Consider the following 57671-nt stretch of genomic DNA (forward strand, 5'->3'; position numbering starts at 1 on the left):
TGTCCATTTTCATCATGTGTTGCTTTATAAAGATCAGGATGGTTGTAATCAATACCTGTATCTAATACACCCACTTTAACCTTTTGACCAGCGCGCGGACCTGATTTAATGATACCAGTGTTACCATCAGCTTGAAGTTTATCAATCCCTAAATAAGTAAGCGCTGATGTTGGTTTGCCAACAGATTTACTAGTTGCTGTATTTTGGGATTTCCCTTCATCTGGTAAAGAATATTCTACTTCAGGCCAAACAGACGCAACATCAGGACTTTCTGCAAGCTTTTGCACTAAATTCGCTGGTAATGTTAAAGCAACCCCATTAAATGCATCTGTAAATTCTCGAGTAATACTGATTCCCGTATTAACAGTTTTCCCGCCAACAATTGTAGTTTTAGGTTGTGTATTTAAAAAGCTCTTAAAATTTGCATGTGAATCGTTAACTTTATTTTTAGCATCTGTATACTCGCTATCAAAAGCTTGACTATTTGCAGTTGCTCCACCTTTAGCTAATGATTGCTTAATAATTTGTATTTTAGCTGGATCTTGTTTAAATTGAACAATTACATTAACTTTTTTTGTACCGATTAAATCTTTTTTATCTACGTGGATTTTCTCTGCATCATCAGCCCCAGTAAGTTTATTAATATTTTCTTTTTGTTCAGCAGTAAGTCCGTCAAGAATACGGTTTACTTCACTAGCACTAAAAGAATTACTTGATGATGTTTGCTGATTAATTTTTGTCTCAGCAGTGTTTCCACTTGCATAACTATGAGGTATTACAACGTTTAAAAACATTGAACTCAACGCAAAGATCGACATAATCTTTTTCGTTGGCCTCTTACTCTTACTAGACATTTTTCTCTCTTTCATAATTTCCCCCCCAGTAAAAATAAATACTAAATTCCAAGTTTTTGCCCAAATTCTGATAATTTAAGTATTAAAATTTTTCTAAACACTTAAATTACTTAAATATTACTCTATGTTTTGCTTGTCTTGTATTGGGGAAATTTAGCGATTTATACTTCATTTTTTTTTGTGTTTAAATAGAAAAAATGTAACTATTTGACATATATTGTAGATATTTAGCCAAAAACACCAAAAAAACATCGAATTTTATGTAAAATTAGAAACTTTTGACAATTTAAAACTTGGGGGAATTTGAGGTTTTTCATTAAAAAAATTACAAAAGTTTAAAAAGTCGGAAAATTCCTAATTTTAACAAAAAAAAAGCTATCAAACTTTTAATAAAAAAAGAATGATAGCTCACTAATACGTTTATAATTTTTTTAATTACATCTTAATAAATAATTAATTTTTTTATTTTATACCTAACTGAGTTAAAACATCGTCAAGTGTTACTCCTTTATATGCCGTTTTCGCTTTTGGCGGATTCGGAACAGTAGCATTTTGTAAACCAAAGTTTTTAACTACATAATCCATATCCTTTTTATTTACAACGCCATCAAAGTTAAAATCAGCAGAAGCTTTGTTTGTGTTCCAGTAGGTCTGTACATTTATTGCATCTAAAATATCGATCACATTATCTTTATTTGTATCACCAGCTGCTGCCGTTGCTAAGTTAAACCCTAGTCTTTTACCTAGCTGCTCTCCTCGAATTTCATCTGACAATACTAAAGATTTATTCATTGTGAAATGACCAGGTACATCAACTGTTACTTTATATGGTTTTGAATCAGGTTTAATACCTTCTACAGCATAGCTACCTGTTTTGTTTACAAAGTAACCATCTATAACATTCCCATCATAAGAAGTAACCGTTACTTTTGCACCGATATTTTGTTGATTGATTGCAGTATTTGTTTGGTTAGTTGCTGGATTTATTGTACCTTCTAATTTCATTGCACCTTCTAATCTTGAATAAGTTTGTTTTAAATTTAGTGCTTCCATGTAAGTATAGACTTTATTATTTACAACATTTGATTGGTCAATTGTCGTTCCAGTAAACTCCATATCAAACCAGTTTACAGGGAAGTTTTGCCAATAACGATTACCTGAAACTAAATCGAAATTAACTAATTGTAAATCTTGTGGTAAAACTTTGTCTCCTAAATAGTTGAATGTAATTGTATAAGTTGTCTTTGTTTTTCCATCAGTTGTAGATGAAACTGTCACATTTGCATCACCGTATTGTTTAACTGCATCACTTACAACAACATTTTTTATAGTAGCTAGATCCTTTCCATCTACCATCATGACTGGAATATTGATTTTTGTTGTTTTTAAGTTTTTAATATTATTCGAACGAAGTGAATAATTGATTGTATCTCCTGTTGAAGCAGTCTGTTTATTTGCTTTTAAATAATAGTAAGGATAGTTATTAGCTACAAAAGAAACCCTTAACATTGCTGTAGCATCTGATGTGAAGTTGCTAGCTGCATCCATTCCATAAAATTGAACTTTTAATGGAGTCGTTCTTTTTTGAACTAGTATTTTGTCTTTGTAATTTCCGTCTTTGTCCGTATTAATTGGGTCATATGGAAACGGACTATCATAGAAGCTTACAATACTATTTTTAGATTGATCTACTGGAATACCATATTGTTTTGCTTCATCTATCTCAGGATCATTTAAATTAATATTAAAGTTATATAAAAACTGTCCTTTTGAATCGAATTGGCTATCGTTATATTCAATTACCTTTTGATCTAATGAATCAAAACTTGATGTCATAATTGGTGCAGCCTTTTCATACATAAAATCTGTTGTTTTGACAAATGTTTTTCCTTGATCATTTGTTCCAATCAATCTTAATTTGTAGTGCCCTGTTTTTGCTAGAGTAATAAAATTACTGATGGGATTTTTCGGGTCACCTGTAAATGCATAATAAGCTCCTTGAAATCCAGCTGAGTTTGTATAAATTCTATTTTCATCAAACTGGAAACCATCAAATGAACCAAGCATTCCTAAATCTTCCCCAGTTGTTGCATCTTGAATTACTACATCTACATACTTCATATGCGATTTTAATGTAAAACTATATCCCATATAAGGAACTGCAAAATCTGGCCAAGTAACATCACCTGAAAACATCGGATTTGTAATCGTAAATGAATCTATTCCTTCATTAACGACTCTTCCACCGAAAGGAATTTGGTATGTTTCCGTTGGATCTGCCGTATTGGTAAAGACAATATATCCTTCGTAAGTTCCTTTCTCAGCTGTCTTCGGAATGTTTAAATTAAATTTAATATTTTTTGAACTAATTCCGTTTAATTTAACTGAAGTTGGACCAGTTAACGTTACATTATTTTTTGCGGCATCTAATGAGCCCCTTAAACCAGTTTGGAAGTTAACATTTACAGTAAATGTTTTTGCTTTTTCACTTCGATTTTTCAATGTAACCGTACGATCATCAGCAACATCTTGATCATTAAAACTGTATGAACCGAAGCTCATGCCCCCTGTTAATTCCTTGATCGTCTTTTGTTTTCCTTTATCATTCAGTGTAGGTGTTTTGTCATTTACCTCTAATTCTACATTTGAGTGAATTGCTTCGTACGCATCTACTCTTCCGCTTCCAACTTCAAATACACTATAGTTCTTTGATAAAGGATCTGCTGTATTCATTAAAATTGATTTTACATCTTCAGGTTGTAATCCTTTATTTGCCTGTAATAATAACGCTGCTACACCAGCTACATAAGGCGTTGCCATTGATGTACCTGATAATCTTGCATATGCATATTTATAATCGTCTGTTTTTGTCCCATCTCCTGTTTTATTATTAACATAAAATGGAACTGTTGATAAAATTGATACACCTGGTGCAGTTACTTCAGGTTTAATATCATAGTTTACACGAGATGGACCTCTAGAGCTAAATGTAGCTAACTCATCTCCAGCTGTTTGTAATTTTGTATAATCACCAAATGTAAAATTATTTTTCCCAGCTTTTATTGCAGCTAAAATTGCTGTTCCCTCAGCATTTGTTACTGAAAATGACGGAACTGCATCAACAGACTCCCCTAAGAATGCTTGAATATCTCCTTCAGCTTTATTAGCTTCATCGTTGTACATGATAACGCCGACAGCACCTCTAGTTTTTGCATTTTTAATTTTATCGATTAATGCATTCGTTCCTCGTTTGATGAAAGCGATTTTTCCATTTAAATCTTTTCCGTTGAAATCAGCTGCTGTTCTAGCTAGTCCAACATCAACTAGCTGATATGTTTTTCCTTTTAGCAAAGTTACATCATCAGTATAATTTCTTGCTAATTGTCTTAAAGAATAATTAACATCATTTTGAACTCCAGTATATTGATAAAGATCAAGTGCTATGGATGATGCACCAACTGTTAGTGGTAATGCCGCGGCTCCAGGTGCACCTAGCGTATACAATTGATCTCCTGTATTACCAGCTGCAATTACAGTCGTTACGCCGCTCAGTACTGCATTGTTTACTGCTACAGAAGTGGCATAAAGTGGATTATTATATGTAGCACCAAGTGACATATTTATTACATCCATACCATCTCTCACTGCACGTTCAATACCTGCAATTATGTCTTCAGTCGATCCTACGCCATATGGTCCAAGAACCCTATAAGAATAAATATCAGCCTCTGGTGCTGCTCCAACTGTTTTAAATTCACTATCATTTTTACCACGGCCACCAATAATACCTGCAACATGTGTACCATGTTCTGTATAGTATGATTCACTACCACTTAACTCTGCTTTACCCGATTTTTTCCAATCTGCATAAGTCGTTTCCATCGGATCGCTATCATTATCGACAAAGTCGTATCCGCCTTTAAAGGCATCCTTTAAATCTGGATGATGATAATCAATTCCCGTATCTAAGATTCCTACTTTAATTCCTTTTCCTGTAAACCCTTCTGCATGTAATCGATCTAAGCCGTCATATGGAGCGTAATTCCCTACATTTGATTCGTCAGCTTTTAATTGGTCCGCGTCTTCTGCTGGTGGATCAATTGAAATTGACTCATTGCTCCATACTGTTTTAACAGCTTTTGATTTTAATAGATTTTTAATTTGGTTAGCGGGTAGGCTTATAGCAACGCCGTTAAATACAGTTTTATATGAACGATTAATTTTATAATCTACTTCTTTATTTTTATCATCAACTAAAATTTCTCCAACATCTTTATTAAAAGTTGTATGATCTCCATCAACTAATTGTGTTGCTTCAGTTTCAGTTAATGTTTGCCCTTGAACGCTTGCTTCAATTTGAGCAACCTTCGCCGGTTGATTAGCAAACTGTACGATGACCGAAGTTTGTTTAGTCGAATTTTGATCAATGTCTGAAGAAATTTGAAGTCCTGTTTCTTCATTAGTTGAAAGTTGATTTAATGCAGCTCTTTGTTGAGGAGTTAAATTTGCAAGTAGATCCTCAACACTAGAAGTTCCTGCAGCCTTTGTTAGATTCATATGTCCTAAAGAACCTATAATAAAACTAGATGATAAAGCAACTACAGATAAACCTTTTACAAATTTATTATTGTATGACTTATTCCCCATTTTTACCCTCCATGCGTCTCTTTAATACATACGTATCTGTCCAAGATTAAAGATACTTTACAATTCAGAGTTTTCGATCCCACTAAATACAGCATCCTTCACTTACAAACTACCTATGTTAATTCTATTATTGAAAATAAAGAGATTGGAGTAAATTGGGGAAAATTGAGAAATTTAGGTTGATTCATAGACCAGAATTCTAATGTTATTTTTAAAATAATTGTCGATTAATCTAATTAATTGTTAATCTTTCTTACTCTTTGTAAGTCTTTCGGAAATTTATTTTGTAGTTTTTTGAAGAAAAATATATTTTTTTGGTTGGGGGAATTTTTAAAATATTTTCAATCTTTAGATAAATAAACTTTAATATGTACTTAAAAATGAATAGATAGTCCTAGCAGTTTCTGTTTTTTTTATTTGCACCTTTCACATTTTTATTTGCAGATTCCCAATTTTCATTTGCACTTCAATTTTTAAACCCAGTTCTTTTTTCTTATTAGCACCCTCTACACATCTCAAACTTTTATCATACTCTCCATCTAAATTATGATAAAAAGAGAGTTGCCCCAACAAGTTATACTTTGGGGCACTCTCTTTCTAAGAATTATTTTAAACCTAATTGAGTTAAAACATCATCAAGTGTTACACCTTTATATGCTGTTTTAGCTTTTGGTGGATTTGGAACAGTACTATTTTGTAAACCATAGTTTTTAACAATGTAGTCCATATCCTTTTTATTTACAACACCATCAAAGTTAAAATCAGCGCTTGCTTTGTTTGAGTTCCAATATGTTTGTACATTTAATGCATCTAAAATATCGATTACATTATCCTTATTTGTGTCTCCAGCTTTCGCTTGAGATAAGCTAAAGTTTAATCTCTTACCAATAACTTCTCCTCGAACGTTATCCGACATCACTATATCCTTATACATCGTAAAATGACCTGGTACATCAACTTTTACTGTATATGGTTTCGTATCTGGTGTTAAACCTTCAATAGTGTAGCTACCATTTTTGTTTACAAAATAAGCATCAGTAACTTTTCCATCGTAAGAAGTTGCAGTAACATTTGCACCAATCTTTGTTTGGTCTATTGCCCAATTTGTTTGGTTGTTAGTTGGATTAATTGTTCCTTCTAAACTCATTGTTCCTTCTAATCTAGAAGTAGTTTGTTTTAAGTTCTTTGCTTCCACATAAGTATAAACATTGTTTGTTACCGTATTTGATTGATCAATCGTCGTTCCACCATAAAGCATTTTATATGCATTTAAAGGGAAATTTTGTGAATAACGTTTTGCCGTTACTAAATCAAAATTTATTAGTTGCAGATCTTCAGGTAAAGTTTTATTTCCTAAATAGTTAAAAGTGATTTCATAATTATGATAAGATACACCGTCAGTCGTAGATGAAACCGAAACATTTGCATCACCGTATTGCTTAACTGCATCACTTACAACAATATTTGAAACAGAAGCTAGGTCTTTGTTATCTAACATCATTACTCGAACATTAATTTTAGCTGTTTTTAAGTTTTTCATATTATTTGAGCGAACTGAATAATTGATTGTATCCCCAGTTGAAGCTTCTTTCTTATTTGCCTTTAAGTAGTAATACGGATAATTATCAGGTACAAATGATAATCTTAACATCCCTGTTAAATCTGATGTAAAGTTTCTTGCCGCATCCATCCCATAAAAATGAACTTCTAACGGACTTGACTGCTTTTTAACTATAATTTTGTCAGAGTAATTACCGTTTTTATCTGTATTTATTGGATTTGAAAGATACGCGTTATTTATTGCATCATATTGGTATGCAACTTTATTACTTGACTGATCAAAAGGCATCCCCACTTTGTTTGCTTCATCTGTCTCAGGGTCATTCAAGTTAATGTTAAAATCATACAAAAATTGTCCATTTGTATCAAATTGACTATCCTTGTATTCAATAACGTTTTGATCTAATGAATCAAATGATGTAGTCATTTTTGGAGCACCTAATTCATAGATGAAATCTGCTGATTTAGAGAATGTTTTCCCAAAATCATTAGTTCCGATCATTCTTAATTTATAATGTCCCGTTTTAGCAATAGTAAGAGAATTACTAATTGGATTTTTCGGGTCACCAGTAAATGGATAATACGCTTTATTGAATCCTGTTGAAACACCGTAAACAGTGTTTTCATTTAATACGCGACCATCAAATGATGCTAGTAATCCGAGATCTTCACCAGTTGTTGCATCTTGAATTACTACGTCTAAATATCTCATATGTGATTTTAATGAGAAACTATATGACATAGCAGGTGCAGCTAAAGTTCCAACCGCAGTATCTCCAGAATACATTGGATTACTTATATTTAGAGAATCAAAACCTTCATTAACAACCCTTCCACCAAATGGGATTTGGTAAGTTTCTGTTGAATCAGTAGTATTTGTAAAGACGATGTAGCCCTCATATGTTCCTTTTTCAGCTGTCTTCGGAATGTTTAAATTAAACTTTATATTTTTTAAACTAATTCCACTTAATTTCACTGATGTTGGTCCAGTTAGTGTTACACCATTTACTGCTGCATCCTTAGACCCTCTTAAACCTGTTTGGAATTTAACATTCACATTAAATGTTTTTGCTTTTTCACTACGATTTTTTAATGTAACAGTTCGTTCATCCGCTATATCTTGATCATCGAATCCGTATGAACCGAAGCTCATTCCTCCTGTTAATTCTTTTACTTCTTTTATTTTACCTTTTTGATTTATTGTAGGAGTTTGATCATTTACTTCAAATTCAACATTCGAATGAATAGCTTCATAAGCATCAACTCGTCCACTTCCGATTTCATATACACTGTAATTTTTTGATAATGGATCGGCTGTATTCATTAAAATTGATTTAACATCAGCAGGTTGTAAATCTTTATTTGATTGTAATAATAATGCAGATACTCCAGTTACAAAAGGAGTAGCCATTGATGTACCAGAAAGACGTTCGTATGCATATTTATAGTCTTCAGCATGAGTCCCATCTGCAGTTTTATTGGTTACGTAAAACGGAACAGATGACATGATTGAAACACCTGGTGCAGTTACTTCTGGTTTAATATCATAATTAACTCGAGATGGTCCTCTTGAACTAAACGGAGCCAATTCGTCACTAGCCGTCTTCATGATCGAATAATTTCCAAATGTGAAGTTTGTATTTCCTGCTTTAATTGCAGCTAGGATTGTATTTCCTTCACTGTTTGAAACTGAGAATGCAGGTATTGCATCAATCTGTTCACCTAAGAATGATTGAATTGGGCCTTCAGCTTGGTTTGCTTCATCGTTATACATAAGTACTCCGACTGCACCTCTAGTCTTTGCATTTTTGATTTTATCAAGTAATGCATATGTGCCGCGTTTAATGAACGCAATTTTTCCATTTAAATCTTTACCAGTAAAATCAGATGCAGTTCCAGCCAGCCCTACATCGACTAATTGATATGTTTTTCCTTTTAGTTGAGTAAGATCATCACTGTAATTTTTTGCTAACTGTTGAATATTGTAGTTTACGCCATTTTGCACTCCAGCGTAGCGATACACATCAAGCGAAATCGATGATGCTCCAACTGTTAAAGCTAAAGCAGATGCTGCAGGTGAACCTAGTGTATAACTTTGATCTCCACTATTTCCGGCCGCAACAACAGTCGTTACACCACTTAAAACCGCATTGTTAACGGCAACTGAAGTAGCATACAAAGGATCATTTAGTGTGTTCCCTAATGACATATTGATTACATCCATGCCATCCTTCACCGCTCGATCGATTCCAGCTATGATTGCATCTGTAGTTCCACTACCATAAGGTCCAAGAACACGGTAAGAATAAATATCCGCTTCTGGTGCAGCACCAACCATTTTATATTCACTATCTGCTTTACCACGACCACCAATTATTCCAGCTACGTGTGTACCATGTTCTGTATAATATGCACTTCCATTGTTAAGCTCAGGTTGTTTTGATTTTTTCCAATCCGCATACGTTGTTTCCATTGGATCATTATCATTATTTACGAAATCATAGCCACCTTTATATGCATCTTTTAAATCTGGATGATTATAATCAATCCCAGTATCTAAAATTCCTACTTTTATTCCTTTACCAGTAAATCCTTCTGCATGTAAACGATCTAAACCATCATAAGGAGTATAGTTTCCTACTTTTGATTCATCAGCTTTTAATTGATTATTATCTTCAGCTGTTGGTTCAATTGAAAAAGTTTCATTACTCCAAACATTTTTAACTGCTTTTGATTTTAATAGATTTTTTATTTGATTTGCAGGTAGACTCATAGCAACGCCGTTAAACGCATTTTTATATGAGCGATTAACCTTGTAGTCTACTTTTTTATTATTTTCATCAACTAATATTTGTCCAGCATCTTGATTAAATGTTTCATGATCTTGATCAATCAAGTTTGATGCTTCATTTGTCGTTAATGTTTGCCCCTCAAGATTTGCTTGAAGTCGAGCAACTTTTACAGGTTGATTTGCAAACTGTACAATGACTGATGCTTGTTTAGTTGAGTTTTGATCAATATTAGGTGAAATGTGAAGACCTATATCTTCATTCGTTGAAAGTTGATTAAGTGCAGCTCTTTGTTGTGGAGTTAAGTTTGCTAGTATATCTTCTACCTTTGAAAAACTAGCAGCTTTTGTAAGATTTAAATGACCGATTGAACCAAAAATAAAACTAGATGAAAGTGCAGCTACAGTTAAACTTTTTACGAGTTTACTGTTGGATGATTTTTTCCCCATTTTTTTCCCTCCATGCCTTTTATTACATATGCTAGTGTAATAGAACAACTGTATTTTTAATTTAATTGCTACTAAGCACAATTTAAATTTCATTAAATACTGCGAGTTTTCATTACATGTTACTTATGTATTTATAATTATTATTAATAGCGCGAATTTTGTAAATTGGGGGAATATTCCATTTAATAATGATTCAAATCAAATTTCCATTGGTTTTCTACTTGAAGAATTTTGTCGGATGGTTGTTTTTTGAAGAAAAAAACGTTTCATTTAACGATTGTATAATTAATTACGTCATTTTTTGTCTATTAATGACGAATAAAAAATTGGGGAAATATTCATAATAACATCAGTTTATATAAATTTATGGTTATAAAAAAGACATAAAATTCTATTTTTTTAATGTAAATCTAAGAATATTATGATTTTTTTTTTGCTTCTTTTACCATTTATTGTAGAAAATTTTAATTTTTTGATTACCTTTTAAATAATCCTGGATATTGAAAAATAAATTGAAGATACTCATGGAAAGTTCACGTGATCGTAAATACTGCGAATATGAAAATTGCATACTCATAAAGATTCATGAGTTAAGAACTGAGTCCTAATTTGATTTTTTTTAACTCATAAGGGGTTCATGAGTTAATTAAAGAAAGGTAATTTGATTTTTTCAACACAAAATGGGGTTCATCAGTTATTAAGTTAGATGATATATGAATTTTTTTAACTCATCAGAGGTTCATGAGTATTCAAAACTAAGAAAAGAGCCCACAAAGGGACTCTTTTCTTACTTCCATAATTGCTTTATCTATTGATATTCAAAACTCTATTTTCTCAAATGATAAGGAACTGTTGTAATAACTACATCCTTCTGTCTTATCAGCCATAATCGAAGTAATAGTGCTGTTTGATTGTGTAGAAGATTATGCCACCATTTTTTAGGAATAAATTGCGGTATGACAATTTGAACGTGACTATCTGGTTCGTTTCCTTCTATTAATTTAATGAATCTTGAAAGAGGTGCCAATACTGAACGATATTGGTTTTTTAGAACTACTAAGCGGCATGGATTCCCCCACTCTTCCCACTTTTCTTCCATTCTCTCGACCGATTCATCATCAAAACCTACATAAACTGCGATTGGTTCCGTTGAAATACCTTTTGCAAATGATAATGTATTATGAACAACTCGATGAGTACCTGAAACTAATACGATAGTTACAACTTTATTTGCTTCTGGTTTAAAAGTACTCAAATCGATTCGTAATTCGCTAGCCACATTTTGATAGTGTTTATAAATCGCTATTGAGAAGAAAATAATTGTTGGAATAACAACTAAAACAACCCAAGCACCATCAACAAATTTTGTAACAGCAAATATAACAGTAACAACAGATGTTACGATTAATCCGATTATATTTATAGTTAGTTTAACTTGCCATTGCGGCCCTTTTACTCGTCTCCATCTCCTTGTTAAGCCTAATTGAGCGATTGTAAAAGATAAAAATACGCCAATTGCATACAATGGAATCAATGCATTTGTATGAGCTTGGAATGCGATGATTAAAATACTTGCTGCTGCAGCAAGTGCAATAATACCATTAGAATAGCCTAAACGATCTCCACGGTTTGTAAATCCTCTAGGTAAAAATCCATCAGCTGCAACAATAGCTGCTAACTGAGAAAATCCTGTAAATGTAGAATTTGCTGCTAAAATTAAAATGATAAATGTAAACCATATAATTACTTGATAAAGAATTCCATGACCGAAATAAACTTTGATTAATTGAGATAACATTGTATCATTTGGATTTGGTGATATTCCGTTTACATATAGATGATATGCAAAACCTAAAAGTGTGATCGAAGTTAGTACGCCTAAAGCTATATATGTTTTTATAGCATTTTTTTGTCGCGGCTCTCTAAAAACTGGTACTGCATTTGAAATCGTTTCAATTCCCGTTAAAGCAGAACATGCAGAACTAAATGCTTTTAATACAAGTAATATACTTAATCCATGTGGTACTGTACCAAATGTAGGCGTATGATGCTGTATAAAACCATGTTGGAATTCATCAAAGAATCCAGTAAAAATTAAGAGTAACATACAAATCATAAAGCCAAATGTTGGCCAAGCAAAAATTCTTGCAGATTCCGCAACACCACGAAGGTTAACAACTAATAATAAAAATACACAAAAAATAGCTAAAACTGTTTCATACGGTGCAACGGCTGGATATGCAGATGACACTGCTTCAAGTGCCGCGGATACTGAAACGGCAACCGTTAAAATATAATCAACAAGTAATGAACTTGATGCGATTAACGAAACCCATCGAGGTTTAAAATTATCTTTTGCAATCGCATATGCTCCACCACCACTAGGATACGCTAAGATCCCCATAATATATGAAAGAATTAATAGTCCCAATAATAAAACTGTCGCGATTGTAATCGGTATGATATACCAGTGTGCTTTCGCCCCTAAACCCATTAACTCGGTCATTCCCGCTTCAGGTCCATACGAAACAGATGAATACAAATCTGCTGCAAGAATCGGTAACGCAATAAACCAAATCAATTTATTATGCTGAGCATGAATCTCTGCAGTTCTCATTGGTCTACCTATAAATACTCTCTTTACACTGTTGAAATTAGCAACTGAATAATAAATACCAAAAACCGCTAAAATAAATAGTCCAAGTTCTATATAATCGGACGGATGCTGCATGAATTTCTCCCCTTTTCTTAAAGAAAACCTGTTGTTTGGCGAGCTTAAGTCGAGCAAACCTACTCTTTTAGACTCTTTTTCGCTGCCGATATATCCATTTTTACACACAAAAAAACACTAAGCTTTACTTAGTGTTTACAAACAATACTAAATAAACCCCCTTCTTTAAATGCTTACGAGGTTAGCTGTCGGATTCGGGATTAAAGAATACCCCTACCTTTACAAAAAAGGATTCACCCCAATAAAGAAATGGTTCCCCCGCTCTTTTTAAGATTAAGCAATTACGGTTATGAATTAGAAAAATATAGAATTTAAATGTAAATATATAACTTCAGGCTAGTTTTGTAAAGAGACTTTTTTATAAATTTTCATTAAAAATGATAATAGCTCAAAAAACATTAGGCTTTCTTACATCTTTTCCTAGAAGCTAATTCCCTGTTTTAATTAATCCCGTACTATCGATTCCAAAAGATTTGTTGTGACTTACTAGTTACTGAAGTGTTAGTTAATACGTTTTGTACCTCAGCTTGATGAAATGTTGAGACCTTATTATTCACTTCTGACATATTCGTTTCGTACCCTGTCAGTAAAATAGAAAATCCACATCCTACTACTAAAGATAAAATTACTTTTTTCATTTTGCTTTCTCCTCTCAGATTTATTCAAATAAAAAAACCATGACCTATGGCCGTGGTTTGACGTTTTCGTTTTTAAACGTAAGACCAGAACTCTTGGATTCTCCACTAATTAGCGTGTTTGATTCCAAACGATTTCTTTTGATTGATCAACTGTTACCATGTTTACTAACATGTTTTGTACCTCAGTTTGATTAAACATTGAGATTTCTTTATTCACTTCTGATTTGTTTTTTTCGTACCCCGTTAGTAAAATAGAAAATCCACATCCTACTACTAGTGTTAAAATTAATTTTTTCATTTTGCTTTCTCCTCTCAAATTTTTTTCATATAAAAAACCATGACCTATGGCCGTGGTTTAACGTTCGTTTTTAAACGAAAAGACCGGCTCAATGGAAAATTCACGACTATTTAGCGTGCATGATTCCAAACGATCTCATTTGATTGATCAACTGCTACCATGTTAGTTAACACGGTTTGTACCTCAGTTTGATGAAACGTAGAGACCTTTTTATTAACTTCTGACATATTCGTTTCGTACCCTGTCATTAAAATAGAAAATCCACATCCAACTACTAAAGATAAAATGACTTTTTTCATTTTGTTTTCTCCTTTCGCAATTTTTCATATAAAAAAACCAAGACCTAAGGCCGTGGTTTGACGTTCGTTTTTAAACGTAAGACCAACTTTACCATGATAAAAATCACTCGTCAATTGGTGTTTTTTGGTACTTTCGATGTAAACGATTACTTGTAATTCTTCATTTTTTCTAGTTTATTTTTGGTAATCGTTTACATAAATATTAACTATTTATAGAGACAACTGACATTCAAAATAATAAAAAGACAACTAATAAAGTTGTCTCAAGTTAGTGTATCCTTAGGCTAATATAAAGACCTAATAACGTAACCAATAATACTGGGATCGTTATAATAATTCCAATCTTTAAATATGTTTTATAAGAAATTTTAATACCTTTTTGCGATAGTACATGTAGCCACAATAGTGTTGCTAATGATCCGATCGGCGTCATTTTCGGACCTAAGTCTGATCCGATTACATTAGCATAAATAAGTCCCTCTTTTATTAATCCTGTTATGTGTGTATTTTCAATTGCAAGTGAAGCAATCATGACTGTAGGAAGATTATTCATAATAGCCGATAGAATAGCAGAGATAAATCCCATTCCTAACGTTGCCATTAATAAGCCCTGATGAGCAACGGAATGAATGATTTGGCCTAAAATATCTGTTAAACCAACATTCTTCAATGTATAAACAACTATATACATACCAATTGAAAACACTACAATTGTCCATGGCGCTTCCTTTAAAACTTTTTTCGTATTAACAGCTTTACTTCTTTTCCCCAAAAATAAAAAGATCATAGCCGCAAGTCCTGCGATAAATGAAACAGGAACATGTAGTAATTCACCGATAAAATAACCTGCTAATAACAATAAAAGTACTAACCAAGAAATATAAAACATTTTTTTATCTTTTATTGCATCCTTTGGAAGCTTCAAATTCCCAAGATCATAGTTTGTCGGAATTACCTTTCTAAAATAAAAATATAAAACCAATATACTGGAAACTAGAGAAAAGATATTTGGAATGATCATTTTACTCGTATATTCTAAAAAACCAATTTTAAAATAATCTGCGGTGATAATATTCACTAAATTACTAACTATAAAAGGTATGGATGTTGTATCTGATATAAAGCCACTAGCAATAATAAATGGAAAGATCATCTTTTCATCCAATTTCAAGCTACGGACCATAGCTAGTATAATTGGAGTAAGAATTAGCGCTCCGCCATCATTCGTAAAAAATGCGGTAACAAATGCGCCAAGAACATTTATGTAAACGAACATCTTTACACCGTTTCCGTTCGCAGCACTTACCATGTGTAGTGCAGCCCATTCAAAAAAGCCAATTTCATCTAGTATTAATGAAATAATAATAACAGCTATTAATGCAAATGTTGCATTCCAAACAATACTTGTTACGATAAAAACATCATGAAAATCAACTAATCCTAACAATAAAGATAAGACTGCTCCACCAGATGCGATCCAACCAATTGAAATATTTTTCGGTTGCCAGATGACTAAAATAAGAGTGATGATAAAAATGAATAATGCAAGAATGATTGAAACCAATTAACTAAACAGCCCTTCTAATTTTACTTTAATTTTTCAAATTTATTATCGCATGAACAATTAAATATAATCTACTACAAATTAAAGAGCCCTAGTCCTATAATTTTAGGGCTAAGGCTCTTTTGCTAGTTATTATTTTTAAGCTCAAATTCATACTTTGCAATCTTCAGCTGAATTTTCTTCAAATTTTCTTCCGTTTCCTTTAATTGATCTAAAACATTACTTTCCTGCTGTTTCATGAGCTCTAACCGTTTTTGTAATGTTTCCTCCCCAATCATCGACCAATCAACAAATTCCTTGATTCTTTTGATTGGCATCCCAGTATTTTTAAGACACAAAATCATTTCGATAAATTTAAGCGCATCCTCATCGAAAATTCGATCTCCGCTTTCTGTCCTTTTCAGAAAGGGTAATAATCCTTGATTATCATAGTATCTTAATTGAGAAATAGTAAGGTTATTCAGCTTTGCTACTTGACCAATTGTATAATTCATAAAGTCTCACCCTTTAATTACCAAGCCATAATTCCATTTGCATTTAAAATTTTACCATTATAATTTGTATTACTTAGTGCAAAGTCAGTAATAATTTTAGCACCTTCAGCTGTTGATTTACCTCCAGGTGTATTTCCATTTAGATCAGTCGTAGTAAATCCAGGTGTCACACCAAAAATTTCAGGTCCATTACTTCCAAATTCTTTACCAAAAGTAAGCGTTAATGAATTGTTAGCCGTTTTTGAGGAATTATATCCCAAAATATTGATTGACGCAGTTTCTCCACGATCAAATAATGTTTGCGATGCCATATCTGTCGTTACATTAATAATTTTTCCGCCTTTTGATTTTTTAACCAGCGGTAAAAAAGTTTGAATCATTTGGAACGTTCCAAAGAAATTCACTTCAAATGCCTGACGTAATGTTTCAATTTTTATTTCACTTGGCAAAATATGAAAATCTGGTGCAACCCCAGCATTATTTATTAATAGATCTAAATGATCAGTCACATCAGCAATTTGATTAAAAGAATCTTTGATTGATTGAGTATCAGTTACATCAACTTGTATAAATGTTACATTTGATAATCCTAAAGACTGAACAGCTTTATTTCCAAATTCTTCATTTCTAGCTCCTAAAAATACATGATATTCTTTTTCAGCTAATTGTCGAACTACTTCTAATCCAATCCCTTTATTAGCACCTGTTACAAACGCAAATTTAGTCATTTTTTCTTCCTCCGATTTATTATTAATTACTTACAAGTTAGAGATTACAACCTAAACCTAAGTTTAGGTCAAGCGTTTTAATAATAATTTTATGAATTATGGTGACATTAATTTTAAAACAACAAAAAAGCATGAAATTCAATCATTTCATGCTACACAAAATAAAAACATCATTTTAAGCTTTGATCAGCTACTACTAAAACATCTAAATGCCGTAACTCCCTTAACAGTTTTTGAACAATTGATCCCGTTTTTATTTCTTTCCATCTAGTACGAGCTGACTGTCCGATAATGACATGAGTAGTCTTTTTGTCAATGATGTTTTTGACTAATTCGATAAATACATGCCGTCGGTCAGTTGTCTCATATAATTCAAATGAACCACCTAAACGTTCTGTTAACTCTTTTATCTTTTTTAATGAAAGCTGTTCTTCTTCAGATAATTTATCATGTTCTTTAACATAGGCTACATAAAATTTAGCTTTTAATCGATACGCTAATCGAAATCCTCTTCTTATTAGTCTTTCACTATTTGATTTTAAATTTACACAAACAAAAATGATTTCCGCTTGTCTCCATGGTCCTCTAAGTGTTAAATCTCTTTCCCATGCTTCAAGTCGTTCATCTACATCGTCTGCTACTTCTCTTAGTGCTAATTCCCTCAGAGCAATTAAATTTCCCGTTTTAAAAAAGTTATTTAGTGATTGTTCAATTTTTACCTGCGCATAAATTCTCCCTTCTCTCATTCTTTCCCTTAGTGCTTTGGGAGAAATATCAATTAATTCAATTTCAGTAGCATCCCTTAGAACATTGTCAGGTACTGTTTCTCTAACTCTAACGCCCGTAATTTGTTCGACACTATCATTTAAACTTTCAATATGTTGAATATTCATAGTAGAAATAACTGATATTCCGGCTTCGAGAATTTCTTCAACATCCATATATCTCTTAGTAAACTTACTCTTTGGAACATTCGTATGTGCTAATTCATCTATTAACACTACTTCTGGATTTCTTTGAATAATTGCCTCAGTATCCATTTCTTCTAGTTTAGTTCCTTTATATGGGATTACTTTTCTCGGAATAATATCTAAATCTCCTACTTTTTCTAATGTTTCTTTCCTACCATGAGTTTCAAGTAGCCCTATAATAATATCGATTCCTTTTTTCTTTAACTCATTACCTTCTCTTAACATCGTATATGTTTTTCCAACACCAGGAGCAGCTCCAATATAAACTTTTAAGGTACCTCGTTTAATTTTATAAATTTCGTTTTCAAGCTCTTTCGGACTTAAACGACGATACGGATCCATTGTTTCTTTATTTATTTGCATTGTAGGAATAACTCTTTCACCAGCTTTTTCTGCTCGATCAGCAACAATAAACACATCAATGTTTTTCGATTTTCTTAAAATTTTATTTACGATCGAACCATTCACAATCTCTTCCCAACGTGTTCTCTTTGATTGCCCTAATACAATACTTGTCATGTTGTTACGAATTGAATAGTCAACAATTTCACTCGCAATTGAATTATTTAATGGTAATTCTTCAAATTTACCTCCGACCTTTTCAACAAGCTTTATAATCGAACGTTTAAATGTTAATTCATCATTAGTAAATTTTTTATTAGTTGGTTGAAAACATACTACTTGTAAGTCTCCACCCAATCTTTTCGAAATTTGCTGACCTCTTCGGACTAAAATAGAACCATTCCAATGATATTGAACTGTAACTAAAATTTTCTCCGAGGCTCCTGAAGGCCCTACTATACCGTGTTTTTCTCGATATTCATCAAGTTCATCATTCACTTCACTAGCTATGAAACGAAGTGCAAGCTCTCGAAGCACTGCTAAGTTACTTTTATGGAATATCTGATTCCGTTTTTGGCTTTCATCGTTATTGTAAAAATCTTCTTTTGATCTCTGTAAAATAACTTCTGGTGAAACATCTAATAACTTCACCTCATTTGCTAATGCTAAAGTTTCTTCTGGAACGAAAAAACTCCCTTCTACTTTTCCATCCGTCAATTTGGCAGCTTCATCATAAACTTCTTTTATTTCATATATATTCATCGTTGTAATAACACTTATATTTTTAGAGATTAAATAGTGTATATCTTCTAAACGTGTTTGAAACATTGCACCTGGTCGATTTTGATGAGCAAGTGAATCAATAAGAACAACTTCAGGATTTCTGGCAAGAATCGCCTCCAAATCAAGGTCTTGTTTAATCGTTCCTCCGTCATCCCAAATAATGGTAGAGACTTTATCCAAACAGCCAATTTGATCAATCGTGTTTTGGCGGTTTCTCTCACTAATTAATCCGATGACAGCATCAATTCCACGTTCTTTTAAAACATTACCTTCTTGGAGCATGTGGTATGTCTTACCGGATCCACTTACAGTACCTAAAATGATTTTTAATCGACCTTTTTTGATTTTCTGAATAGATTCGAGTAATTCTTCAGGTGTTTTCCTCCGAAATTGTCTGTCACTCAAGATATCCCCTCCCTTCTTTATATAAAAAAGGAGAGAATAAATCTCCCCTTGCAGGCTGTTGAAAATGCAGTGCTGCTTTTCACTACAGTCTTATATGAGTAAGGCTTTTTCATTTTTTTGCATTTTTACTTACTCATGAACCCTTTATGAGTAACTTTTTTTCATTTTTTTGCTCTTTTACTTACTCATGAACCCTCTATGAGTTACATATTTTCATATTGATGCTGTTTTTATTACTCATGAATCACTTATGAGTTACTTACTCATAATCCCCTTATCTCAATTTCTCTAAATCTAAGTTTAATTCCAATATATTCACACGTGGCTCACCAAATATTCCAATTTGACGCGCTTTTGTATGCTTATTTATTAAAGTGATTAATTGATCCTCAGATAACCCCGTCGCCTTTGCAACCCTAGGTACTTGAGCCTTTACTGCTTCAGGTGATAAATCTGGGTCAAAACCCGATCCAGATGTAGTAACTAAATCCGCTGGTATTGTATTGCCTAAATCATTATTATCTTTTTTCAACTCATTTATTTTATTTTTTGTTGCCTTAATATATTCTTTTGACGCTACTGCTGCATTTGTTGCGGCTGAAGCAGTAGGATTGTATCTAGCAGCAGATGCTCTTGAATGGAACCATTCAGGTCCTTTAAATTCTTGAGCTAAAAGTTTAGATCCGGTAACTTTCCCATTTGTTTCTATTAAACTACCATTAGCTTGTTTCGGAAAAATAACTTGCGCAACTCCAGTTGTAGCTAACGGATAAATAAATCCGCAAATTAATAACAATATAATAGATGCTCTGATCGCAATCATAAACGATTTCACATTAAGTCCTCCATTTCCAATTCTTAAACAAAATGCAATGTAGATACAAGCATATCGATAATTTTAATCCCAATGAATGGCGCAATAACTCCACCAAGTCCATAGATTAATAGGTTTTTAGTTAATAGTTTATTTGCATCCATTGGTTTATACTTCGCACCCTTCATCGCAACAGGAATGAGGAGAGGAATAATGATTGCATTAAAAATTAATGCTGATAGGATTGCTGATTTTGGTGAATTTAATCCCATAATATTTAGATAGTCTAATTGCGGGATCGCCATAATAAATAGAGCAGGGATGATAGCGAAATATTTCGCTATATCATTTGCTATTGAAAATGTTGTTAACGAACCACGCGTAATTAATAACTGCTTACCGATCGCAATTACTGATAATAGTTTAGTAGGATCAGAGTCCAAATCGATCATATTAGCCGCTTCTTTTGCAGCCATTGTTCCTGAATTCATCGCTAAACCAACATCTGCTTGAGCTAGAGCTGGGGCATCATTTGTTCCGTCCCCAGTCATTGCAACTAGCTTACCTTCATTTTGTTCTTTTTTAATAGCAGCAATTTTATCTTCAGGTTTAGCTTCTGCTATAAATTCGTCAACACCTGCTTCTCTTGCAATTGTTGCTGCTGTTAAAGGATTATCCCCAGTACACATAACCGTTTTAATTCCCATTGCCCTTAATTCTTCAAAACGCTCTTTCAATCCTGGTTTTACTGTATCTTTTAAATAAATAACGCCGTAAATTTGTTCATTGATTGCAACAGCAAGTGGTGTTCCCCCTGCTTTTGCAACGACATTTGCTTTTTCATCAAGCTCGTTCGGGATATTGCCCCCTTTAGCAGTTACATATTGTTTAACTGCATCCACTGCTCCTTTTCGAATCTCAGTTCCATCTTTTAAATTTAAACCTGACATTCTAGTTTCAGCAGTAAATTCAATAATCTCTGCATCCTTATATTCATTTTCATCCCAACTAAGGCCATTTTTATTTGCCAACTCAACTACTGAACGTCCTTCTGGTGTTTCATCTTTAACAGAAGATTTTAATGAAGCGAAAGTTACTTCTTTTTCAGTTTTACTTCCAACAGGAATGAATTCACTCGCCATTCTGTTCCCAAATGTTATTGTTCCAGTTTTATCTAAAATCATCGTATCAATATCTCCGGCTGCTTCAACAGCTTTACCAGACATAGCTAAAACATTAAATTGTGTGACTCGGTTCATCCCTGCAATTCCGATCGCAGAAAGTAATCCACCAATTGTAGTCGGTATTAAACAAACAAGTAAGGCAATCAATGTTGCGACGTCAATTGAGACATTTAAATATTTCGCAATTGGCACAAGTGTCATAATGACGATTAAGAACACTAAAGTTAACACAGCTAATAAAGTCGTTAATGCAACTTCATTCGGAGTTTTTTGACGAGCTGCACCTTCAACTAATGAAATCATACGATCAATAAATGATTCACCTGGATCAGTTAAAATTTTAACAATTATATAATCTGATACTACTCTAGTACCACCCGTTACAGATGAAAAATCCCCCCCGGCTTCTTTAATAACTGGTGCTGATTCACCTGTAATTGCTGATTCATCAATTGAAGCTAATCCCTCGATAATCTCCCCATCAGATGGAATAATCTCTCCAGTATCAACTCGAACGATATCTCCTTTTCTTAAAGAAGTTGATGGTACTTCTTTATAAGATCCGTCTTTCTGTCTTAACTTCGCACTTGTTTCTGATTTTGTTTTTCTTAAAGTATCTGCTTGCGCTTTGCCGCGTCCTTCTGCAAGTGCTTCTGCAAAATTTGCGAAAAGTACGGTAAATAATAAGATAAAAAATACGGCTATATTGTATGTTCTTCCGACTGTATCAAAGCCAAATATATCTGGTTTAATGGATAGAATTAACGTAATAAACGTACCGACCTCTACTATAAACATAACTGGATTCTTTATCATAACTAGAGGATTCAGCTTTTTAAATGAATCGACTATTGCTTGTATTTTAATTTCTTTTGAAATAGGTTTATTTTCAATTGCCATATGATCAATCTCCTCATTCTATTTTATTGCTACTATTTAAACATTCCTAAATGTTCAGCGATTGGTCCTAGTGCAAGTACTGGGAAAAATGTTAATGCACAGACGATTAAAATAATCGCAATTAAAATAACTGTAAATAATGGCGTATCTGTTCGGAATGTTCCAGACGATGCTGCAACAATTTTCTTTGTAGAAAATGATCCAGCAATTGCTAACATAGCAATAATTGAAATATATCGACCAAATAACATAACTAATCCGATGACAATATTATAAAAATCAGTATTAGCTGTTAATCCACCGAATGCTGATCCATTATTCGCTGCTCCAGAAGTAATGGCGTACAATACTTCTGTCATACCATGGAATCCTGGATTTAATATAGAAGAAACTGGTCCTTTTAATGCCAAAGCTAAAGCAGTAGGAACTAAAATAATTAATGGATGGGTTAAAATCGCGATTGAAGATAATTTAATTTCTTTCGCTTCAATTTTCTTTCCTAAAAATTCTGGTGTTCTACCAACCATTAGCCCGCAAATAAAGACTGTTAAGATGACATATAATAATCCGTTTAATAAACCAACACCCTTACCACCGAAAACATTATTTAACATCATTTCTGCAAGTGGAACCATTCCACCAATCGGTGTTAATGAATCATGCATATTGTTGACCGATCCGGTCGTTGCTGCAGTAGTAACTGCCGTGAATAACGCTGATTCAGATATCCCAAAACGAACTTCTTTTCCTTCCATATTTCCATGAATGCCAAGTGCGTGTAAAGCAGGAGTACCATTATACTCTGCAACAAATACAGTCGTTAAAAGCGCAATAAACAATATCCCCATTGCAGCAAAAACTGTCCAACCTTGTCTTTTGTTTTTAACCATCACACCAAATGCATAAACCAATGAAGTTGGTAAAAGCATCATACAAACAATGTGAACTAAGTTTGTTAATGGTGTTGGGTTTTCAAAAGGATGGGCTGCATTTGTACCAAAAAATCCACCGCCGTTTGTACCAATATGTTTAATTGATTCAAGTGCCGCTACTGGTCCCCTAGTAATTATTTGTTTAACCCCTTCAATTGTTGTCGCATCAACAGCACCTTTTAAAGTTTGTGGTACCCCTTGGAATACTAAAAATAAAGCAACAATAAACGAAAGAGGTAACAGTATACGAGTGATTGTACGAACTAAATCAACATAAAAGTTTCCTAGATTATCTTGTCGTCCTACTAATCCCCTAATAAATGCGATCGCAACAGCAAATCCAGTTGCCGCAGAAGTAAACATTGGAAACGTAATCCCCATCATTTGTGAAAAATACGATAGTGAATTTTCTCCACTATAAGCTTGCCAATTCGTATTTGTAATGAAAGAAGTTGCTGTATTAAATGCCAAAGCTGATGGCATATTACCTATATGATCTGGATTTAAAGGCAAATATTTTTGAAATCTAAAAATTCCGTATAAAACGATTAACATTACAAAATTGCTTAGCAATAACGCTAAAACATATTTTTTCCAACCCATTTTCTCATCTTCTCGAACTCCAATTAATCGATAAATTAATCGTTCAAAAGGTCCAAAAAAGCGATCTAACCCTGTTTTCTCACTGTCATATACTTTAACAAGGTAGCTACCTACTGGTTTTACTAATAAAATAATAATTAGCAATGTAACAACTACCTGTAAAATTCCCATGGACATTTAAAAATTCCTCCCACTGATCAACTAAAATTTCTCTGGTTTAATAAGTACAAAAATTAAATATAAAATAAGTACAATTCCAATAATCGCTGGAATAAGCATTTGTTAGTTCCCCCTTACGCCTTTTCGCAAAATATTGTAAAACCCCAAAAAATTGCAAAAACGATAGCTAGTAAGCCTACCATTGTTAGATCATTAATCATTGCAATTCTCCTTTCTTTTTTCGCAAAAATTTTTTGTTACAATGTTTTCCATTTTGTTTTCTAAGCAATAAAAAAGACCAATGGATACTAATCCTCCAACAAATTAACTAATTTAAATAAGGCTTAAACATTTTAAAACCAATCATGTTTATACCTAAAAAAGTTTTAGTTAATTGAAATTGGAAGAAAAGTATTCATTGGTCTACTTAACACCCAGCTAGCACTATGCTCTCTTTGTGTTCTGTCTCCCTAATCTTTTCTATGCAATATCCAAAATTTTCCATTTTATAACAAAATAAAAAGACCCACTCATTTATTTGCCCAGGTAAAATTACTGCAATAAAAATTGCATTAAAAAAACCCGCTCAAATTAGGCGGTCTACTGACCTCCCTCGCTTTAGCCTACGAAGTTAGCTGTCGGGTAGGATGGCGAAAGAGTATCTCATCCCTTCTACATTCATGTAGAATTAACCCCAAAAAATTGGTTCCTCCGTTTACGATGATTCGTAATTAAGCCGATATTTATTTTGTTGACTTGATTATACGGCGATGATTTTTACATGTAAAGAGTTTTTTTCACGAAAAAAATTTTTAGTTAAATTTTCCCCCTTTACAATTTTATTTATCTCGTTATTATAAACATATCAACAATATAAATCTGCTAATCGCTAAATCGTAAATTTTCGAGCGGGGGAACCATTCGTGCAGTGCACATGGGGTGAATCCAATATAGGTAGGGCTACTTTTCAAGTCCGAATCCGTCAGCTAACCTCGCCAGCGTTTGAAGAGAGCAAAACTTAATCGAGTTATTAATATTTCAATATACTTTCCATTGAAATAAATAGCTTCGAGGAGATTGCTCTTCTTGTAGCTATTTTTTTGTTTTAATTAACGTTATGGGAGAGATATTAATGATCACATCGAAAAAAAAACTTGAAATAGAATTAAGTGAGGCATTTATAAAGTTCCAAAGAGAACTTATTGGCAGAGGTCCTCAAGAAGCAAAGACTTATATAGTTGAAGATATGATTATCCTTCGATTCAAAGGAGTTTTAACAACGGAAGAGAAACATTTAGTTTCTCATCATACTGGAAAAGGTCTTGTTAAAAAAATGCGACAAGTACTTAGGGAAATGTACAGTAAAGAATATGAAGAAATCGTTGAAAAACATACCGGATTTAAGGTATTATCAAGCCATAGTGATACTAGTACAAATACTGGTGAACGAATTGAAGTTTTTGTAATGGATCAAAATATTGGTAAAATATTAGAAGACAAAAACAAAAACTAATAAATTACAGAATAAGGAGTATGAAAAATGAATATCGCGTTTTTCTTTACCCCAAAGAATGAACTTGTTTATATGAATATCAATTCAACAATGCGTCAAGCACTTGAAAAAATGGAACACCATCGTTATACGGCTATACCATTAGTAGATGATAATGGGAAATATGTTGGCACACTTAACGAAGGTGATTTATTGTGGAAGCTAAAGAACACAGAAGGTTTATCATTTACAAATACTCATGAAATAAACTTAAATGAACTATCCTTACACAACATCTATGCTCCTGTTTCAATAAACGCACAAATAGAGGATTTATTTTCAAGAGCCATTAATCAGAACTTCATTCCAGTGATCGACGATAATGAAGTTTTTATCGGCATGGTTAAACGAAGAGAGATTATTGAGTATTGTACTAAGAAATTAATATCAGAAAGCCAATCTATTTGATTCATAAAAACAATGAAAACCCGCTAGGACTTACGAATTCCTGGCGGGTTTTTCATATTTGCATGAAATATTATTAGCATAAACATGTTTGAAGGTAAAATATGTGTAGATCATTTAAATTTGCTGGTGTATGGGCAAGTTTAAGTGATCTATCAACGAGTTTTAACGATATATCAACGGGTTTTAACAATATATCAACGGGTTTCAGTGATATATCAACGGGTTTCAGCAATCTATCAACGGAGTTCACAACTTTATCAACGGTGTTCACAAAATGTTCGTGCTTGTGCTGTATTGAAACTGCTTTAGATCAACTGACAAACAGTAGTAACCCCACTTTATGAACAAAAACCAGTGCTTTATGAACAAAACTTCTGATTTTATGCACAAAAGTCACTACTTTATGAACAAAGTTCACAGCTTTATAAACAAAAGACATAAGGTGTTCGTATTTTTGATGATTAACAATCAGAAACAAAAAAGAACTGTCTCAAAAAGTACATCGACTTTAAGAGACAGCCATTTTTATTAACGCATTATCCTAAACTCTAACCTCATACTGCATGAACTTTCGTACGGTTCTCACTTTGTTTAGTTTCTTTATTAAATCGATAGACATAATAACCAATTGATAAGATAAACCCAATAATTAGGAATGTCAGTAATGTTTCAACACAAGTCACATATAAGTCATTGTCTTTAATACTTATTACGGACTTAAATCCTAGCATTGAATAGGTCATGGGAATATATGAATGTACGTGATTAAAGAATTTTGGTAGCATCTCGATTGGGAAAGTTCCTCCAGAAGATGTTAGTTGTAGGATTAGGAAAAACATACAAATAAATCTTCCGTAATGACCAAATGCTGTTTGGATGAACAAGAATAGAGCACCAAAAGTACAGCTTGTTAAAATTGAAAGTAAGAAGAACTTAGTCATTTGTTCAACATGAACACCAATTAATAACATTAATAAATCTACAATTACTGCTTGTAATACACCTACACAAAATACAACAGTTAATTTACCTAAAAACCAGCTTACACCAGTTCTTGCTGTTCCCCGATCTAATAATGGGAAAACTGATGTAAATAAGAATAATCCTACATACAATCCTAAAGTGAGACCGTATGGTGCAAATCCATCACCATATGTTTTCACATGATTGATTGACAAATTATCAAGGTCAACTGGATTTGAAATCGCGTTTGCTGCTTTATCTACTGAGATTTGATGTTCATTTAATTTTTTATCAACTGTTGTTAAACCATTCGAAAGCTGACCTGCCCCATTATTTAGCAATCCTAATCCGTTTGCCAATTTAGCTGTACCATCGTTAAGTTGGTTTGCCCCTACTGAAATCTTTGAAGTAGTAGCATTTAATTTATTGCTTCCACTTGCTAATTGATTTAGACCATTTGAAAGTGATCGATAGCCTGCTAATAATTTTCCTGAACCTGATTGACCAGCTAAAATACCTTGATTTAATGCTTTCATGCCATTTGCAAATTGTCCTTCTCCGGTTGCAAAAGTATTGGCTCCCGCTAATAACTGCTCTTGGTCTGATTTTAACTGATTAAGTTCATCTGATAATGATTGCTGTTCATTATTTATTGCTTGAATTTGATTAATTAATGAGTCTTTTTTGTTAGTAAAATCTTTAGTTGATACTGCTTGATTGTCATTGTTTAATTGTGCTTCAAATGAATTAATTAAATCAATCGCTTCTTGTTTATTAAAATCATCTTTTTGGATTGAATTTTTTAAGTCTTCCATGCTTTGATTTAATTTTGACTTATTAGTACTAATTTGTTGATTTAACTGATTAATTTGATTAGCATAGCTAGTTGCTTCTTGATTTAATAAATTACTTTTTTCTTGTAATGATTGATTTTCTTGCGTCACTTTACTAGATAGAATTTTTGTACTATTTAATGATTGTTCAATTCCTTTTTTTAATTCAAAAGACTGATCGCTTAATGATTGTGCACTATTTGTTAATTCACTACTACTGCTCGCTATTTTTCCAAATCCTTGATTAAACTTTTCAGTTCCATCAAGTAGCTTAGTGGAACCTGATGCAGCAGTACTTGTACCGACCGCAACTTTGTTCATACCTTGATTTAACTGAGTTGTTCCATTAGCAAATTTAGTTAAACCCGATGATAATTTTTTCGAACCTTCTTCTGCGCCGTTCAATCCGTCTTTGATTTTCACACTTCCATCAGCTAACTTGGACATACCGTTGCCTAGTTCTTTTTGAGCATTTAATAAAGATTTTGTATATGCCTTCGTAACATTATCCCCAAGTTTTTCTTTTACTTTTTCTAAAACAGATGAACCTAGTGATGCAGCTGTGAAGTTATAACCTTCATTAGCAATATAAACTAGCTCAGCCTTTTTAGGGTTTGCATTCAATGCACTCATTGCATTTTCCGAAAAATTACTAGGTATTTCAATTTCAATATAGTATTTATGATCTTTTAAAGCCTGTTTTGCTTGCCTGCTACTTACTTCTGTTATATTTAAATCTTTACTTTTCTTTAATTCGTTTGCTAAATCATCACCGATTTTTATTTCTTTTCCATTTGTACTTGTTCCATTGTCATTATTAACTAGTGCTAAAGGAACATTTTTAATTTTTCCGTAAGGATCAAAATAGCTGTAAACTAAAAAACCAGCATATAAGCAAGGAATTAATAGAATAATTGAAGACATGATCAGCAAGGTTTTGTTCGTTAAAAATAACTTAAATTCTTTCTTCAAAGAATGAATATAATTCATAAAATCCTCCTAGTTTGCTAACCCTACTGAAAAAAGGTAACATTCTAAACTCTATAGTATTTATACAATTCTTCTTTATTTGCGAAGTGTCGGTAAAAAGTTGCTCTATTGATATTCGCACGGTTCGCTATTTCTTTTACATAAATGTTTTGTAAATCCTTTTCACTTATAAGTTCAGTAAATGCATCAATAATTAGGTTTCTCGACCTAGTGATACGAGGATCTTCATTTTTTTGCATCATATCTCCCATCTCCAAATTAATGATTTTTTACTTAAAAAAATTAAAATCATCAAGTATATGGCATGCGTTGTGCAACTTCTTTAAAAATCCTGTAAGCACATCCAAAGTCAGCTGCTTTCATATTAATCAACTCCAATATATTTTTTTCAACTTTATTATAAAATCCGCAATGCATAATGTATAATACATATTAAACTATATAATCATGCCTTTTGGTCTATGCGAACAGTAAAGAAGGGTGACAAATAAAATGGAATTGCTTCAACTTAAATATTTTCAAACAGTTGCAAAACTCGAACATATAACAAAAGCTGCTGAAGTTCTTCAAATAGCTCAACCATCACTAAGTAAAACAATTACTAGATTAGAAAATGACTTAGGTGTTCCTTTATTCGATCGCCATAATCGTCAAATTAAACTGAACCATTTTGGGAAACTGTTTTTACAAAGAGTAAATAAAGCATTAATGGAGTTAGAAGAAGGTCAAAGAGAAGTTCAGGAACTTGCTGGTTTAAAAAAAGGAAGTATTACATTAGCTTCATCAATTTCGAAAATTTTACCTGAATTGATGAGTGGTTTTATGTCTGAATATCCAGATGTGCATTTCAAGCAAGTCATTAAACCAATTTCGGAAATGAAAAATCAATTATTAAATGGAGTGATTGATTTATGTATTTCTTCTCTCCCTATTGAGAATGAAGAAATTGAATGGATTCCGTTAATTAAAGAAGATATCTTTTTAATTATTCCATCTGGACATCATTTATCAAATAGAAAATCAATTGATTTAATCGAATTAAAAGATGAAACATTTATCTCATTAAATGCTGGCTTTGGATTTAGAGATTTTACTGATCAATTTTGTATAGATGCAGGATTTATTCCTAACGTATCATTTGAGGTAGACGAGCCATTTGCAATCATACGATTTGTAAATCAAGGATTAGGTGTTGCGTTTATGCCTGTATTAGATTGGACTACAGTTACCGAAAATTTACCAGAACGTATACGAATTAATGATGCAACGTGTCAGTTAACGATTGGTCTTGGTTGGTCAAAAAATAGATATATTTCTTTAGCAGCTCAAGATTTTAAGAAATTCGTTATCGAATATTTTGAAAAAATTTCATATAGGTGATTGGATAATCAATAATTATATTATATTAATCTCAAATTAGTGACATTTATATTTTTAGAATCCCATAAATACGACTATAAATATAGTTTACATTCATTCCTTTTAGGTAATTCTTTCTAATATGAACCTAATTATTTGCTTAATTTAGGAGTGACTTTATGAACGAATCTACATCAACTACTTTATCGATCAGTTTGCATAAAAATATTAAACAAATAGAAGAAGCCGTTAATAAATCATCCGATTTAAAAATACGTTCATTTACAATTGATGTGGTTCGTGATGCAGCTATTCTTTATATTGATGGAATTACTGATACGATAAATTTACAGGAAAATATTCTAAAACCATTGCAGGGACTATCCAATATAAGGAATTTGGAATCAATTGTTTCAGAAAAAGTTTCAATCATTGATGCCAGACTTGTCACTGAATTTAATGAAATATTTTTGGCATTAACAAAAGGGAAGGCACTCGTTTTAATTGATGGATTTGATCAAGGTATTTTAGCAGATTCAGCTGATTGGCAAATAAGAGCACTATCAGAACCAGATACTCAGAGGACAGGAAAAGGATCATTAATTGGATTTAATGAACAATTAAAAGTAAATGTGAATCTTCTTAGGAGTTTGATCCAAACTCCAGATTTTACTGTTGAGAGCATGTCAGTTGGAACAAAATCAAAGACAGATGTTGCAATCGTCTATATTGAAGAATTTGTAGATAAAAATGTCCTTGAAGAAACAAGGAGGATAATTAAAAAGATCGATGTAACCTACTTACTCGAAGCTAGGGTTATAGAAGATGCTTTAGAAGAAAAAAAAGTATTATTTCCTTTAGTATTTACTTGTGAGCGACCAGATGTATCGGTATCAGCTTTGTATGAAGGTAGAACAATCATTATCGTAAACGGTACCCCATACGTCTTAATTGTACCTACTCTATTTATTCATTATTTTCAACAACCTGATGAATATACCATGAAAGGTAGAAGATTAATTATTAGATTTCTCCGCTTTTTCAGTTGGATACTATCTATATTACTCCTTGGCCTTTACGCAACCGTAGCTCAATTTCACCAGGATTGGTTTCCACACAAGTTTAGTAAAGATCTTCTAACTCAATCAGATACATTATTACCGTTGCCAATAGAAATTTTCTTTTTACAATTTATTTTAGATCTACTTTCAGAAACATCCTTACGTATTCCTAAATCGACTGTTTTATTAGTATCACTCATTGGTGCAACTCTAGTTGGCCAAACATCTGTAGATGCTAAAATAGTCCACTCTTTAAGTTTGATTATTGTAGGTATTAGTTTTTTAACAAGTATGTCACTAACAGCTGGTGGATTATGGGGTGTAATGAGTGTATTACGAATCGTATTTCTATTAATAGGTTATTATTTCGGATTAACCGGTATGGCAATAGGATTCCTAATTACGATTGTATATATGGCATCTCTAAAATCAGTTGGAGTGCCTTATTTAGCACCTTTTATTCCCTTTCAATTTAAGGAATTCAAAGATGTGTTATTTCGTGGAGATTTGCGTACTTTGATTAATAGTAAGCATACCTATCCACACAAGCATAAGAAATAACTTTCATAATCATAAAATTAAAGAGGCACAATTCATTTTTTGAAATGAATTGTGCTCCTTTTTTTCTCAACCTCCTGCGTAAGTGCAATTCTTTATGTAAAATATCTACTAAAATGAGTTAAAGAACTGCCAAACCTTGCGATCCAAAATATAACTCTGGTGTCCAAACAGCAACTTGCAATCTAACAAGACTACCATCATCGTTAATTTGGAATACAGAAACAGTACCTTGATTGCCGTTTAAAGTGTAAAAATATTTTCCATCATTACTAACTCCGACATCCATTGGCAGACCAGTAGTCATTCCTGCAGGTGTACTCGTAGTATATCCGGCGACTGTCAGTGCACCGTTATGACCGATTCGATAAGTTGAGATTGTACCACTTAAAGTGTTAGTAACAAATGCAAATCTTTCGTTCAAAGTTGTAATAACCCAGCAAGCTGTCTTCCATCCAGAAGGTATAGATCCGCTGACTACTTTTAACCTCCCATTTTCACTTAATGAATAGGATGATAGTGCATTAGTGCCTGCTTCAGTTACTAATAAGATCCCTGTGGAAAGAAAATGACAGCCTAATGGTCCTGTTCCATTTGAATTATTTATTACTGGTCCAGTCAAGGTACCATTTCTATTTACATTAAAAATACTTAGACTATTTGTTGTGAGTTCAGATACGAGAAGTTTACTTCCATCGGGTGTGAATAAAACCTGAGCAGGCTGAGCATTAGCAGTACTTAGAATGTGAGTGGATTCAGGGATTTGAGAAAGTCGTCCATTAGCATCTATCCCAAAACCAGTAATATTAGATGCAAAATTATTAGCCTGGCTACCTACATTGGAAACATAGAGTAGATTACCAGACACCCCTATACTATTGGGCTGTTCACCTCCCGATGGCTTCACATCCACAAGAGTTAGAGTTCCATTCTCATTTACTATGAAACTACTAATAGAATTACTTCCTGCGTTAACGGCAAATAATAAATGTCCATCTTTCGTTAATGTTAATGCCCCTTGTGATGCTAGGGGATCTACACCATCATTGGCGGTTGCTCCGGAAACTTCTTTTATTCCAGTCCCTTTTCCGCTAGTCGGGTATGCTCCTATAAAAGTAAGCATCCCATTCATACTCCTACTAAAAGCAATAACTTGATTCATAGTATCATTATTAGTCATCATGTAAACCATACTTGGGCGTTGATTTCTGTAATACACTTATCCCGCACCCCCTTTTTTATTTTTATATGGAATTTTTGTATTTTCAATTACACTTAATATTTTAATCTTGGTTATCAATTGGCCTCCATCATAACAAATGACTTCTTTTTAATTTCAAAACTCACAAAACTGGAATTTGTCTAATCGTAATAGGATAATATCGTCCATTCAGTAATATTAATTAATAAAGATATAAAATTGAAATTTCAATAATAATACTGAAAGTTGGTGACATTTTAGTGAATGATAAAACTGTAAAAGCAACTCATTCTACTTCTCTAACTAAGGAAGAGCTCCTTGATTTAGATCAAAAATATGTATGGCATCATATGTCCCCTCACAATCCAAACCCATTGGTTTTAGTATCAGGTAAAAATAGTACAGTTACTGATATTAATGGTAAAGATTACTTAGATGGTATGTCTGGATTATGGTGTGTGAATGTAGGTTATGGTCGCGAGGAAATTGCCAAAGCTGCAGCTGAACAAATGCAAGCGATCCCTTACGTTCCTATGTCTCAAGGCAATGTTCCTTCTATTCTATTAGCTGAAAAGTTAAATGAGTGGCTTGGTGGAGATTATCGTATTTTTTATTCTAATTCTGGATCTGATGCAAATGAAGTAGCTTTTAAGATTGCTAGGCAATACCATCAACAAAATGGAGAGCCTTTACGTTATAAATTTATTTCAAGATATCGTGCATATCATGGGAATTCTATGGGTGCTTTAAGTGCCACTGGTCAAGCTAACCGTAAAGTTAAATATGAACCTCTTTCTTCAGGCTTCCAGCATGTCGCACCACCTTATTGTTATCGATGTCCTTTTGGTAAAACATATGGAGACTGTGGTATCCAATGCGCAAAAGCAATTGAAGATGTGATCAATTATGAAGGTGCTGAAACGATTGCGGGTATCATAATGGAACCAGTTATTACAGGTGGAGGGGTTATTGTCCCTCCTACCGAATACTTAACAAAAGTTCGAAATATATGTGATAAATTTGGTATTTTATTAATTGTTGATGAAGTGATCTGTGGATTTGGCCGCTCTGGAAAACAATTTGGTCATCAAAACTACGGCATAAAACCCGATATCGTCACAATGGCTAAAGGAATGACAAGTGCATACTCTCCGCTCTCAGCAACTGCTGTAAGAAGCGATTTATATGAAGTATTTAAACAACCTGGTCCAGATAATCACTTTCGCCATGTAAATACATTCGGAGGAAATCCTGCCTCATGCGCGGTTGCACTTAAAAACTTAGAAATAATTGAGAATGAAAATTTAATAGAACGTGCAGCTTATTTAGGTGATGAGCTTCGCAAAAAATTAGATAGTTTACTAATTTATAAGAATGTTGGGGACATACGAAGTTTTGGTTTTATCGCAGGAATTGAGCTTGTTGAAGATAAAAAAAGTAAAAAACCAGCTAGTCCTGAATTAGTATTAAAAATAATAACTGAATGTAAAGCAAATGGATTAATAATCGGTAAAAATGGAGATACAGTTCCTGGCTACAACAATATCCTCACACTTTCTCCTCCATTTACTACAACTGATGAAGAGATTGATTTTATCGTAAGTACATTAAACAAAGCATTCTCAAACCTATAATCGTATGAGGTGATATCCTATGTCGACGCAAACAAATATAAAAGTTTTAAAGAATTTTATTAATGGAGAATGGACTGAAGCTTCGCCAAATGCAAAAACTATCCCAGTTCCAAATCCAGCTACTGAAGAAATATTAGCATTTGTACCGCTCTCAACTAAATCAGATTTAGAAAATGCAGTAAAAGCAGCAAAAAACGCTTTTATTTCTTGGAGTAAAACACCTGTTCCAAAAAGAGCAAGAATACTATTTTCATATCAACAATTACTAATTAAGCATTGGGATGAGCTTGCAAATTTAATTACGATTGAAAATGGCAAAAGCTATAATGAAGCATATGGGGAAGTTCAACGTGGAATTGAATGCGTAGAATTTGCCGCTGGGGCTCCGACATTAATGATGGGTAAGCAATTACCTGATATAGCTACAAATATTGAATCTGCAATGTTTCGGTACCCAGTTGGGGTAGTTGGAGGAATAACACCTTTCAACTTTCCAATGATGGTCCCTTGCTGGATGTTCCCTTTAGCTATTGCTTGTGGAAACACGTTTATCTTAAAGCCTTCTGAACGAACACCATTACTAGCAAATCGTTTAGCAGAGCTCTTCACAGAAGCAGGTCTACCACAAGGCGTTTTTAATATTGTTCATGGCGCTCATGAAATTGTAAACGAATTACTTCAAAACAAAGATGTTCCAGCCATTTCATTTGTAGGTTCTCAGCCCGTGGCAGAGTACGTATATAAAACTGCATCTACCAATGGTAAGCGCGTTCAAGCTTTAGCTGGAGCTAAAAACCATAGTATCGTTTTACAAGATGCTGACTTAGATGAAACAGTTAAACAAATCATTACAGCTGCATACGGCTCAGCAGGTGAACGTTGTATGGCATGCTCAGTAGTTGTAACGGTAGGTGACATAGCTGATCCCCTAATCGAAAAATTAAAAAAGGAAGCAAATAATCTTACAATCGGAAATGGATTAGATGAAGATGTATTCCTAGGTCCAGTCATTCGCAAAGAACATCGCGATCGAACAGAACAATATATTGAAAGCGGAATTCAAGAAGGTGCAACCTTATTGCGTGATGGTCGTAATGACTTAATCAGAAAAGAAAAAGGCTATTTTATTGGCCCAACAATTTTTGATAACGTGAACCCATCAATGAAAATCTGGAAGGATGAAATTTTCGCACCAGTACTTTCAATCGTGCGAGTGAAGTCATTAAAAGAAGCAATCGAACTAACGAACAAATCAGATTTCGGAAACGGAGCTTGCATTTTTACCGACAGTGCCTCAAGTATTAGATACTTCAGAGAAAACATTGAAGTAGGAATGCTTGGAGTCAATATCGGCGTTCCGGCACCAATGGCCTTCTTTCCGTTCTCTGGATGGAAAAACTCTTTCTACGGCGACCTTCACGCAAACGGAACAGATGGAATCGACTTCTACACAAGAAAGAAAATGATAACTAGTAGATTTGATTAAATTCAATTTTGCTTTTCCATTAGTTAGTACTTAAGTTACTAACTAATGGGAGAGCTTTTTTTAAACAGAAAAAAATCGCATGTTCCGTTAGACTAAACGGATACTATGCGATTTAAAATTAGTATTTGGACTTTATCAAGATATAGTGTATGATTGCTTTAGGTCATTATTTATTCCTCCAGTACAAATTTTTCTTCGCCGAAAACATTGTCTATGGAATAGATATGGCCTATTTTCTTTTTATACAATTATGTGTGCATTGCCGAGGTGGACCAAAACTACCTATTTTTTAATAAAAACAGCTAAAAACAGTTGAATCTTATCTCTTTTCATTGAAATTGGTTGATTTTAATCTAATTTCCTTGTAAATTCCATTGAAAAACCGCTCAATATTTATTTGCGATTCCTCACTTATATTTGCGATTCCCCATTTTTATTTGCGATTCCCAATTTTTATTTGCGATTCCTCACTTTTATTTGCGATTCCCAGGTTTTATTTGCGATTCCCAGGTTTTATTTGCGTTCCCTCATTTTTAATTGCGAATCCCAGGTTTTATTTACGCTTCCACTCTTCTACAAATGGATCCCAAACTGTTTAATAATTAACGACCCAAAATATTTACGGGTATCAGCATTCATGATTTGAAGTGTGATAAACTGCTCCTCTTCCTCTTGGTTTTCAAAGTCAACAAAGGCACCGTCTAGCGTTTCTCTAACATTTTTAATCTGATAGCCTTTCTCTAGGAGAGAGTCTATTTGATGTCTTTCGATTAAAAATTCCTTAAACGTTGACATGTACTTGATCATTCCCTTCGTTACCTTACTCTTCTATTAATCTAGAAACTTTTTCACCGTACTTTTTTCTTTTTAAGTATTGGCCACTGCCTGCATGACCGACATATTGCTTATCTTTTATGACAAATTCTCCACGAACTAAGACACTTACTGGCTCACCAGTTACTTCCATGCCTTCGAATGCGTTATAGTCGACTGCCATATGGTGGGTTTTTGATGAGAGTGTTCGATTTATATTCGGATCAAAAATAACTAAATCTGCGTCTGAGCCCACTGCAATTGTTCCTTTTTGAGGATATAAACCAAATAGCTTTGCACTCCTAGTAGAAGTAATGTCAACGAATTGATTCAGTGTTATTTTTCCTTTTTTTACACCTTCAGAGAATAAAATGCTTACACGATCTTCAATTGTCGGTCCTCCATTTGGGATTTTCGAAAAATCGTCACGTCCTAATTCCTTTTGTCCTTTGAAGTCGAATGAACATTGATCGGACCCTAGAGTTTGTAGGTTCCCATTTTTCAATGCATTCCATAGCACGTCTTGGTTCCACTTTTCGCGAAGTGGAGGAGACCAAACATATTTTGCTCCTTCAAAGTTTGGCTTTTCAAGCATGGTCTGATCAAGCACTAAGTATTGTGGGCATGTTTCACCCCAAATATCAACTCCATTATTTCGAGCTTCTGTTATTTTTTCAACTGCCTCAGCACATGTAACGTGAACAACATATAGTTGCGAGTTTGCTAGAGCTGTTAAAGTAGCTGCTCTTCCAGTAGCTTCCCCTTCCACTTCTGGAGGACGAGTTAAGGCATGATAAATTGGCTCTGTTTTTCCTTCAGCTAATGCTTCATTTATTAAATAATCGACAACATCACCGTTTTCTGCATGTACCATCACTAGTGCACCAAGTTCTTTAGCCGCTAATAAAGTTCGGTACAATGTAGCATCATCAGCTTGAAATACATTTTTATAGGCCATGAAAACTTTAAATGAAGTTATTCCCTCTTTTTCTATCACTCTAGGTAACTCATTTAAAACATCATCGGTTATTTCTCCGATCATCAAGTGAAAACTATAATCGATGACTGCTTTATTAGTTGATTTTTCGTGCCATGTTTCGATTGCTTTTTGAAGTGGTTCTCCTTTGTTTGTTAAACAAAAATCTATGATTGTTGTTGTTCCTCCAAAAGCTGCAGCAATTGTTCCAGATTCAAAATCATCTTTAGTGACTGTTCCTCCAAATGGCATGTCTAAATGCGTATGGGGATCTACACCTCCAGGAAAAATATAATTACCTGTTGCATCAATTACTTCAGCATCTGTACTTTCTAAATTTAGGCCAATTGTTGAAATTTTATCTTCTTCTATTAAAATATCAGCCTTAAAAGTATCTGTAGCGGTCACAATTGTTCCATTTCGAATAATCTTCTTCATTTTCTTTTCCTTCCCCCCTTTAAAATTGAATATTGATTAGAACGCGCTAGTCTATTTAATGCCTGTTCTCGTTCATTCCAAGTCATCGGAGAGTGTTCACTTGTTACTTCTACCATATTTATGGCACCTTCCACCGGACAAACAATAGCGCATAAGTTACATCCAACGCAGTCCTCTTCCCGTACCTTTAAGTATGACTTTCCATTTTCATTTGTTAACATATCAATACATTGGTGAGAGGTATCTTCACAAGCTATATGGCATTTATTGCAGTTAATGCACACATCAGTATCAATTTTAGCGACTATTTGATAATTTAAATCTAAATTTCCCCAATCAGAAAATTTATGAACTGATTTACCTACAAGATCCATTACGGATGAAATTCCTTTTTCGTCTAAGTAATTGTTTAATCCATCAATCATGTCCTCAACAATTCGGAACCCATGGTGCATTGCTGCTGTGCAAACTTGAACGCCTGTCGCTCCCATTAGCAAGAACTCTACTGTGTTTTGCCAATTTGAGATTCCTCCAATACCTGAAATTGGTACATTAATACGTGGATTCCTTGCGCATTCTGCAACCATATTTAATGCAATTGGTTTAACGGCCGGTCCACAATATCCTCCATGTGCTCCTTTTCCTGCAACATGTGGAATCGTATTCCAAGAATCTAAATCTACACCCATTAAACTATTTATTGTATTAATCATACTAACTGCATTTGCTCCTCCCCTTACTGCTGCTTCCGCAGTCACGGTTATATCAGTAATGTTAGGCGTTAACTTTACAATGACTGGTGTTTTTGCGACTTCTTTTACCCAAAAAGTTTGTTTTTCTACTAGTTCTGGGACTTGACCAGATGCTGAGCCCATTCCTCGTTCTGCCATACCGTGTGGGCAGCCAAAGTTTAGCTCTAAACCGTCAACTCCAACATCCTCTACCCTTTTTACGATTTCATGCCATTTATATTGTTGCGGTTCCACCATAAGTGAGGCGATAATCGCATGGTCTGGAAATTTCTTTTTCGTTTCATAAATTTCTTTTAAATTTACTTCAAGAGGTCTGTCACTAATCAGTTCGATATTATTAAAGCCGGCTACTCTTTGTCCGTTGAAGTTAGTAGCCGCAAATCTTGAGGAGGTATTAATAATCGGTTCACCTAATGTTTTCCATACTGCCCCTCCCCACCCAGCTTCAAAAGCCCGTTGTACTTGATACCCCGAATTTGTCGGAGGTGCAGAAGCTAGCCAAAATGGATTAGGTGATTGTATGCCCGCAAGATTAATCCGTAAATCTGCCATGCAAGAAAACCTCCCTTTAAATATTTAGCTGTTTATGAATAGCATAAGCTACTTCTTTTCCTTGCTGTGCAGCAGTCACTACCATTGCTTCACCTAGCCCTTTTCCGAATATGACATCACCACAAGCAAACACTTTCGGATTCGATGTTTGAAAAGTTTCTGAATTTACTTTTACGACTCCATCATTATGTTCTAATTCAAATTGTTCAATTAGATCTTTATAGCGTGTTTGACCAATCGCTTTAATAACCCCATCTACTGGAATCGTAAAATTTGAGTCTGGTATAAGTACAGGTTGACGGCGACCGTCTTTTCCTACATCACCTAATTCCAAACGAACACATTCAAGTGCGATTACTTTTTCGTTTTTACCTATTATTCTTATCGGTAAAGTTAGCCATCGGAATTCTACACCATCTTGCTTTGCAAAATCATATTCAAATTGATAAGCGCTCATTTCTGCTTGTGTCCTGCGATATAAAATTTTGACATTAGCTGCGCCTAAACGAACAGAACATGTCGCTGCATCAATTGCGGTATTTCCAGCTCCTATTACAACGATGTTTTTATCAATAAAACGATCTGTTAATTCACCCGATTTTGTCTCTTTTACAATATCAATCGCATCATATACTCCGTTCAAATCTTCCCCTTCTATATCAAGCATCGGTACTTTCCCCATACCTATGGCTAGCACGACCATATCATTGTTTTCTACTAATTCATTTGCTAATATATCCGATCCAACTCTAGTATTCGTATGAATTTTTACATCTAACTGTTCTACTTGTTGAACTTCCCAACTTGATATTTTCTTCGGTAATCTGAACGAAACAATTCCGTATCGATTTAATCCACCTGCATAATCTTCCGCTTCATAGATCGTTACTTCATAACCTAGTAAAGCGAGTTCCCGAGCTGCAGCTAAGCCAGCAGGACCACTACCAACGATTGCGACCTTTTTGCCATTCTTTTGTCCAGCCTTAAATAATACTGGATTATTTTTTATTGCCCAATCTGTTGCATAACGTTGTAGATTCCCTATCATGATTGGTTTGGTAGAGTGATTGAGCACACATGCACCTTCGCACAACTCTTCCGTTGGACAAACTCGAGCACAACTTGCGCCAACTGGATTAGATGACATAATCGTTTTAGCTGATCCTTTTAAATTTCCCGAACCTATTTTCTTAATAAATGATGGAATATCAATCCCAGTTGGACACGCCTTAATACACGGCGCATCATAGCAATAAAGACATCTATGTGCTTCTTCAAACGCTTCGCGATTCGATAAACCAGGATTTACTTCATCAAAGTTCTTCGATAAGTCATTTAACGAAACTCTATTCACCGATAACACCCTCCTAGTAGCTACATAGTTACTTAAAGAAAGCGATTTTTACGATTGTGCTAATATGTTTTGGCTTTCCCAGATTTTCTTTTTCCCTCCTTATAAGAAAAGCGATGTTCAAAATAAGAACGATTCCTTCTGTTCCTAAATGGAATGCTCTTTCAAAATTGAGGTATTTCAATATATGTAAATTTAAATTAATTTAGACATGTTTATGTATGTGTTAACGGTATCTGTTTCATGATTATTACAACATTTTTAAGCAAGTAACAACAAAAAAAACCCAACCCCTAATAAAAATAGGATTGAGCTTTTTAGACAATATTAAAATTTATTTTTCAAAAATACATTAAATCGCTTTCTATAAAAATAGATCAGTAAGGCAATGAGCAATAATCCTAAAATGATTTTGCCGAATAAAGTGAATTCTAACACTTGATTGACCGAATACGATTCAAATAAGATGACAGGCAACTTCCCAAAAAAACTAGCAACAATAAAGCTTGACCATGTGATCTTTCCGAGTGCAGCAAATAAAGTAATCAAACTAGATGGAATAAATGGAATAAAGCGTATCAATAACACACCGTAAAAAGCTTCTTTTCCTTCTAAACTTAATAGTTTATTTAATAGTTTAAATTTACTTACATCACGGTTAAATCTTTTTCGCAAACCATTTCTATACAAAATGAAAGATACTAATGTACCGATTAATTCACCTGTGAAAGAAATTAAAAATCCATCCGTAAAACCAAATATTTTAATATTGATTGCAGTCAAGAACCAAGCTGGTATTATTCCAACAATACTAATTAGAACATTGATTAAAATACTAAGTATGGCTGCATAATCTTTGTATGTATTTAAAAAATGTTCAATTGCAGAAAGAGTCATAATTTTCCCCCATTTTTTTAACCACTTAATTGTACTACATTTAATATGATAAAAAAGCCAAGGCTACTAAAAATACATAAACTTCCAATTTTAAAATCTATTTACTAGTTTAGACATTGAAATTTTAAACATACTTATCATTTCAAATTTAATATTTTCAAATAAAGAAAACCGTGCAAAAAAAAACAGCCCGGTCCTATTTTACTTAGAGTACATCCGCAAAAATACCACAGTTTTTAGAACCGTGGTACCCCTCAATTGCTATCTTTCAAAAAAGCCATTAGATGATCTTCTAATGGCTTCATACTTGGAAAAAGCGAACACTTTGTGTACTTTATTGATAAAGCTGTGAACTTTGTTGATAAAGCGGTGGTTTTCGTTGATATAGTACTGGTTTTTGTTGATATATCGATTTTTTTGTTGATATGATAATTGGCAGGCTCTGCAATCGGTGGGTTTGTGCGTAAATCAGTGGGTTTCGTGCGTAAATCCAGGGATTTTGTGTATAAATCAATGAATTTTGTGCGTAAATGGATAGGTTTCGTGCATAAAGCACCTGGCTTTCGCGTGAATCATTAGATTTCGCCCTCCATGTCACAGCTTGTGCCTATATCTATAGATTTCGTGCATAAAATTCCTAAAATTGGAAACTACGTCTTTTTTTCTTCTCCGCTGCCAATTTATACTTTTTTAAAGTACAAAAAAAAAGACGAATTTGTATGGTTCACAAAATCATCTTTTTGATTATTTTTATTCTTCTTCAGTTTGGCCTTGGAAGAATATGAATAAATATTTTACTAATTCTAAAACTGAAATTAAGGTCGCTGCTAAATACGTAAGTGCAGCAGCTCCTAGTACTTTATTTACACCTTTTCTGTCCGTGTCATGGATTATACCTGATGCTAGCATTAAATTCTTCGCTCGCGAACTAGCATTGTATTCAACTGGTAAAGTAATTAATTGAAATGCTACTGCTACTGAAAAAAGTAAAATCCCTACTCCAATTAAAGAAAATGCTTGAAGTAAAAATCCTCCTAGCAATAGTAACGGCGCTGCTCCTGATGCAATGTTAACAATTGGAAAAATTCGGTGACGAAGTGTTAAAAAGCCATACGAAGTATCATGCTGTATTGCATGACCTACTTCGTGAGCTGCAACAGACACTGATGCGATTGATTTACCATAGTAAACTTCTTCAGATAAGCGAACTGTCCTTGCCATCGGATCATAATGATCTGATAATCTTCCAGGCACTACTTCCACCGGTACATTAGGTAAATTATTATTGTTTAATAGATGTCTTGCTACTTCAGCTCCGGTTAATCCTCCAGATGCTGGCACTTCAGCCCAGTGATTAAAACTTGATTTCACTTTAAATTGTGCCCAAATCGATAATCCAAAGGCAATCAAAATTAGGAAATCCAAAGGGTGAAAAAACATTTACATTCTCTCCTTTTAAAGAATAAATGACAATAACGTCTGAATTAATTCTGATGTTTGTGACGTTAGTTGACGTAAAATATTAAGTTTCTGATCCTCACTTAAATTTTCTAGTAAAAATTTTAATTGTGATAATTCACTTTGTAACTGATTCATATGAACCGTTACTTCCTCTGTTAGAGGCGCAATACTCTGACTTTCGAAAATTGTTTTTTTCTTATCTAAAATTTCTTTTATTTCTTGGAGTGGCAAGTGCATTGATTTACATTGCTCAATAAATTTTAAAGTTTCTAAAGAAGCTTCATTATAAAAACGATGTCCAGATTCCGAACGCTCAGGTTCAAGTAATCCAAGATTTGTATAATAATCTATTGTGCGCTTAGACACTCCTACTTCTTTTGCTAGTTCTCCAATTTTATAGACAATCCCAATGGTTTCACCCTCCTTCTATTTGTATTATATGTGAATCTTTCAAAAACGTACAGTAAAACGTTACATTGTTGGATTTATGTATAATATAGCAGTAATTTAACGACTTCTAAAATACAGAATAGTAATAAGCTTAGTGGGAAAAATAGGATAAAATTACCTGTTCGGGAAAGGGATGCTCCTTTAATGATAGCTGACCGAGATTTAGAGAAAAACGAAAAATCGCTTCGGGAATTACTGTTTAATAGCGCTGACTTCAAATTCAGTGATTTCGGAAGCGGTGACCGACATTATCGGTTATTTTATTTGAATACTATGATTGATGATAAATCGGTACAAGAATTTATTATTCGTCCTTTACTTAACAACACAAATGGCAGTGTACGTGAAGCCGTTTCCATTCTGGATTACAATGAAACCGAACTTCTATCGGTTGCCGTAAATGCTCTTGTTGAAGGAAAAACGGCTCTCCAAATTGAAGGCGATAAAAAGCTCTATTTACTTAGAACTGAACTAATTAAAGAGCGCTCAGTGAACATTCCAATTAATGAACGAGTTTTACGTGGTTCTCACAAAGCTTTGAATGAAAACTTGAATACAAATCTTAATATTATTCGAAACTTAGTTGCTACTCCAGATTTAGTGATAAAGAATTATCAAGTTGGACGTAGGTCAAACACGAACGTTGCCGTTATTTATTTGCAGTCTCTAGCAAATGAAGTTGTTTTACAGGAATTCGAACGTAGAATTACTCATATTGATACTGATTACATTGAAGCACCTGGTTTTTTTCAAGAACTCATCCAAGATAAAAAGTTTTCTCTCTTTCCTAAAATGCTCGTAACTGAAAGACCAGACAGAATAAAATCTTACTTAATGGATGGGAAAATTGGATTTTTAACAGATGGCGCACCAGAATGTGCAATGGTTCCTATTTCTTTTTGGGCTTTTTTTCAAAGCCCAGATGATTATCAAGTTGGTTGGTTATTTGGTAGTGTACTAAGATTTCTACGTATTTTTTGTTTTATTCTTGCAATTAGTTTACCTGGAACTTATGTTGCTCTAGTTACATTCGACCCTAGAATTCTCCCATTAGAAATTGCATTAACTTTGCAAAGCTCTATGCAATACGTTTCCATGCCGCCTGTTTTAGAAGCTATCACAATGCTAGCAATTCTTGAGGTCTTAAAAGAAGCAACTGTCCGGTTACCAAATCCTGTAGGCCAATCAATTGGTGTTGTGGGTGGTATCGTAATTGGAACAGTTGTTGTTCAGTCCAATTTAATTTCAAATATGATGGTCGTTATAGTAGCACTTACAGCAATTGCTTCATTTATAATACCTTCGTATGAAATGAGTAACACAGCTCGTTTATTAGCGTATCCTTTTATCATCATGTCGGCACTTTTCGGACTGATCGGGTTAGAAATATCATATTTGTTGATTTTGACACACTTATCACGTATGAATACATTCGGCATCCCTTATTTTTACAATTGGTTTAACGGCGATACGATTAAAGATACGATTTTTAGAGCACCTATTAAAAGCATGAAAAAACGTCCAATAGAAAGTATGGCTAAAGACGAAATTAGAATGGGAAATACTAAGGGGGAGACTGAGTGATTCAATTAAAAAAGATTTCAATTAATCAACTGATTTGTCTCGTTATACTGAACCAAGTAGGTGTCAGTGTATTATCAATCCCTTATGAAATGTCTAAAATATCGGGCTATGACTCTTGGATGTCTCTTATTATTGGAGGAATAATAGCTCAAATCGGAATCCTTGTTGTCTATCAACTTGGAAAAGCTTATCCCGCTCGATCACTGCAAGAGTATATTGCTTCAATTGTAGGAAAACCATTAGGATTGCTTATTAACTTACTTTTTGCAGCATACTGTGCAGAATCTTGTTTAACGATCATTGTTACTTATGCGGATGTCATTAATCGATGGTTATTATTTGAAACACCTTGGTTCGTCCTAATCGGCTTAATGGTGTTAATCACAGGGTATATTGCATCTTCAACACTTCGTTCAATATCTACCATTACACAGTCTATAATGGCCATGTTTCTAGTATGTTTTGTCATTATTTTTATTAGTGGGTTTGGAAATGGAGACATTCGTCACTTTCTACCAATCGGTACGCATGGGATTGCTCCAATTTTAAAAGGTGCTATCCCTGCATTTTGGGCATTTGCTGGATACGAACTTCTTCTGTACGTATTTCCATATGTAAAAAGTAAAAAAAAGAAAAACATTTTAGTCGCCATGTCAGTTGCTAATGGGGTAACGACATTATTTTACGTGTTTATTGCCTTTATTGTGACGTACAACTTTAGTGAAAAGCAATTAAATCATATCCCTGAGCCGATGGTCTTTATTCTTCGCAAGTTTAGATGGCCAGTTGTACAAAGTTTTGATATTTTATTTATCACCATCTGGTTATCAGTGACATTAGTAACGGCTTATATTTACTTATTTTTATCTGCTCGTTACTTAGCATTTATCGGTAGAAAAGAAATCCGTCATCACTCACTCTTAGTGTGGTTAATAGCACTACTTTGCTTTGTGGCAGGTACATTCTTTACTGAGAGACAGTGGATTCCGAAATTTTCAGAGTATCATGATGTATCTACAGCTATCATGATTTTGGCAGTTCCAACAGTACTTCTACTAATTTCATTTGTAAAAGAAAAGGTGGCGAACAAATGAAAAAATCCTTAATTTTACTACTACTGTTGCCACTATTAACAGGCTGTTGGGATCGACTGGACTTAAAGAAACTTCATTTAGTTGATGTAAATGGTTTTGATCTTAATGAAAAAACCGGTGAAGTCGGAGCATTTTTTCTAATTTCCAAGCTTAAAAGCACAGGGCAAGGTACTGGGGAGTCTCATTCGGAAGTGAAAGAACTTAAAGGACCTACATTAGCTGAAGCAATTGGCCAATGGGAGTATACCGATCAATCACCCTTTATAGGAATTAGTACTAGAGTTTATTTAATAAGTAAAAATTTCGCTTCAACTGATCCTATTTCAGAGCTTGATTTTTTACTAGGAGCACCCTATTCATCCATTAACACACCTTTGATTGTAATAGATGGAGATCTTTCGAAAGTATTTGAAACCGCTTCAGAGCCTAATAAAGAATTTTCAAAAGACTTGAATGAGTTTATTGTCTCAATGGAAAAAAATAAAACGATTCCAACAATCTCCATGATGAACTTTATACAATCAAAGGATGAACCTTTGTGTGATTTAGCATTACCTATGTTAAGTCCAATAAATTCGGACTTGGAATTAAATGGTGCGTTATTATACCGTAATGGTCAACCTACTGGGAAAACACTTGATCGTGATCAAGTAAAACTAATGATGTTATTAGAAGGCGGGAACACTGGAAGACAAAGATTTACTGGGAACTTGGAAAGATTTACTGGAAATATATCTGGCGAAAATGGTGAAAAGTCCTATTCTAAAACTGCTGACAAAAATAATTTTGGATTTACCGTCAAAAGAAACTTTTCAAAAATTATTGTTTCTACCAGATCAAAAAAATCACCAAAAATCCAGGTACGAGTAAAATTACAAGTGAGTGCTTTTGAGATTGGTAAAGAAGGTCATAAGTTAAAGCCTGATTACGTTAAAATGGAAAAAATTCTAAATAAACACTTTGACAAAATGGCATTGGAAACAATTAAGACCATGCAATCAGCAAATTCAGACGCTCTCGGTATTGGTGAGGAATTAAAAGCATTGCATCCGAAAGTTTGGGAATCTCTAAATTGGAGAAAAGATTATCCAAAAATGACAATTGAACCTAAATTTGAAATTGATATACTTAATACGTAGTAGCTTAAGATTATTTGAATCACAAATATTGCTAAGCAAACTCCCCCTGCTTCTTTTTTGCGGGGGCTATTTGTTTCTTACACCAATACTACTCTCCATTCATTTCAAATAAAAAAGTATGAATCTTCATGAATGAATATCTTTACTAAATTAACAAATGATATGTTTACTGGAGGTGGAAAAATATTGAAAAATGAAGTAACTAATTCCATCCATAAAGATCTTAAAATTAATTTAGAAAAATTACAAGACGAATTTTCAAATGTATTTGATTTTAAATCTAGAACGATTATTTTCAATAATAAACCACTATGTATTGCTTTTATTGATACGATTTCAAATAAAGATTTTATCAATGAAAATATTATTAGGGTCCTTATTAACATAAAAAAGGGTCATATTTTGACTGATCTTCCAGTTTCAACTATTACTTCTACTCCTAATCTAGATGAAATTAAGTCTGCTCTTACTAATGGTAGTACCATTTTATTAACTGACGGTTCTAATGAAGCTTTTATTATTGAAACCGGCGAATTTGAGGGAAGGGCATCAAATGAACCTGATAACGAAAAAATTGTAACAGGTTCACATGATGGATTTGTTGAGAGTTTAAGTAAAAACATTAGTTTTTTGAGAAATAGGATTAGAAGCGCTGATTTTAAAATAGAGATTATACGAGTCGGAGATCCTGGTACGAATGTAGGTGTTGTATATATAGAAAATATCGTAAATAAAGATATTCTTCAAAATGTAAAAGGACGCATTGAATCTATTCAACTTGAAAATAATTTAACTCCAGGAAAATTAGAAGAATTAATTGAGGATAATTCATTTTCTCCATTTCCACAATTATTAGAAACAGAACGGCCTGATCGGGTAGTTGCTAATCTTTATGACGGGAAAATCGCACTTTTAGTAGAGGGAAGTCCATCATCTGCGATTGTGCCTGCTTCATTTTTTATGTTTTTTCAAAGCCCGGATGACTATAACGGAAGGATGTTAATTGGATCGTTTTTACGATTAATTCGACTATTTAGTTTTTTTCTCTGTATTTGTTTACCGGCAATTTATATTGCGATCGTGTCATTCAGTTATGAAGTTCTTCCATATCAATTAGTAACAACTATTCGCAATAGTATTGAATATGTACCATTCCCTCCTATTATCGAAGCTTTAATTATGCAATTAACATTAGAATTACTAAGGGAGGCGTCTATTCGTCTACCAAGCCCAATTGCTCAAACCATTGGAATTGTTGGAGGTCTTGTTATCGGAACAGCAATTGTTGAAGCTAATTTAGTTTCAAATACGATGACGGTTGTAATTGCAATCACAGCAGTTGCTTCATTTGTTGTCCCTGTTCATGAAATGAGCTTTTCTCTTCGACTAGTAAGTTTTCCAATGATTATATTAGCGTCAATCTATGGATTTGTAGGAATTATATTTGGTCTAACTGTTATTATGATTCACCTAGTAAAGCTCGAATCGTTTGGCACACCATATTTTTCTCCCTTTGCTCCGATTCGACTAAAAGATATGAAGGATACACTTATTCGTGTACCTTTTTGGAAAATGAAAACACGACCAACGAATGCTTTACCAACTGATACTGTGCAATCAAAAGGAACTAAGGGGTGGAAAGATGAAAATTAGTAAAAATGAGACAATTACATCCTTTCAATTATTTTTCTTTATGGTCGTTGCACATTTAAATATTGGCATTTTTACACTTCCGACAATTTTATTTAAATATGCTAAGCATAATGGATGGATTTCCGTTTTATTTTCTGGTGTTTTTTCGATCAGTATTATTTTTCTATATTCACTCTTGCTTAAGCGTTTTCCTAATTTAACAATCTTTGAAATTTGTAAGTTTTTTTTTGGAAAGTGGATTGGTGGAATTTTAATTGTTGGTTATATTTTGTACTTTATTTTTACAAGTTTAATTATTAGTCAATTTTATATTGGTAGCTTTGGCAAATGGGTTTTTTCAAACACTCCTACTTGGGCCATATTACTTTTATTAATGATGATTGGTATTTATTTAGGGAAAGAGAGTATTCGTACATTAACTAGATTTTATCAGTTAGCTTTTTGGGTAATATTTACTATTTTTTTATTTAGCCTCAGTGCATATAAGGATGTAGACTGGCAATATTTACTACCGATTGGTAATACAAATATTACAGGGATCGTAAAGGGTAGCTATCATTCAATTTTTATGTCAGAAGGGTTTGTAAGTTTGTTAGTAGTCTATCCTTTTGTTAAGGCCCATCATAGAAAAAAAATCAATAGCTCTATTATTTCTGCACTTTTTGTTACATTTATCTATCTATTTATTGTTATTTTATGTACAGGGTTTTTTAGTTCAAAAGAACTGAAGTTAATCCCAGAACCGACCATTTATTTATATAAAACTTTAACTTTTTTTCATGTTTTAGAGCGACTTGACTTACTATTCCTTTCAATCTGGTTTGTACTGATCGCTTCGTCCTATGTCGTTTATTTATTTTTGGCGAATATCGGTATTCTTAACTTACTAAAAATTAATAAAAATCGAACTTTATCCATACTTGTAATTTGTTCATTAATATTTTTAATTGGAAATTTTCTACCTGTTACTTATAGTTTCATGGAGAAACTATTAGATATTTTCAACTTCGCTAGTATTATTTTTATAGTTGTCATTCCTTTATTGACATTAATCATATCCCTTCTTTTTAAAATAAAAAGTAAGGAAGTTGAACTAACATGAAAAAGTCTCTTTCTATTACATTATTACTCGTATTCTTTTTAACTGGATGCTGGGATCAACACTCATTAAAAGACTCAGCACTTGTACTAAGCCTTGCAATAGACCAGCTTCCAAAAGATAATATTAAAACGACAGCTAGCATTAGGACTAGTGTATCTAAAGGTAGCCAAGCCGAAGCAATTAATTATATTGTTAGTGATAATGGATTTTCTGTTATAGATGCAAGGCAAAATATTGATTATCAAATACCTGGTAATTTTTCTGCCAACAAACTGCTTGTCATGCTTATAGGCGAAGATCTTGCAAAGAACAATTTATATCCTTACTTTGATAATTTTTTTCGCTATATAAGGAGCTCCCTAACCTCACGTGTAGCCATTGTAAAAGGACAGGCATCGAGTATTCTCGAAATGAAAACTTACAAAGATATTTTAATCAGTGAATCATTGACGGAAATGCTTTCGAGTGCCGAAAAACTTTCTTTAATTCCAATAGAAACACAACAGACAATCTATAAAAAAATGGATGATCCTGGTTATGACCTTGCCTTACCTTATTTAGAAAAGATAGATGATGAAACGATTAAAATTAAAGGTGTGGGCCTATTACATGATACTAAATTTTCTGGAAAAATATTAAACGAGCAACAATCCAAGCTATTATTATTATTGCAAGGAAAAATAGGCAATGTAATGAATTTATCTGAACAATTGAATGATAAAAAAGAGGTTATTTCTTTTAAAGTAAAAAACATAAAAAGAAAATTACAAGTTAATGTAAAAAACGGACAACCAAAAGTAACGATGGATATGAAGATTAAAATTAATTTAACTGAATATACAGGTGGAAATTTATTAAAAGATAAAAAGAAAAAACAAATAGAAAAACAGATTGCAGACAATATAGAAAAAGAAATGAGAGAAGTGATTAACAAACTTCAAGATGCGAATTGTGATGCTTTAGGAGTTGGTAGAAATTTAATGGCTTATCATCCTAAAACGTGGGCTAAGTTGAATTGGGAAAAAGACTTTCCAAGTATCCCATTTGAAATTCATACAAAAGTAGAAATGTACACACGTGGAATTATGTTATAAGAAATAATTCATTTATACACTTTTAAATAAAAAAGAAAGCCATGAACAATTCATTTGTTCATAGCTTTCTTTTTTGATTACTCTGTCCAGTAACGGCGAGCACCAGAAAACTCTTCAATATACCCTTTTGTATTTAATGGAATAATTTCCACACTTCGTTCCGCATTTGGCGCTTGAATCATTAAACCATTTCCAATATACATTGAAACGTGATGTACAGATCCAGTTCCGTTGTTACTTGCGAAGAATAAAAGATCACCAGGTTGGATTTCATCTTTTTTGACTTCTATCCCACCCTTAGATTGAGGTCCTGAATCTCGTGGAATTGTTACACCAAATGACTTAAATAAGCTAGATGTAAATCCTGAGCAATCAAATCCGAAACCTGATACGCCAGCCCATAGGTAGCGTAATCCTAAGAATTGTTTCGCTGTTTTGATTAAATTTTCAGGTGTTGCTTTAGGAAATTGATTTTCATTTTGATATACTGCCACATCTGCTTTTTTAATAAATTTATTCCCATCATCTGGTGTTGCAACCATCACGACATTCCCAAAATCCTTCACTACAGGTAAGCGTGTATTAAAGCTAATTTCCATAAACTTGTGATTTAGTGCTTTTCCATCATATAACCAAGCTGTTTGACTTGATACCATAATAAATGGGGTATCCTTATATTTCTCTAATCGATCATCTGTAGTTAATTGTCTTTTTGGCATCCAACCAGGATAGCCTAGTTCGTTACGTGGAGTAGGTTGCCCATCCACAGCTACCTTCACCCAGTCACCCGACTCTTCTAAAATGGTTACTTTTGTACCGTATACTGCTTGTGTTTCAAGATAACTTGTTAGCCATCGTCGAGTTTCAGTATCTTCCATATTAGCAGACCATTGGCGCGGATCAACTGGATTACTTAAAGATGGTGCATCAATATCTCTAACTTGGAATCTACCATTTGTTGTCCACTGCGTTGAAACAGACACATCTACGTAGGCTGTCTCACCTGGAGTAAGTTCTTCTTGCGTTTTTGCTAAAGATTGGGTTGTCATTGTGGAAAGTAATGTACCTGCAACACATAAACTCAAAATTAAATTTTTTGTTTTTTTCATCGTAAAACTCCTCTCCATATTTTAACGAAGACTTTTTGATAATCTTCGGTTAAGCCCTAAACCAGGTAGAGATGATAAATGGACTTCATCCCCGATAAATTCAATGCCATCAAACTCTTGATTCATTAACCAAAGTGGAGCATCTAAATCGATTTTTTGAATATTTGGATGAGCAGTTGCAATATGCGCTGCTGCAATTACGGAGACAGAAGTTTCCATCATACTTCCAATCATGCAAGGAATATTTGCTCGTTCAGCAATATCTGCTATTTGCATTGCTCTTCTAATTCCCCCTGTTTTCATCAGCTTAATATTTAGAAGATCAACTGCTTCTTCTTTAATTAGGCGAACTGCATCTTCCGGAGAAAAAAGACTTTCATCAGCCATAATTGGTGTTTTGACATTCTGCTTCACAAATTTCAGTCCATCAATATCACCTGCTTTGACTGGTTGCTCAATTAGCTCTAAATTGGCATTCAACTGTTCCAATTCTTGGATAATAGAAACGGCTTGTCTTGGGGTCCACCCTTGGTTCGCATCTACACGAATGGCAACATCATTGCCGACTATTTCTCGAATCGCCATAATTCGTTGAACATCCTTTGCCCCCTCTTTTCCAACTTTAATTTTCAAAGTGGAAAATCCGTCCTTGATGCTTTGACTAGCATCACGGCACATTTCATCCACTGTTCCAACACTGACAGTCATATCGTTTTTTAATTGATTCGTTCTTCCCCCAAGATATTGATAGAGTGGGAGATTAAGATGCTGACAAAGTGCATCATATAGCGCTATCTCCATAGCTGCTTTTGCACTTGTATTTGCCACACAAGAGCGCTCAATTAATAGGGAGATTTCATTGATATTTTGAATATCCCTTCCTACTAAGAGTGGTGTAAGAACCGACTTTAAAATCGTTTCAATACTTTCCTTCGATTCTCCGGTAATAGCTAGTGTTGGTGCTGCAGCTCCTACTCCGACGATTCCATCCTCCAACTGAACGTAAACAAAAACGTTCTCGATTTCGGTAGCTGTTCGAAGAGCTGTTTTAAATGGTTTTTTTAAAGGGAAAACTTCTGTTTGCACTTGTATCGATTGAATAATCATAGTTTTTTTTCCTTTCTAAATGAGGATAAACTTCCAATTGTTTTACTAAATAAAAAATCCAGCTATTAGAAAGGAAACTTCCCTGCTAATAGCTGGATTTCATCTACGAGAATAGATAAAGCAGCATTAAGATTCAATTATTTGCTTGTATTTTATATGTGCATTTTTAAACGCTACAGTCAATGCTTTTTGGGATGAACCAAAATAACGTGAACTTATTTCGTCTATTACTCTATCTACATTTAACATTGATTGTCCTTCGAATAAATGCTTCACAAAGGTAGAGGTTAATGTAATAGTAGCAGAACAATCCGCATCGACAATTAAATGACTTGTCCGATCGACGACCAAACCAATAAAAAAAGCATTATATTTTTGCATAATCGGATTATTGGATGAAGTCTTTGCATCTCCAATAATATATATAGTATCTTTATTGTACAATTTATTTCCTCCCGCAAAACAGGTATTCCGCGCAAAATCCCAACCGATAAGGAAGAAACTGGCAACGAGATAAGTATTCGCTTACAAACAATACTAATATACGAATCTAATTTTGACAATATATTATGAATATTCAGTTACAATAAAGGAAATGTGAACTATATGTACCTCTTACTTTTTTACTAGTAAGGGCTAGCAACTGACTAATTTTTCACAGATTCTATTAAAATAGATTTTCTTAGTTGATTAAAATGTACTAGTTCCCTTTAAATGGTAAAAACCACAAGATATTTAATCTACCTTGTGGTTTTTCTTTCGTACTATTGAGCTAAAATCCTATTGAATACCTAATGCACTTTTAACGCTTTCTAAAGTACTTGCTTTATATTTCTTTAATGGCTTCGGTGCATTATCTACATCCTTATTTTGTTTTAAATAATTCAATTCCAGATATTCAATATCTCTAGCATTAACTTTTCCATCGAAATTAATATCTGCCTCTCGTTTACTCGTTCCCCAATATGTCTGAATATACAATGCGTCAAGTACATCAACTACATTATCTTGGTTCACGTCGCCTGAGACACCATAATCATAAAATGATCCAGCTATGCCATTGTAGTACAATAGAAGCTGCCCAGAGACGTTACCGTTCTTATCAAACCCTATTTGAATTTGACGCTTCATTGTGAAATGTCCAGGTACTTTCAATTCCCAAGTGAATGGTTGATCTGTAATCGGAAGCTTAGAGATACGGTAGTCACCTGCTTTAGTAATCGTCGATGTACCATCGTACACATTACCTTTTGAATCGATTATTCTAATTGTTGCGCCTGTCTTAGTCCAATCAGGTGTTAATGCTAAGCCATATGCTTTTAATGTCCCAAAAATTTCTGAGAAGTTTGGCTGTATTTGAAAATCCATACCCGTTGAAGAGACAGAAGTCGTTTTGCCTACATCGTCTATACAAGATAATGTTGGGTTGATCGATGTGCTTAATGCAAATGCTGTTTCCTTCGCTTTTAATTTCAAATTAATAGCAGGTAGGTTTCCGCTAATTGAATTTGTTCCATTTAAAACGAGTTTCACTTTTGACGAGTTACCTGTCGTTGTAACAGTCACCTGGTAATCACCATAATTACTAAGTGCTTCATTTCCTTTTGCTTCTACAATATCAAAACTTTGTCCGATGTTCGTTAAAGTCCACTCTGCTGATTTAATCTTTTGTGCATTATTTAAAATAAGAGTTGCAGTTACCGTATCACCCATTTTTACAGTTGATTTATCGGTCTTAACTGTCCCATAAGGAGTGCCAGCTTTAACAAAATAGTAATTTTTCTTCTGAGAAGTATTTTTCGCCCCGTCTAATCCATTCACGGTAAATTTTATGAAAGGAGTCGTTTCACTAATTGGCACGTCATAATTTACCACGCCATCTGAACCTACAGGAAGAACAGGATTACGGCTTCCATTAATAGAATAATTGAAAGTATTAACCGATTGATTTACGTTGAATCCCGATGCCGCCATCTTATTCACTTCATCATCTACTACTTTAATTTGAAGAGGAACCGTTTTTTGTCCTTGTTGATATTCATACACAACAGGAGCTTCATTTCCATCTAAAGATGTTGTGATTGTAGGACTATATGGGTCTACATAAATATCACTTGAAGATGTTGAAATATGATCACGTTCACTAGTACCAATCAATTTAATCTTGTAATATCCAGGTTTTGCATAGCTTACTTTAGACGAAATTGGATTAGCTGGATCACCTGTAAACTCATAGTATTTACCTTCAAATACTCTTTCTACAAAATAATTCGTATTTTCATATAAAGTGTCTGCAGGAATAGATTCTAAAAAACCTATATCCTTGCCAGTTTTTCCATCTACAACTACTAAATCGAGCCATTTCATTTGAGACTTTAATTTAAAATTTAATCTAACCTGCCAAGTTGCTGAGCTGTTTACTGTCTCTTGTAATTGGTATGGTGAGATTACATTCGAAGAAAGTGAAGATGAATCGATTCCTTCTTCAGTTGTTCTAACGCTAAATGGTACTCGATATTGTTCATTTTTGTCGGCCTGATTTGTCATAATTAAATAGCCTTCATAAATGCCTGCTTTAGCTGTCGCTGGTACTTTGATTGTTGCTGCTACTTTTTTAGATTCTAAAGCTTGTACTGAAATAACATTTGGGACGTCTAATTTCACATCATTAGCACTTGCGTCAAGTGATCCAGCAACATCTGTTTGATAATTCACTTCAACATCAAATTTCTTCGTTTTGTTTTCAATATTTTTGAAGTTAAGTATTTTCTTAACTGAGTTATCTTCACCTGCATAAAGACTGCCGAAGCTTAATCCCCCGGTTTCCTCAGATATGTTGACTGTTTTTCCATTAATCATAATAGGTGTTTTATCTTCCACTATAACTTCCATACCTGTGTGTACAGCACGATAAGGATCTACTCGTCCTGCTCCGTCTTCAAATACACTATATTTGTCAGCTAATGGTTTGGCAGTATTCATCAAAATTGTCTTAATATCACCTGGCTGAAGATCGGGATTTGCCTGAAGTAACAATGCAGAAATCCCTGTTACATGTGGAGCAGCCATCGATGTACCTGACATTCGATTATAAGCAAACTGATAATTTGATGGATCATTTTTATAAATGTCGTAAGCAGGAACACTTGATAAAACACTTACACCTGGTGCAGTAATTTCCGGTTTTATATCATAATTTTGGCGTGATGGTCCGCGAGAACTGAAATAAGCCAGCTTGTCACCATCTGTAAATCCTTCAGTGTAATCTTTAAAAGTTAATTTGTTATAACCAGCAGCAAGCTGTGCTTTAAAATCCAAGCCTTGCTCATAGCTCAAACTAAATGTCGGAATAAAATTTTGATCCTCTCTTACAAAGCTCGATGGACCTGCATTTGGTATATTGTTATACGCTATTACTCCTAATGCTCCATGTGCTTTTGCAGAAATAACTTTTGTTTGCGTTCCGATTGTTCCTGTATTCACTAAGACCCATTTTCCGTTTACGTCTTTATTTTTATAATCTGATTCTTGTCCAATTCCTAAATCAACAATCTCAATTGTTTGTTTATCAAATGATTTAAGATCTGCTATAAAGTTTGAGTAAAGATTGCTTAAATTATATGCTTTGTCTGATACACCTTCTAAAGTTCCTGTATATTTTGCGACAGATATTGGAGTACTGCTAGCCCCGACTGTCAACGCTAATGCTGCTGCTCCTGGCGAACCAAGTGTATAAGAACTAGGTCCGCTATTCCCTGCAGATACAACCGCTGTAACACCATTAAGTACTGCATAATTAATCGCTGTACTCGTTGGATATTGCGGATCGTTCATATCGATTCCTAACGATAAATTAATTACATCCATTCCGTCTGAAACCGCTCGATCAATTCCAGCTAGAATTGCATCG

At 33.7% G+C, this 57671-nt stretch carries 41 protein-coding genes and 3 riboswitches (1 of these 44 running past the window's edge); of the genes, 12 read left to right on the top strand and 29 right to left on the bottom strand.

All coding sequences use genetic code 11. The features are described 5' to 3' along the window. From CN692_RS22970 to CN692_RS27280, 15 genes are all read right to left on the bottom strand, one after another. On the bottom strand, positions 1-869 hold an 869-nt coding region (locus CN692_RS22970; RefSeq protein ID WP_179874528.1), incomplete at its 3' end, for a protease inhibitor I9 family protein. A gap of 447 nt (positions 870-1316) precedes the next feature. Next, positions 1317-5501 (bottom strand): S8 family serine peptidase, encoded by a 4185-nt coding sequence (locus CN692_RS27085; protein WP_098121451.1) that lies wholly within the window; start codon positions 5499-5501, stop codon positions 1317-1319. A gap of 604 nt (positions 5502-6105) precedes the next feature. Further along, entirely contained in the window at positions 6106-10299 is a 4194-nt protein-coding gene (locus CN692_RS22980; protein ID WP_098121452.1) for a S8 family serine peptidase, read from the bottom strand. Between the two features lie 826 nt (positions 10300-11125). After that, the gene (locus CN692_RS22985; RefSeq protein WP_098121453.1) at positions 11126-13030 is read right to left on the bottom strand and encodes an APC family permease; all 1905 of its coding nucleotides are present in this window, start codon (positions 13028-13030) and stop codon (positions 11126-11128) included. A 155-nt stretch (positions 13031-13185) separates the two neighbouring features. Further along, positions 13186-13320, bottom strand: a riboswitch (cyclic di-AMP (ydaO/yuaA leader). A 165-nt stretch (positions 13321-13485) separates the two neighbouring features. Beyond that, positions 13486-13668: a hypothetical protein gene (locus tag CN692_RS22990; RefSeq protein WP_098121454.1), complete on the bottom strand. Its 183-nt coding sequence runs from the start codon at positions 13666-13668 to the stop codon at positions 13486-13488. 109 nt (positions 13669-13777) lie between these two features. Further along, positions 13778-13966 carry a hypothetical protein gene (locus tag CN692_RS22995; protein ID WP_098121455.1) on the bottom strand — a complete coding sequence of 63 codons (189 nt, stop codon included), beginning with the start codon at positions 13964-13966 and terminating at the stop codon, positions 13778-13780. Between the two features lie 110 nt (positions 13967-14076). After that, entirely contained in the window at positions 14077-14265 is a 189-nt protein-coding gene (locus tag CN692_RS23000) for a hypothetical protein (protein WP_098121456.1), read from the bottom strand. A 268-nt stretch (positions 14266-14533) separates the two neighbouring features. Next, on the bottom strand, positions 14534-15829 hold the full coding sequence (locus tag CN692_RS23005) for an arsenic transporter (protein ID WP_098121457.1): 1296 nt from the start codon (positions 15827-15829) through the stop codon (positions 14534-14536). Positions 15830-15954: 125 nt separating this feature from the next. Continuing rightward, the gene (locus tag CN692_RS23010) at positions 15955-16323 is read right to left on the bottom strand and encodes a MerR family transcriptional regulator (protein WP_098121458.1); all 369 of its coding nucleotides are present in this window, start codon (positions 16321-16323) and stop codon (positions 15955-15957) included. A 17-nt stretch (positions 16324-16340) separates the two neighbouring features. Next, positions 16341-17051, bottom strand: coding sequence for an SDR family NAD(P)-dependent oxidoreductase (locus tag CN692_RS23015; RefSeq protein WP_098121459.1), 711 nt, complete (start codon positions 17049-17051; stop codon positions 16341-16343). Positions 17052-17221: 170 nt separating this feature from the next. Continuing rightward, positions 17222-19552: a histidine kinase gene (locus CN692_RS27090; protein ID WP_098121460.1), complete on the bottom strand. Its 2331-nt coding sequence runs from the start codon at positions 19550-19552 to the stop codon at positions 17222-17224. 274 nt (positions 19553-19826) lie between these two features. After that, positions 19827-20387, bottom strand: coding sequence for a potassium-transporting ATPase subunit KdpC (kdpC, locus tag CN692_RS23025; RefSeq protein ID WP_179874529.1), 561 nt, complete (start codon positions 20385-20387; stop codon positions 19827-19829). A gap of 23 nt (positions 20388-20410) precedes the next feature. Further along, entirely contained in the window at positions 20411-22450 is a 2040-nt protein-coding gene (gene kdpB / locus CN692_RS23030; protein ID WP_098121461.1) for a potassium-transporting ATPase subunit KdpB, read from the bottom strand. 32 nt (positions 22451-22482) lie between these two features. Next, positions 22483-24156 carry a potassium-transporting ATPase subunit KdpA gene (kdpA, locus tag CN692_RS23035; RefSeq protein WP_098121506.1) on the bottom strand — a complete coding sequence of 558 codons (1674 nt, stop codon included), beginning with the start codon at positions 24154-24156 and terminating at the stop codon, positions 22483-22485. Between the two features lie 30 nt (positions 24157-24186). Beyond that, positions 24187-24264 carry a potassium-transporting ATPase subunit F gene (locus tag CN692_RS27280; protein ID WP_098121507.1) on the bottom strand — a complete coding sequence of 26 codons (78 nt, stop codon included), beginning with the start codon at positions 24262-24264 and terminating at the stop codon, positions 24187-24189. A gap of 485 nt (positions 24265-24749) precedes the next feature. After that, a riboswitch (cyclic di-AMP (ydaO/yuaA leader) is annotated at positions 24750-24892 on the bottom strand. A 129-nt stretch (positions 24893-25021) separates the two neighbouring features. Then, a riboswitch (cyclic di-AMP (ydaO/yuaA leader) is annotated at positions 25022-25161 on the top strand. A gap of 115 nt (positions 25162-25276) precedes the next feature. On the opposite strand from CN692_RS27280, the gene CN692_RS23045 reads away from it, so the two are divergent. Together CN692_RS23045 and CN692_RS23050 are read left to right on the top strand one after the other, a co-directional pair. Continuing rightward, positions 25277-25657, top strand: a complete 381-nt coding sequence (locus CN692_RS23045; RefSeq protein ID WP_098121462.1) for a DUF2294 domain-containing protein — start codon at positions 25277-25279, stop codon at positions 25655-25657. Positions 25658-25684: 27 nt separating this feature from the next. Continuing rightward, positions 25685-26104, top strand: a complete 420-nt coding sequence (locus CN692_RS23050; RefSeq protein ID WP_098121463.1) for a CBS domain-containing protein — start codon at positions 25685-25687, stop codon at positions 26102-26104. 554 nt (positions 26105-26658) lie between these two features. Here CN692_RS23050 and CN692_RS23055 read toward each other — a convergent pair. Together CN692_RS23055 and CN692_RS23060 are read right to left on the bottom strand one after the other, a co-directional pair. Then, positions 26659-28890 carry a YhgE/Pip domain-containing protein gene (locus tag CN692_RS23055; protein WP_098121464.1) on the bottom strand — a complete coding sequence of 744 codons (2232 nt, stop codon included), beginning with the start codon at positions 28888-28890 and terminating at the stop codon, positions 26659-26661. Positions 28891-28934: 44 nt separating this feature from the next. Then, the gene (locus CN692_RS23060) at positions 28935-29132 is read right to left on the bottom strand and encodes a TetR/AcrR family transcriptional regulator (protein ID WP_179874530.1); all 198 of its coding nucleotides are present in this window, start codon (positions 29130-29132) and stop codon (positions 28935-28937) included. Between the two features lie 250 nt (positions 29133-29382). On the opposite strand from CN692_RS23060, the gene CN692_RS23065 reads away from it, so the two are divergent. Together CN692_RS23065 and CN692_RS23070 are read left to right on the top strand one after the other, a co-directional pair. Further along, a complete protein-coding gene (locus CN692_RS23065; RefSeq protein ID WP_098121466.1) occupies positions 29383-30270 on the top strand; it encodes a LysR family transcriptional regulator in 888 nt (295 codons plus the stop codon). 158 nt (positions 30271-30428) lie between these two features. Then, positions 30429-31871, top strand: a complete 1443-nt coding sequence (locus CN692_RS23070; RefSeq protein ID WP_098121467.1) for a spore germination protein — start codon at positions 30429-30431, stop codon at positions 31869-31871. Positions 31872-31989: 118 nt separating this feature from the next. Here CN692_RS23070 and CN692_RS23075 read toward each other — a convergent pair whose 3' ends face one another. Beyond that, positions 31990-33060 carry a lactonase family protein gene (locus CN692_RS23075; protein ID WP_098121508.1) on the bottom strand — a complete coding sequence of 357 codons (1071 nt, stop codon included), beginning with the start codon at positions 33058-33060 and terminating at the stop codon, positions 31990-31992. Between the two features lie 269 nt (positions 33061-33329). On the opposite strand from CN692_RS23075, the gene CN692_RS23080 reads away from it, so the two are divergent. Next, on the top strand, positions 33330-34703 hold the full coding sequence (locus CN692_RS23080) for an aspartate aminotransferase family protein (protein ID WP_098121468.1): 1374 nt from the start codon (positions 33330-33332) through the stop codon (positions 34701-34703). Between the two features lie 19 nt (positions 34704-34722). Next, positions 34723-36189, top strand: a complete 1467-nt coding sequence (locus CN692_RS23085) for a CoA-acylating methylmalonate-semialdehyde dehydrogenase (protein WP_098121469.1) — start codon at positions 34723-34725, stop codon at positions 36187-36189. Positions 36190-36762: 573 nt separating this feature from the next. Here the strand turns inward: CN692_RS23085 and CN692_RS23090 are convergent. From CN692_RS23090 to CN692_RS23120, 7 genes are all read right to left on the bottom strand, one after another. Beyond that, complete coding sequence (locus CN692_RS23090; protein ID WP_257144107.1) at positions 36763-36996, bottom strand: hypothetical protein; 234 nt, start codon at positions 36994-36996, stop codon at positions 36763-36765. A gap of 13 nt (positions 36997-37009) precedes the next feature. Next, a complete protein-coding gene (hydA, locus tag CN692_RS23095) occupies positions 37010-38416 on the bottom strand; it encodes a dihydropyrimidinase (RefSeq protein WP_098121470.1) in 1407 nt (468 codons plus the stop codon). Next, on the bottom strand, positions 38413-39720 hold the full coding sequence (preA, locus tag CN692_RS23100; RefSeq protein ID WP_098121471.1) for an NAD-dependent dihydropyrimidine dehydrogenase subunit PreA: 1308 nt from the start codon (positions 39718-39720) through the stop codon (positions 38413-38415). Before preA ends, hydA begins: the two co-directional genes overlap by 4 nt. A gap of 16 nt (positions 39721-39736) precedes the next feature. Continuing rightward, the gene (locus CN692_RS23105) at positions 39737-41074 is read right to left on the bottom strand and encodes an NAD(P)-dependent oxidoreductase (protein ID WP_098121472.1); all 1338 of its coding nucleotides are present in this window, start codon (positions 41072-41074) and stop codon (positions 39737-39739) included. A 324-nt stretch (positions 41075-41398) separates the two neighbouring features. After that, a complete protein-coding gene (locus CN692_RS23110; RefSeq protein ID WP_098121473.1) occupies positions 41399-41968 on the bottom strand; it encodes a TVP38/TMEM64 family protein in 570 nt (189 codons plus the stop codon). A 750-nt stretch (positions 41969-42718) separates the two neighbouring features. Beyond that, positions 42719-43408, bottom strand: a complete 690-nt coding sequence (locus CN692_RS23115) for a zinc metallopeptidase (RefSeq protein ID WP_098121474.1) — start codon at positions 43406-43408, stop codon at positions 42719-42721. Between the two features lie 15 nt (positions 43409-43423). Continuing rightward, positions 43424-43834, bottom strand: a complete 411-nt coding sequence (locus CN692_RS23120; protein WP_098121475.1) for a MerR family transcriptional regulator — start codon at positions 43832-43834, stop codon at positions 43424-43426. A gap of 189 nt (positions 43835-44023) precedes the next feature. Between CN692_RS23120 and CN692_RS23125 the strand changes: the two genes are divergently transcribed. The 6 genes from CN692_RS23125 (at position 44024) to CN692_RS23150 (ending at position 51545) form a co-directional block, all read left to right on the top strand. Continuing rightward, on the top strand, positions 44024-45463 hold the full coding sequence (locus CN692_RS23125) for a spore germination protein (protein ID WP_098121476.1): 1440 nt from the start codon (positions 44024-44026) through the stop codon (positions 45461-45463). Then, positions 45460-46557, top strand: a complete 1098-nt coding sequence (locus tag CN692_RS23130; RefSeq protein WP_098121477.1) for a GerAB/ArcD/ProY family transporter — start codon at positions 45460-45462, stop codon at positions 46555-46557. The genes CN692_RS23125 and CN692_RS23130 overlap by 4 nt, the downstream gene beginning before the upstream one ends. Next, positions 46554-47696, top strand: a complete 1143-nt coding sequence (locus tag CN692_RS23135; RefSeq protein ID WP_098121478.1) for a Ger(x)C family spore germination protein — start codon at positions 46554-46556, stop codon at positions 47694-47696. Before CN692_RS23130 ends, CN692_RS23135 begins: the two co-directional genes overlap by 4 nt. Before the next feature lie 186 nt (positions 47697-47882). Further along, entirely contained in the window at positions 47883-49349 is a 1467-nt protein-coding gene (locus tag CN692_RS23140; protein WP_179874532.1) for a spore germination protein, read from the top strand. Then, positions 49339-50451 (top strand): GerAB/ArcD/ProY family transporter, encoded by a 1113-nt coding sequence (locus tag CN692_RS23145; protein WP_179874533.1) that lies wholly within the window; start codon positions 49339-49341, stop codon positions 50449-50451. Before CN692_RS23140 ends, CN692_RS23145 begins: the two co-directional genes overlap by 11 nt. Then, positions 50448-51545, top strand: coding sequence for a Ger(x)C family spore germination protein (locus tag CN692_RS23150; protein ID WP_098121481.1), 1098 nt, complete (start codon positions 50448-50450; stop codon positions 51543-51545). The genes CN692_RS23145 and CN692_RS23150 overlap by 4 nt, the downstream gene beginning before the upstream one ends. 77 nt (positions 51546-51622) lie before the next feature. Here CN692_RS23150 and CN692_RS23155 read toward each other — a convergent pair whose 3' ends face one another. The 4 genes from CN692_RS23155 to CN692_RS23170 form a co-directional block, all read right to left on the bottom strand. Further along, complete coding sequence (locus CN692_RS23155) at positions 51623-52654, bottom strand: C40 family peptidase (protein WP_098121482.1); 1032 nt, start codon at positions 52652-52654, stop codon at positions 51623-51625. Between the two features lie 21 nt (positions 52655-52675). Continuing rightward, positions 52676-53761 (bottom strand): dipeptide epimerase, encoded by a 1086-nt coding sequence (locus tag CN692_RS23160; RefSeq protein WP_098121483.1) that lies wholly within the window; start codon positions 53759-53761, stop codon positions 52676-52678. A 126-nt stretch (positions 53762-53887) separates the two neighbouring features. Continuing rightward, positions 53888-54205 (bottom strand): DUF3870 domain-containing protein, encoded by a 318-nt coding sequence (locus CN692_RS23165; protein ID WP_098121484.1) that lies wholly within the window; start codon positions 54203-54205, stop codon positions 53888-53890. A 336-nt stretch (positions 54206-54541) separates the two neighbouring features. Then, positions 54542-57671, bottom strand: partial view of a S8 family serine peptidase gene (locus tag CN692_RS23170; RefSeq protein WP_098121485.1) — the 3' portion only. Its footprint extends 995 nt past the window's final position; only the last 3130 of its 4125 coding nucleotides appear in the window; its start codon lies beyond the right edge, outside the window — the gene reads right to left on this strand; its stop codon occupies positions 54542-54544.

It is taken from the genome of Bacillus sp. AFS002410 (assembly GCF_002556365.1).
GTDB lineage: Bacteria > Bacillota > Bacilli > Bacillales > Bacillaceae_G > Gottfriedia.

What these genes read in the sequence shown, in the direction of transcription:
- CN692_RS27085 (WP_098121451.1), bottom strand. Translation starts at nt 5,501, where the DNA reads ATGGGGAATAAGTCATACAATAATAAATTTGTAAAAGGTTTATCTGTA.
- CN692_RS22980 (WP_098121452.1), bottom strand. Translation starts at nt 10,299, where the DNA reads ATGGGGAAAAAATCATCCAACAGTAAACTCGTAAAAAGTTTAACTGTA.
- CN692_RS22985 (WP_098121453.1), bottom strand. Translation starts at nt 13,030, where the DNA reads ATGCAGCATCCGTCCGATTATATAGAACTTGGACTATTTATTTTAGCG.
- CN692_RS22990 (WP_098121454.1), bottom strand. Translation starts at nt 13,668, where the DNA reads ATGAAAAAAGTAATTTTATCTTTAGTAGTAGGATGTGGATTTTCTATT.
- CN692_RS22995 (WP_098121455.1), bottom strand. Translation starts at nt 13,966, where the DNA reads ATGAAAAAATTAATTTTAACACTAGTAGTAGGATGTGGATTTTCTATT.
- CN692_RS23000 (WP_098121456.1), bottom strand. Translation starts at nt 14,265, where the DNA reads ATGAAAAAAGTCATTTTATCTTTAGTAGTTGGATGTGGATTTTCTATT.
- CN692_RS23010 (WP_098121458.1), bottom strand. Translation starts at nt 16,323, where the DNA reads ATGAATTATACAATTGGTCAAGTAGCAAAGCTGAATAACCTTACTATT.
- CN692_RS23015 (WP_098121459.1), bottom strand. Translation starts at nt 17,051, where the DNA reads ATGACTAAATTTGCGTTTGTAACAGGTGCTAATAAAGGGATTGGATTA.
- kdpB (WP_098121461.1), bottom strand. Translation starts at nt 22,450, where the DNA reads ATGGCAATTGAAAATAAACCTATTTCAAAAGAAATTAAAATACAAGCA.
- kdpA (WP_098121506.1), bottom strand. Translation starts at nt 24,156, where the DNA reads ATGGGAATTTTACAGGTAGTTGTTACATTGCTAATTATTATTTTATTA.
- CN692_RS27280 (WP_098121507.1), bottom strand. Translation starts at nt 24,264, where the DNA reads ATGCTTATTCCAGCGATTATTGGAATTGTACTTATTTTATATTTAATT.
- CN692_RS23045 (WP_098121462.1), top strand. Translation starts at nt 25,277, where the DNA reads ATGATCACATCGAAAAAAAAACTTGAAATAGAATTAAGTGAGGCATTT.
- CN692_RS23050 (WP_098121463.1), top strand. Translation starts at nt 25,685, where the DNA reads ATGAATATCGCGTTTTTCTTTACCCCAAAGAATGAACTTGTTTATATG.
- CN692_RS23055 (WP_098121464.1), bottom strand. Translation starts at nt 28,890, where the DNA reads ATGAATTATATTCATTCTTTGAAGAAAGAATTTAAGTTATTTTTAACG.
- CN692_RS23060 (WP_179874530.1), bottom strand. Translation starts at nt 29,132, where the DNA reads ATGATGCAAAAAAATGAAGATCCTCGTATCACTAGGTCGAGAAACCTA.
- CN692_RS23065 (WP_098121466.1), top strand. Translation starts at nt 29,383, where the DNA reads ATGGAATTGCTTCAACTTAAATATTTTCAAACAGTTGCAAAACTCGAA.
- CN692_RS23070 (WP_098121467.1), top strand. Translation starts at nt 30,429, where the DNA reads ATGAACGAATCTACATCAACTACTTTATCGATCAGTTTGCATAAAAAT.
- CN692_RS23075 (WP_098121508.1), bottom strand. Translation starts at nt 33,060, where the DNA reads ATGGTTTACATGATGACTAATAATGATACTATGAATCAAGTTATTGCT.
- CN692_RS23085 (WP_098121469.1), top strand. Translation starts at nt 34,723, where the DNA reads ATGTCGACGCAAACAAATATAAAAGTTTTAAAGAATTTTATTAATGGA.
- CN692_RS23090 (WP_257144107.1), bottom strand. Translation starts at nt 36,996, where the DNA reads ATGATCAAGTACATGTCAACGTTTAAGGAATTTTTAATCGAAAGACAT.
- hydA (WP_098121470.1), bottom strand. Translation starts at nt 38,416, where the DNA reads ATGAAGAAGATTATTCGAAATGGAACAATTGTGACCGCTACAGATACT.
- preA (WP_098121471.1), bottom strand. Translation starts at nt 39,720, where the DNA reads ATGGCAGATTTACGGATTAATCTTGCGGGCATACAATCACCTAATCCA.
- CN692_RS23110 (WP_098121473.1), bottom strand. Translation starts at nt 41,968, where the DNA reads ATGACTCTTTCTGCAATTGAACATTTTTTAAATACATACAAAGATTAT.
- CN692_RS23115 (WP_098121474.1), bottom strand. Translation starts at nt 43,408, where the DNA reads ATGTTTTTTCACCCTTTGGATTTCCTAATTTTGATTGCCTTTGGATTA.
- CN692_RS23125 (WP_098121476.1), top strand. Translation starts at nt 44,024, where the DNA reads ATGATAGCTGACCGAGATTTAGAGAAAAACGAAAAATCGCTTCGGGAA.
- CN692_RS23135 (WP_098121478.1), top strand. Translation starts at nt 46,554, where the DNA reads ATGAAAAAATCCTTAATTTTACTACTACTGTTGCCACTATTAACAGGC.
- CN692_RS23145 (WP_179874533.1), top strand. Translation starts at nt 49,339, where the DNA reads ATGAAAATTAGTAAAAATGAGACAATTACATCCTTTCAATTATTTTTC.
- CN692_RS23150 (WP_098121481.1), top strand. Translation starts at nt 50,448, where the DNA reads ATGAAAAAGTCTCTTTCTATTACATTATTACTCGTATTCTTTTTAACT.
- CN692_RS23155 (WP_098121482.1), bottom strand. Translation starts at nt 52,654, where the DNA reads ATGAAAAAAACAAAAAATTTAATTTTGAGTTTATGTGTTGCAGGTACA.
- CN692_RS23160 (WP_098121483.1), bottom strand. Translation starts at nt 53,761, where the DNA reads ATGATTATTCAATCGATACAAGTGCAAACAGAAGTTTTCCCTTTAAAA.